Origin of the sequence: Mesorhizobium sp. WSM4887 (assembly GCF_029625865.1) — a bacterium.
Lineage (GTDB): Bacteria > Pseudomonadota > Alphaproteobacteria > Rhizobiales > Rhizobiaceae > Mesorhizobium.
This window is the reverse complement of the sequence record NZ_JARTVP010000002.1, coordinates 1-57,671: the sequence shown is the minus strand read 5'-3', so window position 1 is coordinate 57,671 and position 57,671 is coordinate 1. Positions and strand designations below refer to the sequence as shown.

Below are 57,671 nucleotides of genomic sequence, written 5' to 3'. Positions count from 1 at the left end.
ACGTTGGAGCTGCTCACCGAGGTCGGCATACGCGACCCGCAGAAGCGGCTCGATGCCTATCCGCACCAGCTCTCCGGCGGCCAGCGCCAGCGCGTCATGATCGCCATGGCCTTGGCCAACGAGCCGGAACTCTTGATCGCCGACGAGCCGACGACGGCGCTCGACGTGACCGTGCAGGCGCAGATCCTCGAACTGCTCGCCGGCCTGAAAAGCCGCAAGCGCATGTCGATGCTATTCATCACCCATGACCTCGGCATCGTCAGAAAGATCGCCGACCGCGTCTGCGTCATGACGAAGGGCAAAATAGTCGAGACCGGGCCGACCAAGGAGATCTTCGCCAACCCGCAACACGCCTATACCAAGCACCTCTTGGCCGCCGAGCCGAAGGGCAAACCGCCGGCGGCGAATGCTGATGCCACGGCGGTGATGACCGGCAAGGACATCAAGGTCTGGTTCCCGATCAAGCGGGGCTTCTTCCGCCGCACCGTCGACCATGTGAAGGCGGTGGACGGCATCGACGTTACAGTGCGCGCCGGCCAGACGCTCGGAGTCGTCGGTGAATCCGGCTCCGGCAAGACGACGCTAGGCCTGGCGCTCGCGCGGATGATCTCGTCCACGGGCGCGATCAACTTCAACGGGCGCGACATCAACCAGCTTTCCTTCAGCGCCATGCGGCCGCTGCGGCGCGAGCTGCAGATCGTCTTCCAGGACCCGTTCGGATCCTTGAGCCCGCGCATGTCGGTCGCGGAGATCATCGAGGAAGGGCTGAAGATCCACGCGCCGAAACTCTCGCCCGATGAGCGCGACGACAAGGTCGTCGAGGTGTTGAAGGAAGTCGGTCTCGACCCGGAGACGCGTCACCGCTATCCGCATGAATTCTCGGGCGGCCAGCGCCAGCGCGTCGCCATCGCACGCGCCATGGTGCTCAACCCGCGCTTCGTCATGCTCGACGAGCCGACTTCGGCGCTCGACATGAGCGTGCAGGCGCAAGTCGTCGATCTCTTGCGCAACCTGCAGGCCAGGCACAACCTCGCCTATCTCTTCATCAGCCACGACCTGAAGGTCATCCGCGCCCTTGCCAATGACGTGATCGTCATGCGCAATGGTCAGATCGTCGAAGCCGGGCCGTCCGAACAGATTTTCGACCGCCCACAAACCGACTATACGAGGGCGCTGATCTCGGCCGCGTTCCGGATCGAAACGGCACCGACCGGGGTCGTCAGCGAGTAGGCTGGAAATACAGGAAAGACACTGCGCGAATGGAAAAAGGCAAAGTTCTGCTTGCCCTCACCGGCTTTCACCCGCAGCGCTGGCGCGAACTGCTCGCGGCCGAGCGCGAGGTGGTGCTGGAGCCCGATGGTCCGAGCGATCCCTCGATCGCTTATGCAGTGGTGTGGAAGCAGAAACCGAATCTGTTGTCGTCGCTGCCCAATTTGCGCGCCATCTTCTCGATCGGCGCAGGCGTCGACCATATCTTCGCCGACCCCGGCCTGCCCGAGGTGCCGATCGTCCGGGTCGTTGCCGACAATCTCACGCAATACATGACCGAGTATGTCGTCTGGCGCGTGCTCGACCACCATCGCCAGGGCATGCTCTACCGAGCGCAACAGCAGAAGAAGACCTGGCACGAGCCGCCGCAACGCCCGGCCGGCGACATCTCGGTCGGCATCATGGGTCTCGGCAACCTTGGCCGCGCCGCGGCATCGGTGCTTTTGGCGCTAGGCTTCGCCGTGAACGGCTGGTCGCGCACCGAGCACCCGATGCAGGGCGTGTCGACTTATTCCGGCGAAGGCGGGCTGATCCCCTTCCTCAACGCCACCGACATCCTGGTGGTGCTGTTGCCGCTGACGCCGCGCACGCAAGGCATCGTCAATTACGCCGTTCTGAAGGAATTGCGCAAACGCAACGGCCTCGGCGGCTCGGTGCTGATCAACGCCGGGCGCGGGCGGCTGCAGAAGGATGCCGACATCCTGCGCGCGCTGGACGACGGCACGCTGAAGGAAGCGAGCCTCGACGTGTTCGAGGTCGAGCCGCTGCCGAAGACGAGCCCGTTGTGGAGCCATCCGAAAGTGTTCGTGACGCCGCATGCGGCGGCGACCTCGGACCCGGCCCATCTGGTGCCGATCATGCTTCGGCAGATGGCCGCCTTCGAGCGCGGCGAAAAGCTCGAAAACGTCGTCGATCGCGAAGCGGGTTACTGAGCAGACGCCGGCTTCGAGCCCGGCAGCGCGAACTTGTCCTTCTTCTTCGGCTTGCCGCAATCGCGCCGTTCGATCGAGCGGTTCATTGCGTCGATCTCGCCGCTCGCCTTGTCGCTGTCGCGCTGCGCCCTGGAGCGCATGTCCGGCGTGAACGGGCCAAAACCCATCGCCGGATTGGAGAAAGCCGGTTTTGCGGTGACCGGCAGATTGTATTGCTGCGCCAGCGCGTTGCGATTGGCTAGCAGCTGTTCGCAGGGCACGCTGTCATATTGCAGCGAGGATTGGACGTTTTCGTCCTGGCGCTCCGCCATCGAAGTGCCACCTACGCAGCCGGCCGTCATCAGGCAAGATGCCAACACAGCCATGGTCCAGCGCATGGTAATTCTCCGTGCCGTATCGCCACGCCTTAAGCCGACACGCGATTCGGGCTTTTTCGCGAGCAGCCGTCGCCCTCATTCCGCCGGCCTGCGACGGGCTATCACCGCAAGGCCTCCTACTGGCTCGCCGCGGTCATGCCGGATGGTCGTGCTTTCCAGCGACAGGATCGCAAACCCGCTGTCGGCGAGAACGTGCCGCACATAAGCCTCGGAATGCGCGTAGCGCCGCGAGGGCAGCAATGCAAAGTCATCGCCACCGGCAAGTGTCTCGACCGAGAACACACAGAGCCCTTCATCGACCAGACTGTCGGCAATTGCTCTAACAATGCGTTCGAGCGCCCCGACATAGATGAACACGTCGGCGGCGACCACGAGGTCGGCTTTCGCGTCGGGTCGAGAAAAATGCTGGAGATCGGACTTGGAAAGCCGGTCGTAGATGCCTTTGGCGCGCGCCTTCCGCAACATGCTGCTCGAAATGTCATAGCCTTCCAGCCGGTCGACGATCGGGCGCAGCCTTTCGCCCATCAGGCCGGTGCCGCAGCCGAGGTCGAGCGCCAGCCGGAACCGGCTCGGGCTCGCCGCGCGAATGGCGCGCTCGAGAAACTCGGGCATCCGATAGCGGAGTTTCCCGACCAGCGATTGCTCGAAACTGTCGGCATAGTGATTGAACAGGGTCTCGACGAAAGCGCTGGGCGGAGCCGCTGCCACCGGCGCATGACCGATCAGTTGCAGCTTGAGCGCGGAACCCAGCCGGTCTGCGGGATCGAGCTTCATGGCCATCGCCCATGCGTGGGCTGCCTGGTCGGGAAAACGTGCGGCCTCCTGCATCTCGCCGAGCCGGAACCAGCCCGCCGCCCATTGCGGCGCCAGCTCCAGCGCGCCAAGCAAAAGCTCCGCCGCCTGCGCAGGCTCGCCGGAGGCCAGCAGCATCTCGGCAAAGTCGGCGCGACGGTCGGCGGTCAAATAGCCGGACGAGGCCTGAAGTGGTTTCATGGTTCCATTGGTCCCGCCGGTGTGCGAACCGGCGGCCGGCTGTAGGACGAGTCAGCAGTCTGTTGCAACAGGCTTCCCGCGTCGAATTCAGCCACTATGTTCAAGGCCATGCGCGCCAGCGACCTGCTCAAGCCACGACCCGAAGGGCTCTACTGCCCGCCAGGCGATTTCTTCATCGATCCGGTGCGGCCGGTCAGCCGCGCACTGATCACGCACGGCCATTCCGATCATGCGCGCTCAGGCCACCGCTCGGTGCTCGCCACACAGCAAACGCTCGACATCATGGGCCTGCGCTATGGCGAGGATTTCGCCGAAACCACGCAGGCAGCAGTCATTGGCGAGACGATTGATATCAACGGCGTCTCCGTCACTTTCCATCCGGCCGGGCATGTGCTGGGTTCGGCGCAGATCGTCGTCGAGCATCAGGGCCTGCGCATCGTCGCCTCCGGCGACTACAAGCGCCAGAAGGACGCTACCTGCCTGCCGTTCGAGCCGGTGCCTTGCGATGTCTTCATCACCGAGGCGACCTTCGGGCTGCCGGTGTTCCGGCACCCGCCGGACCATGAGGAGATCGCGCGCCTGCTCAAATCGGCGACACAATTTCCCGAGCGTTCGCACCTGATCGGCGCCTATGCGCTCGGCAAGGCGCAGCGCGTCATGCGGCTGCTGCGCGAGGCCGGTTACGACAGGCCGATCTATATCCATGGCGCGCTGGCCAAGCTCAGCGAGTATTACCAGAGCCAGGGCATCGATCTGGGGCAGATCGAACCGGCGACGGTGGAAAGCGGCGGCAAGGCCGATTTCGAAGGCGCCATTGTCGTCGGGCCGCCGGCCGCGTTCGCCGACCGCTGGGCGCGGCGCTTCCCCGACCCGATCGCCTGCTTCGCTTCAGGTTGGATGCGCATCCGTCAGCGCGCCAAGCAGGGCGGCGTCGAGCTGCCGCTGATCATTTCCGACCATGCCGACTGGGACGAGCTCATCGCCACGATCAAGGAAACCGGCGCCGCGGAGATCTGGGTGACGCATGGCCGCGAGGAAGCGCTGGTGCGCTGGTGCGAGCTGGAGGGCATCGCCGCGCGGCCGCTGCATCTTGTTGGGTATGAGGACGAGGGCGATTGATGGAACAGTGTTCGCCAATCGCCGCCGCCGAGTTCTACGGCGCCACCCTCTGTCCTGCCGGACATCTCCCCCTCAAGGGGGGAGATTGGCAGTTTCAGCGCCGACGCATCTCCCGCGACGCGAGAGATTGGCGAAAGCCGGCGCGGCATCTGATCTCCCCCCTTGAGGGGGAGATGGCCGGCAGGACAGAGAGGGGTGCCTCGCGCCGGCTTTCGTCATTGGCGTGTCGCGCATGAACCGCTTCGCCGAGCTCCTCGACCGGCTGGTGCTGACGCCTTCGCGCAACGGCAAGCTGACGCTGCTCACCGACTATTTCCGTAGCGTCGAGGATCCCGACCGCGGACTGGCGCTGGCGGCGATCACCGGCGATCTGTCGATCGCGGCGGTGAAGCCGGCGATGCTGCGCGGGCTGGTGGTCGAGCGGATGGACCCCGTGCTGTTCGGCTATTCCTACGATTATGTTGGCGATCTCGCCGAGACGGTGTCGCTGGTCTGGCCGCAGCCGGCCGGCCACATACCGAACCACGCGCCAACGCTCGCCGAAGTGGTCGGCAAGCTGCAGGCGGCGAGCCGCTCCGACGGGCCGCAGGTGCTCGCTAGGCTTCTCGACAGCGCCAGCATCTCTGCGCGCTTCGCCATCATCAAGCTGGTTACCGGCGGGTTGCGCATCGGCGTGTCGGCGCGGCTTGCCAAGCAGGCGTTGGCCGATCTCGGCCAAGTCGATGTCGTCGAGATCGAGGAGCTCTGGCACGGGCTGACGCCACCCTACACGGCGCTCTTTGCGTGGCTGGAAGGCCGGGCGGAAAAACCGAGAAGCGCCGCGCTCGCATTGTTCCGGCCGGTGATGCTGTCCAACGCGGTCGACGACGGCGATTTGGAAAAGCTCGAACCGGCCGATTATGCGGCGGAGTGGAAATGGGACGGCATCCGCGTCCAGGCGGTGTGCGAGGGCGGCATCCGCCGGCTCTATTCCCGCACCGGCGACGATGTTTCCGGCGCCTTCCCGGACCTCGCCGCGACGATGGATTTCGAGGCGGCGCTCGACGGCGAATTGCTGGTCGGCGACCCGCGCGAGGCGACCGGAACCTTCTCCGACCTGCAGCAGCGGCTGAACCGCAAGAGCGTCTCGCCAAAAATCCAGCAGCAATATCCGGCCTTCATGCGCTGCTACGACGCGCTGCAAATCAACGGCGAGGATTTGCGCAGCCTCCCCTTCGCCGAGCGCCGCACCCGGCTCGGAGCCTTCGTCGAGACGCTCGATCCCAGCCGCTTCGACCTCTCGCCGCTGGTCGAATTTTCGGATTGGGAGACGCTGGAGCGGCTGCGCCAGGCGCCGCCGCATCCGATCATCGAAGGGGTGATGCTGAAGCGCAGGGATTCGCCCTATCTTGCCGGCCGGCCGAAAGGCCCCTGGTTCAAGTGGAAGCGCGATCCGCACACGATCGACGCGGTGCTGATGTATGCGCAGCGCGGCCACGGCAAGCGATCGAGCTTCTATTCCGACTACACTTTCGGGGTCTGGTCAGGCCCGGAGGGATCGGAAGAGCTGGTGCCGGTCGGCAAGGCCTATTTCGGCTTCACCGACGAGGAGCTGCGGCAAATCGACAAATATGTGCGCGACCATACGATCGAGCGGTTCGGGCCGGTGCGCTCGGTGCGCGCCGATCGCAAGAATGGGCTGGTGCTGGAAGTGGCCTTCGAAGGGCTCAACCGCTCGACGCGCCATAAATCTGGCGTCGCGATGCGCTTTCCGCGCATCTCACGGTTGCGCTGGGACAAGCCCTCCGCCGAGGCCGACCGGATCGAGACGCTGCAGGCGTTGCTCGACAGCTAGAAATCTGCCGACGCTTCACCCCACCCGGCGCTTCGCGCCGACCTTCCCATCAAGGGGAGGTCGGTCGCATCCCTGGAGATAGCCCCTCGCTGCCGATGCCGAGGTCACTCCGCGATCGACACGCGGATCTCGTAGATGTCGACGGACTTGCCCTGCTTGTCGAAGTCGGAGTTGACGGCGATGGTGCCGGCCGCACCCGGGTGCTTGTTCGGGAACTGCACGTCGAACAGGTATTCGTTGCGCTCGTGGCCAACGGCATAGCGCTTGCGGCCGCAATCGCCGAGCTCGCCGAAATTGCAGTCGACCGAGATCTGCGTCTCCTTGCCTTCTTCCGAGCGGGCGATGATGTCGAACATGGCATGCTTGCCGGCAAGCTTTTCCAGCACGCCCTGGCCGACATCGAAGGCGATGGCCGAGCCGGATGCGCCCGAGCGGGCGCGCAGGAACTGACCGGTGTCGTCCTTCATGACATCGGCGGCGGCGTCGGACGGTGTGCTGACATGGGTCGGATCGCTGGGCGAGAAGACGTTGATCCAGTTCTTCGACTGATCCGCCTCGCCGGGCTTCTGCGGCGAGCCGGTTTCGGCTGGCTGCGAGGAGTCTTCGTCTTCCAGCGTCGGGGTCGGCTCGGGCGGACCGGTGTTGAGTTCAGCCGCCGTCTTGAAGACGCCGGTCTGCTTGGCGAAATAGAGGCCGATGCCGGCAGCCGCCAGCAGCGTCGCCGCGACAAAGATGGCGGTGAGCGGCAGGCGCCGGCCACGGATACGCCGTTCATCGCGATCCGGCGCCACTTCGGCGCCGTTGCCGATGGACGCTCCGGGAGAGTCATCAAGCGTCGGCGCGTTCGGAAGCGCCTCGTCCGGCATGATGTCGGGCACGCGGGGCAGCACGCGCGAGCGCGGCGCATCCGATGTGTCGGGCTGCACCGGACCGTCGACGGTAATCGACGGCGACGGTGCCCCCTGGTCGGGGCCCCGCGGGGCATCCACCGGCGGCGCGGGAGACTGGCTCGGCGTGTCGACCGCGGGCCCCGGCGCGGCGTTGCCGACGAATGGACCGCTGTCCAGCGGAAGCGTCACGTCAGGAACGGCCTGGACAGCCGGCAGGAATTCGGATTCGATCTCGGTGATCTTGGCCTGCACCGCCTTGCGGCGGTTGATGGCGGCTTCCACCGTCACGTTGGGGTTGGCCTGCAGCACGCGATCGAGCGCGGCAAAGGCCGAGCGATAGACCTTCTCGCGAAACGCCCGGTCCTCGGGATTGCCTTTCTCGAAGGCGTTGCGGATCGCTTTCTCGATGGCGTCCAAGCGAGCTCCCTCTGCGCGTTCGCTCACAGTTATCGATCGTTAGCCGCAGGCGACCAGTCAATCAACGGGCGGGCGGCTGCCTTGCCGACGCATCCAATGCCCATTTCGGCGTTTTTTGTTGAAGAATCAACATTTTTGTCGCCGCCGCCGGATCGGCCTGCAACGGAATCGAACGCCTGCCGGCGCGGGCCCGCAAGCCGTGCTGGCGCGGCGCTTAAGGCTGACGCGCAGCGGCAAGCGACGGAATTGCCGCGCATGAGCGCAGGATTTCGCCGCCAGCCATCTTGAATTAGCTGGCGGTTGAGTCTATCAACCGGCGCATCTTGGAAGCCCAGCGGCTTCCCGGGCCGCTTTAGCTCAGTTGGTAGAGCACATCATTCGTAATGATGGGGTCGCGTGTTCGAGTCACGCAAGCGGCACCAGTTTCCTAAAAGCGTGTAATTCCAATACCAGCCTGTCGGGTGGATTTGGGTTCGCCCATAAACCCACCCAAGATCGCCCTGAGCCGAAACGCTGCGGCGTCGTACGGCAGCATTTCGCCGCTTGCCGACCTCAGCACCTCCAAGCGTGAGTGTTCGGTGTGATGCCGATACAAAAGCGCCGCCACGGTGGCGTCAACCGGTTACACAAGCCAGGCAACATCCCCGGCCTTCTGGAAGTGGCGTCAGCGTCCCCAGAGGCTGCGTGGGCGGGTCGTTGGTTGACTGTAGCGCGACTGAACGCTCCAGGTTTCGCAAGCTGGATAGCGGAATCTCGTGAGGGCAAGGTCAGGTTGCTCTCCGTTCCAGCGACGGGCGGAGATTGGGAAAGATGGATACCGTGCAGGTGAGGCGCATGGAAGCCGGCAGGACATGGACGGGGGACGGCGCGCGTGCAGGCGCCTGGCTGAGCCGTGCCATGACCACGCAGCGCCACCTCGCAGCGATCCTGGCTTGCGACGTGGTTGGCTATTCGCGCCTGACGGAGCGCGACGAACGCGGCACGCTCGAGCGGCTGAAGGCCTACCGCAAGGACCTCCTCGAACCGCTGGTTTCCGAGAATCAGGGGCGCATCGTCAAGCTCACCGGCGACGGCATGCTCTGCGAATTCGCGAGCGTCGTCAATGCGGTGACATCGGCGGTGGCGATCCAGCAGGCTGTGGCGGAACACGAGGCGGAAACGCCGGAGGAAGAGCGGATTCGCTTGCGCATCGGCGTCAATCTCGGCGACGTGGTCTGCGAGGAGGACGGCGACCTCTACGGCGACGGGGTCAACATCGCCGCCCGCCTCGAAAGCGCCGCCGATCCCGGGACCGTGGTCGTCTCGGGCACCGCCTACGACCACCTTCAGGGCAAGCTCGACTGCGGCTTCACCCCGCTCGGCAACCTGCGCCTCAAGAACATCGAGCGGCCCGTGCGCGCCTACCGCGTCGAGACCGACGCCAGCGCCTCGGTGGCTGTACCGCCTCCCCTGCCCGAGAAGCCCTCGATCGCGGTTTTGCCTTTCACCAACATGAGCGGCGACCCTGACCAGGAATACTTCGCCGACGGGCTGGTCGAGGACATCATCACGGGATTGAGCCGGGTGAACTCCTTCTTCGTGATCGCCCGCAACTCGTCCTTCACCTACAAGGGCCGGGCGGTCGACCTGCGCCAGGTCGGGCGCGAGCTGGGCGTCCGCTACGTGCTCGAAGGCAGCATCCGCAGAGCCGGATCTCGCGTGCGCATCAGCGGGCAGTTGGTAGACGCGATCAGCGGTCACCATGTCTGGACCGGCCGCTTCGAAGGCGACGTGAGCGACATCTTCGACTTGCAGGACAAGGTGACCGAGAGCGTCGTCGGTGCTGTCGAGCCGAGCATCCGGCTGGAGGAGATCAAGCAGGCGCGCATGAAGCCGACCGACTACATCAGCGCCTACGACCTCTATCTTCGCGCACTGCCGCGCTTCTACAGCATGACGCGCGAAGGCTTTGCCGATGTACGCCGACTCACCAACGAGGCGCTCAGCATCGACCCGGGCTTCACCTTGGCGAAGGCACTCGGCGCCTATATCCGCAGCCTATCCGTGAGCCAGTGCTGGCACGAACCCGACGATGTGCGAGTCGCCGCGCGTATGGCGCGCGAGGTGCTGGCGGAAGCGCGCGACGACCCCACGAGCCTGCGCTTCGCGGCGCAGGTGATCGCCTACAGCGCGAAGGAATACGAGATGGCGCTGGGCACGATCGAACGGTCCCTGCTGCTCAACCCCAATTCGGCGCAGGGCCATACCGGCAGCGGCTGGGTGAACGCGCATTCCAGCCGCCCGCTCGTGGCGATCGAGCACTTTCACAGGGCGATGCGGCTGAGTCCGGTCGACCCCGAGAAAGGCATCGCGCTCTCCGGCATCGGGATGAGCTATCTGATGCTCGAGCGCTACGAGGAAGCGCTGGCATGGGGAGAACGCGCGCTGCACGAGATGCCGAACTACGGCTCCTCGCACCGCGTGGTGATCATGGCGCTGGTCAAGCTCAACCGGCTGGACGAGGCGCAGGCCGCGGCGCGCCGCCTGATGGAGGCGTTCCCGACCTTCACGCTCACCCTGCAGAGACAGATCAACCCGTGGCTGGACAAGGTGTTCGCCGAGCGCTACGTCGAGGCGCTGGGCATCGCCGGCGTGCCGGAGTGATCGCCGCGGCTGCAACGATGCCCTCTCCTGCGCGCCGCCTGCGGCCAGGCGGCTTTGCCGCGCATCTCGGGCATTGTCGAGAATCGCTGTTGGTGGGAAACTCCCGGTCTCTAGCAAGGAGGCCAAAATGCCCAACACTTTCAAGACCGGTGACGTCGTCAGGCTAAAATCCGGAGGCCCGGAGATGACGGTGAGTGATGGCGCTGCCTCGGGCACGTATCTGTGCCACTGGTTCAATCGTGATGGCGACGTGTGGACCCCGCAACATGCCGGCTTCAAGCCGGATCAGCTGATGGTGGTCGACGAACGGAAATAGTTTCGCTCACCCTCGTTCCCGATCGGCTCCGGCCCGGCTTCTTGCCGGACTCTTGCTAATTGTCTCGTCAGAAACGACCGACGGATTTTCCCTGTTGCCGCGTTTAACGGCTGAAGCGTGGCCGCCAATGGCCATGCGCAACCGGAGACGAGAGCATGATCCGCCGTTCGATATTTGTCGTTGCCCTTGGCCTGCAGGCCGCCGCCGCGGCCGCCCAGACAGCGACGCCTGCCACCGCGCCGGCGCAGCCGGCGCCAATCGCGTCCGCCTCCGCCAGGCCCGGCATCACCTTGGAAAAGTTCGAGGCGCGCCGGGAAAAGGCTTTCATGCGGGCGGACACCGACGGCGACGGCAAGGTCAGCCTCGCCGAGTGGACGGCGTTCCAGACCCAGCGCAAGGCCAAGGGCGATCCTGCCAAATCCTTCGCGCGGATGGACGCCAACAAGGACGGCTTCGTCGACAAATCCGAGCTCGACGCCTTCTTGGCCAAGCGCTTCGCCAGGCTCGACAAGAACGGCGACGGCGTGGTGAGCGCCGAGGAATGGCCGGGCCACAAAACCGCTCCCAATCAGGAGCAATGACCGAGAGGTCATGCAGCACGATGATCATTGGGAGCGCCCCGCTTGATGGGCGCCGATCCGGACGAGGAACTGGTACGGCGCATCGGTTCCGGCGATCAAGCCGCCGTGCAGGCGATGGTGGCGCGCAAGCTGCCGCGCCTGCTTTCGCTCGCCACCCGCATGCTCGGCGATGCCGCCGAGGCCGAGGACGTCGCCCAGGAGACCTTCGTGCGCATCTGGCGTCATGCCTCGGGCTGGCGCCAGGGTCATGCGCGTTTCGACACCTGGGTCCACCGGGTGGCGCTCAATCTCTGCTACGACCGGCTGCGGCGGCGCCGCGAATGGGTGACGGACGAACTGCCGGAGGCGGCGGATGAGGCACCGCTTCCCGACGCCGAAGATGAAGGCCGGCGCGTCCAGCAGGCGCTGCTGCGCATCGCGCCGCGCCAGCGCGAGGCGATCGTGCTCGTCTATTATCAGGAGATGTCCAACATCGAGGCCGCCGGCGCCATGCAGGTCAGCGTCGATGCGCTGGAAAGCCTGCTCGCGCGGGGCCGGCGCTCGTTGCAGGCCATGCTCATCGGAGATGGCGATGACTGAGCAACTGGCGGCGATTGGGACTCGGGTGGCCACGTCAAACCCGTGGAAGGGGAAACCAGATGGCTGACGAAAGAAAGGCCGCTGACGGGCCGATGAGTGCCCAACGCTTCACCGCACTTGCGGACGCCTATGGCAGCGCCCTGCATCGCTGGCCGCGGGCCGAGCAGGCTGCCGCCACGCTGTTTGCGGAGAGCGAGGAGGGTCGCGCCATCTTAGCGACCGCCGGCAGGCTCGATGCCGTTCTCGACCGCCATCTCGTCGAGGCCCCAAGCCGGACGCTGCATGGCGAGATTGTCGCACGGGCCACCACGCAGCTCAGCCAGGGGCGCCGCCGCCGGTTTTGGTGGCTGGGCTTTGGGCTTGCCGGCGTCGGCCTTGCCGGCGCCGTGGTCGGGCTGGCGCTGGTCAGCGTCGTCACGCCAGATGCCACGTCCGACCATTATGTGATGGATGCCAACGCAACGTCGTTCGGCGATGCCGGTCCCGACGCCGACACGGAGGATCTATGAGCGCTCGTCTTTTCGCGGCATCGCTGGTGCTGAACGTCTTCCTGATCGGTGCCGTCGCCGGCGGTGCAGGCTGGCTGATCGGCCGTTCCGGAGGCGGCTATTCGCTGGAATCGGCCGGCGGTCAGCTTCCCGCCAGCGACCGCAAGGTATTCCGCCAGGCGTTGCGCGAGGTTCGGCGCGAGTCGCGCGCAGTCATCCTCGACGGACAGCAGGCGCGGCGTGAGGCGGCCAACCTCTTGCAGCAGCCGACGCTCGACGCCAACGCTCTGGCCGCGGCCCTGGAGCGGGCGCGCAATGCCGACGCCACCATCCGCAGCCGGCTGGAACAGCGCATCGTCGAATTCGCCGCGTCGAGCCCGCTAGATGACCGTAAGCTGCTGGCCGACGCCCTATTGCGCCATGTCGGCAGGCAGCGGCCCATCCCGGCAAAAAATACGCCATAAGAGCGACGGAAAGCGCCGGCCGTCTCCGTTCAAAGAAAAAGAGGGACACGCCTGCCGCCACGCGAACGCGACGTGGCCGGTTCAACCTCGAGAAACTTCGGAGTATCCCATGAATGGTCTGACGAAATATTCTGTTGCGGCTGCGCTTGCCATCGGCGGGACTGCCGCGGCAAGTGCAGCCTCGGCAATGCCGCTTGCGGCGCCTGCGGCGCCTGCGATTGTCGAGCATGTGGCCTGGGGCTGCGGCCCCGGCTGGCACCCCAACCGGTGGGGTCGCTGCGTGCCCAACCGCCGCGTGATCTATCCGGGCTATTACTACTGGGGTGGCCCAAGCGTCTATATCGGCCCGGCCTGGCGTCCGTGGCACGGCGATCGTTACTGGCGCCGCTGGTAAGCCCCTGCCGGCCTCATCATGTCGACTCCGGCATCATAAGGCTTTTCGACCGTGGAGATCAACGCAAGTCAGGCGTGCCGCCGGTCGAGGCCGATATCTATCGGGATGAAGCGCAAGCCCGTTTCGACAAGGCGCTCGGTGCCGCACCGGGCTTTGTCGAAAGACTGGTCGGTTTCTGGTCGAACCATTTCTGCGTCTCGACCGCCAAGGGCCAACTCGTGCGGGCCTGCGCCGGCGCTTTCGAGCGCGAGGCTGTCCGCCCCTTCGTGCTCGGCCGCTTCGCCGACATGCTGCTGGCCGTCGAGCATCACCCGGCGATGCTGTTCTACCTCGACAACCGACAATCGGCCGGACCGGATTCGCGCGCCGGAAAAAGGCGCGGCCGCGGCCTCAACGAGAACCTCGCCCGCGAGATCCTGGAATTGCACACACTGGGCGTCGACGGCGGCTATAGCCAGGCGGATGTCACGAGTTTCGCGGGAGCGCTCACCGGCTGGACGATGGCCGGGCGGAAGGGCCGCCTCGGAGAGCCCGGCACATTTGTGTTCGACCCCGATGCGCATCAGCCTGGCGAGGCGGTGCTGCTCGGCAAGACCTACCCGGCCGGCGGCATGGTCCAGGCCGAGGCCGCGCTCAACGACATCGCCCGCCAGCCGGCGACCGCGCGCCACATCGCTACCAAGCTTGCCCGCCATTTCATTGCCGACGATCCGCCGGCGGCTGTAGTCGACCGCCTTGCCGAGATCTTCACCAAGACGGACGGCGACCTGCGCGCGCTCGCGCTTGCACTGGTCGATCTGCCTGAAGCCTGGTCGCTGCCGCTGACAAAATTGCGCTCGCCGTTGGACTATGCCGTAGCGGTCCGGCGGGCGATCGGCTCCACCACCGGGAAAGAGCCGCAACGAACGCTGCGCTGGCTAAGGGCGCTGGGCGAGCCGCTCTGGCAACCGCCCGGGCCGAACGGCTTTTCCGACCGGACGGATAGCTGGGCGTCCGCCGAAGGCCTCAAGACGCGCCTCGACATCGCCTGGCAAGCGGCTCGTCAGGCGAGCGACATCGGCAATCCCGATGACATGCTTTCCGCCGTAATAGGCGCCTCCGCCTCGGCCGAGACGCGCCAAGCGATCGCGCGCGCCGAGTCCAGACAGCAAGGCCTGGCGCTGCTGCTGATGGCGCCGGAATTCCAACGCCGGTGAACAATGGAGAAGCGGCATGAGTCTTCTTTGTGAAACGCCGAATCCATCTCGGCGCGCCGTGCTGACGACAGGCGGCGCGCTGTTTGCCTGGGCCTGTCTGCCACGCTTCGCCCGCGCCGCCGACCATCGCGATCCGCGCCTGATCGTCATCATATTGCGCGGCGCGCTGGATGGGCTGTCGACGATCGGCCCGCTCGGTGACCCCGACTATGCCGGCCTGCATGGCGACATCGCGCTGTCGCTCTCCGGCGCCAATGCGGCGCTGCCGCTCGACAGCTTCTTCGCGATCAATCCCGCGATGCCGGTGTTCGCGCGGCTGTTCAAGGCAGGTCAGGCGGCCGCGGTGCACGCGGCCGCGACCGGCTACCGCGACCGCTCGCATTTCGACGGTCAGGAGGTGCTGGAGAGCGGCCTGCCGGGCCCTGGCAACGCCACAACCGGTTGGCTGAATCGGGCGATAGCCAGCCTCCCGGCAGGTGAAAGAGTGGCCAAGCTCGGCGGGCTGGCGGTCGGCCCATCGATGCCGCTGGTGATCCGTGGCGCAGCACCCGTGCTCGGCTGGGCACCGCAGGCGCTGCCGACGCCCAGCGATGCGCTGGCGGAGCGTGTGCTCGACCTCTACAACCATCGCGACCCGGTGCTGGCAGCGGTGCTGCAGAAGGGCCTCGACGCCGACCGCATGGCGATGAGCGACCAGCTCGATGGCAGCACGATGAAACCCCACGGCGGCCTCGCCAACGCCGCCTGCATGCGCCAGTCCGCGCAAGGCGCGGCGAAACTGATGGCCGCCGACGACGGGCCGCGCATTGCGGCGCTGGCCTTCGACGGCTGGGACACGCATGTCAACGAGGGCGGCGCCACCGGGCGGCTCGCCAAGCTGCTCGGCGGCCTCGATGGCGCCTTCGAGGAATTCGAGAAAGGGCTCGGCGAGCGCTGGAAGGACACCGCGATCGTCGCCATCACCGAATTCGGCCGCACCGCCCGCGTCAACGGCACCGTCGGCACGGACCACGGCACCGGCACGGTAGTGCTGCTCGCCGGCGGCGCGATCAAAGGTGGCCGCGTCATCGCCGACTGGCCGGGGCTGAAGCCGGCTCAGCTCTACCAAGGCCGCGACCTCGCGCCGACCAGCGATGTGCGCGCGGTGCTGAAGGGGTTGCTTGCCGAGCAGTTCGGGCTCTCCGCCGCCGTGCTCGGCGACAAGGTGTTTCCGGAGTCAGGAGGGGTGAAGCCGATGCGGGATTTGGTGGCGTGAGAGCTTCGACTTTGTCCATCAACCGCGAGGCAGGAACGCGGCGGCACAAGGTGAGATCGGTCGAGATCCTTCGCGCCCCCCTCTGTCTTGCCGGACATCTCCCCCACTTGGGCCCACTTGGGGGGGGAGATTGGCAGCTTCGGCGCCGCGACCACTCTGCGCTGTCGAACAGAGGACATTGACGATTGGCGAAGGCCGGCGCGATGTCTGATCTCCCCCCTTGCGGCGAAGATGTCCGGCAAGACAGAGGGGGCGCTGTCCAGACGCCGTCTCTGAGGGCTGTCTGAATCCTCGCTTGAGGAACTTAGCAAGCCGCCCGCGCCGTTTCCGGCACGGGCGCCCCTCAAACCGATCACCAGCTCCAATAGCCGGGATGCCAGCGGTGGTGATACCGGAAGCCCGGATGCCAGTGGCGCACGGGCCGGATGAACCGGCGACCGTTCGGCACGCATCTGCCCCAGTGATTCACGTGCCAACCAGGACCGCAGCGCCAGCCGACCGTCTCGACTGGCAGCGGCGCAGCGCTGGGCTTTGCCATCGGCATGGCCTGCGCGCCGGCGGAGAGCATCAAAGTGCCGGCGGCCAATGCGAACGGCAGCAAATATTTGGTGAGCATAAAGTTCGTCTCCGTGATTCATCCCTACCGCCGTGAAACGGACGACAGGGTCGAAATCCGTCGGAGGAGGATGGATCACATCCTCGTTATCGGGCGGCGTCGTCGAGCGTCGCCACGGTCTTCAGCGCGCCGTCGAGCATGTCGCCCTTTTCGTCCTTCAGCGCCGCTTCGCGCAGGCGGCGGATCCAGTCGGCGGCGTCTTCGCGGCCCTCGAGCATGACAAGCGCCGAGAGCACGCGGTCGAATTTCGACTGGGCACGGGCGTGGGTGTCGCTGTAGCCCTTGATCAGGCGGCGGCAATTCAGGATCTCCAGCCCAAGCGCATAGTTTTCGCGCGCATGGGCAAGCGCCAAGCCGTACCAGCGCTCCAGATGCTCGACCTCGACCTTGTGGCGCAGCAGGCGGCGGCGCCAGCGGCGCAGGCCGCCGATGAACCAGAGCATGGCGAAACCGGTGAAACTGTCGGTGCGGATATGGCGGCCGCGGTTGATGCGGCGGTCAAGGAAGGCGGCGAGCTTCGGGCGGTTCTCGATGTAACTGCCGATTGCTAGCGGCAGCGTGCCGCAGAATTCCTCGATGCGCGGATGGAAATATTCAGTGACCTGCAGGACCAAGCCTTCCCTGACACCGACTTCCTTGCGCACGCGCCTGTCGCGGGTCGAACGCGTCTTGAGGTCGGCGACGCGGATCATGTCGTCATAGCACATGGCGTTGGCCAGATGTTTCGCGGCCGCGACCGACAGCGCATGGCCACGCTCCGCATTGTCCAGCGCGATGGCTTTGTCCAGCCGGTCGAGATATTCGCCGCCATAGCCGATGTCCTGGTAATCGACGACCTTCTTCAGGCCGCGTTCAGCCATGTCGCGCAGCGGTTTCGGTAGCGCGGCGACACGGGCGACGAGATCCTGCCAGCCCTTCAGCAGGGTTTCGGGACCACTGACCTTCGCCGTTGATGTGGTGTCGGGAGCGGCGGGCTTCCCGCTTGCCTTATCCCCGGCTGTCGCGACCGCGATGCCGCGCGCCCGGTCATAGGCGGCGCCGAAGGCGGCAAGGCTGGCCTTGACCCCGCGGCCGCCGGCGCCGATCGCCTGCTCGTAGTTTTCGCGCGCGAAGGGCAGCGCGTCTGAACCGGCCAGCGCGCCGAGCAGGCTGGCCGAGATCATCGTGCCGTGCTCGGCGGCGATCTTTTCCATGTCGAAGGCGATGAAGCGCTTGGCGGCCGCCTCGGCCGTCGCATGCACCTTTTCCGACGAGGCGCGGCCGTCGCCCGGCTCGATCTTTTCCGAGACGGCGGCGATGCGGTGCGAGGAGGCGATCAGCGTCGTGCGCTCGGGCGTGACGAAACCGCGGATGATGGCGCGGCCGGCTTCCATCAGCTCGGCGGCGATCAAGATGTCGACGTCGCCCTGCGATGGCGACAGCGCGAAGACCGGCAACCGGCCGGTGTCGCGGGCCATCTCGATGTAATAGATCGTGGCCCCCGTGCGCTGGGCGACTCCCGCCACCGACGTCGATTGCGCAATGTAGCCGCTGCGCTCGGCGACGTCGGTGATCCAATCGGCGAGCACGCCGCCGCCCTGGCCGCCGACGGCAAGCACGGCGAGTTTTATCACCCGCTCATCATCAGGGGCGCCCGGCTTCGGGCGCAGCGGTGAAGCCTGCTCAAGCATCGGCGAACATCAAACGGCGACTCTCGCGGCGGCGCTGCAACCGGCCGATCACGGCGCGGCGCGCGCTTTCCAGGAAACGGTCCCAGCGGCTCGGATTGTGCACGACATCGGCGCGGTAGAAGGAGGGACAGAGCACGGCCGCATCCGCCACCTCGCCGCAATTGCCGCAGCCGACACAGTTCTGGTCGATCGAAGCGACCGGATCGTCGCGCAGCGGATCGTCGAGCGACTTCACCGAGAGCGACGGGCAGCCGGAGAGCCGCATGCAGGCGTGGTCGCCGGTGCAGACGTCCTCGTCGACGCCGAATTTCGGCTTGACGACCCGCTCGCCGCCCTTGACCGCCTTGTCGACCAGCGGCCTCTCGCGGCGCTGGCGGTTCAGCATGCATTCGGACGAGGCGACGATGACCTTCGGCCCCTTCTCCTCGGTGGTTAGCGCCTCGCGCAGCGTGTCGCGCATCTTGCCGACGTCATAGGTGCGGTCGATGTGGCGCAGCCATTTGACGCCCATGCCTTTCACCGCTTCGGTGATCGGATGTTTTGTGGACTTGGTGCGGTTCGAGGCGCGCGAGGACAGGATGTCCTGGCCGCCGGTGGCGGCCGAGTAAAAATTGTCGACGATGACGATGACGCCGTCATTCTTGTTGAAGACGGCGTTGCCGACCGACGAGGTGAGACCGTTGTGCCAGAAGCCGCCGTCGCCGACGAAGGAGATCGACCGGCGTTTCGCTTCCGGCGAATTGAAGGCGGAAGCCGAGGCCGGCCCGAGGCCGTAGCCCATGGTGGTGGCGCCGAGCTCGAAGGGCGGCATGATCGAGAACAGGTGGCAGCCGATGTCGGAAGCGATGTGGTGCTTGCCAAGCTCCTGCTCGACCAGCTTGGTCGCAGCGAAGATCGGCCGCTCCGGACAGCCGATGCAGAAACCCGGCGGGCGGCTGGGAACGACATTGATGAGATCGGCGGTGTCGACGCCCTCGCCCAGCTTGTTCGGCGCACGAACCTCGCCGGGCAGCAGATGCGCAGCATAGGCGCGCAGGAAGGAGCCAATGCCGTCCAGCATCACCTGCCCGGTATATTCGCCGGCCATCGGCAGATGCTCCTTGCCGACCAGCTTGGTGCCGCGCCCGGCCTTGTGCAGCATCGCGGCAAAGGCCTGCTCGATATAGTTGGGCTGGCCTTCTTCGACGACCAGCACCGCCTGTTTGCCCTCGCAGAAGGAAAGGAACTCGTCATCGACGAGCGGATAGACGGCGTTCAGCACATAAAGCGGCACGTCGGTGTCGCCATAGGTGTCGGCAAGGCCGAGCCGCTGCAGCGCGCGGACGACCGAATTGTACATGCCGCCCTGCATGACGATGCCGATCGAGCCATTGTCCGGCCCAAAGACCTCGTTGATCTTGCGGCTCTTGATGAAATCGACCGCCGCCGGCCAGCGCTTTGCGACCTTCTCCTTCTCGTGCAGGAAGGAGGCAGGCGGCAGCACGATGCGGCCGGTGTCGCGGCGCGGGGCCGACAGCGCATCGGCAACCGACATAGGCGGCCGCTTGTTATCCTTGGCGATGAAGTGGCCATGGACGTGGCAGCAGCGGATGCGCACCTGCAGCATGACCGGCGTGTTGGAGGCCTCCGACAGCTCGAAGCCATCCTCGACCGCCTTGACGATCGAGGGCAGGTTCGGGCGCGGATCGAGCAGCCAGACCTGGCTCTTCATGGCGAAGGCGTGGCTGCGCTCCTGCATGATGGAGGAGCCCTCGCCATAGTCCTCGCCGACGATGATCAGCGCGCCGCCGGTGACGCCGCCCGAGGCGAGGTTCGCCAAAGCGTCCGAGGCGACATTGGTGCCCACCGTCGACTTGAACGTGGCGGCACCGCGGATCGGGTAGTGCACGGATGCGGCAAGCATGGCGGTGGCGGTTGCTTCCGAGGCGCTCGCCTCGAAGTGCACGCCGAGCTCGCCCAGAATGTCCTGCGCGTCGGCGAGCACATCCATCAGATGGCTGATCGGCGCGCCCTGGTAGCCGCCGACATAGCCGACGCCGCATTGCAGCAGCGCCTTGGTGATGGCGAGGATGCCCTCGCCCGCGAATTCCTGGCCGGCGCCAAGCCTCAGCTTTTCAACTTCCTTGGCAAAAGACCGTTCGGCCATCTCTGCCTCCTTCCGTTACCGCCGTTTGGACGGCGGCGCGTACGTCAAACTCAAATGTCGTGCTTGCGGATGTTCTTCAGCATCTTCTGCAGAATCGCGATCAGCGCGGCATATTCGGCATCGTCGACGCCGTCGAACATCGCTTCGAAGGCATCATGCATGGCCGGCCAGGCGCGGGTGAAAAGCGCCCGGCCGTCATCGGTCAGGAACACATGGCGGAAGCGGCTGTCGGCGACGCCCTGCTCGCGCCGCACGAGGCCCTGGCCTTCCAGTGCGTCGAGCGTGCGACTCAAGGTCGATTGCTCGATCACCGTATAGACCGAGAGGTCGTTGACGGTGATGCCGTCGGTGACCGAGAGCACGGCCAGCGTGCGCACCTGCGGAATGGTCAGGCCCTGCTTGCGAAAGTCTTCTCGCAGGGTGGCGTTGTAGCGGCCCATGATGCGGTTCATCAAATAGGGCGCGAATTGCTGCAGGCCGATCTGGCCGAGGGTCGAGATGCGCTCGCGCTTTTCCGGAAGCTTCTGTTCCATCAGAGCCTCTCCGCCAGCAGAAAGCCGGAGCCGCCGCCGAGCCCCGCGCCCGGATGCGTCGAGGCGCCGATATGGTAGAGGCCCTTAATGCCTGTCTCGTGATTGCGGCTGGCCTTGAACGGCCGCCACAGGAAGGACTGGTCGATGGTGGACGAGCCGCCATAGGGATCGCCGCCGACCAGATTGATGTTCATCGCTTCCAGATCGGCAGGCGAATAGGCGCGGCGCGCGATGATGCTGTCGCGAAAACCATCGATGTGATGAGCGAGGATCGCCTCGACGCGGTCGGCGTAGGGCTCGCGCAGCGCCTCGCTCCAGCGGCCATCGGCTGGGGCCTCGAGCTTGCCGGCGGCATCGCCCTTGATGTGGCGCGGCGCTTCCGGAAGCTGCAGCCACAGGATTGCCTTGCCCGGCGGACAGCGCGACGGATCGAGCGCGTGGGGCTGGCCGACGCAGATCGTCGGCACTTCCGGCAACAGGCCGCGCACCGCTTCGTTGCAGGCTTTCGACACACCATCGAGTCCCGGCGTCAGATGCAGCAGCGCCACCTTGTCGAGGCCCTCGCCGCGCCAGGCCGGCGGCTTGTTCAGCGCGTAGTGGAGCTGGAAGTTGCCCTTGCCGTAGCGGTAGGACTGCGTGGCCTTGGTTGCTGCGTCGGGCGCATCGTTGCCGAGCAGACGGCCATAGAGCTGCGTCGGCGTGAGCGAGCAGATGATGCCCTTTGCCGCCGTCAGCGTCTCGCCGGAGGCGAGCCGGACGCCGGTGGCACGGCCGCCGGCCTGGACGATCGAGGCGACGTCGGCGTTGACGCGGACTTCGCCGCCGCGCTCCTTGATCAATGCCTCGAAGGCGGCGAGCAGGGTCTTCGCCCCGCCCTTGACGATCGGTGCGCCGGCCGCCTCCAGCGCGAAGGCGATGACCTTGGCGATCTGGCCGGAGAAGGCGTCTTCCGGCCCAAGCCCGGCATGCAGCACCCAGGGCGCCCAGAGCGCGCGGACGGTGTCGGACTTGTACGCGGTCTCCAGCCAGCCCCGCGCCGGCACCAGCGCCTCGCCCAGGACGGCGGCAAGCTGGCGCGGACCGCGCCGCCACGCCTCGCCGGCCATGAGCTTCGTCGTCGGATAAGACCAGAGCGCGCCACCGAGCAGGCCGAAGAGCAGTCCGGCATTGCGTTCGATGTCGCCGACATCGCCGCCATGACGGTCGCCATCGCCGGAGGCAAAGGCGTTCAGCGCCGCGATATTGGCGGCCCGGTCGGTGGTGAGCACGGCATGGCTGCCATCGGGCCGAAGCACGCCGGTGGGTGTGGTCGTGTGACAGAATTCCAGCCCGTGCCGCGCAAGATCCTTGCCGAGCGCGGCATAGGCCGGCGAGGTGATGAAGAGGACGAAGGTCGTCGCCATCACGTCATGGACGAAGCCGGGCGCCGTGATCTCATCGGTGCGCATGCAGCCGCCGATGCGGTCGTTGCGTTCGAGCACGAGCACCTTGGCGCCCTTGGCGCCAAGCATCGCCGCGCAGACCAGGGCGTTGATGCCGCTGCCGACGATGATGTGATCGGCAGCGGTCATTGCGCACTCGCAATCGAGAAGTGAACGTCAATCGCACTAAGGCGAGTTCCTTCGCGCCCCCCTCTGTCCTGCCGGACATCTCCCCCACTTGGCGGGAGATTGGCAGTTTCGGCGCCCTGCTCAATCCTAGGACGTCGGAGATTGGCGAAAGCGGAGGTGACGTGCAATCTCCCCCCTTGTGGGGGAGATGTCCGGCAGGACAGAGGGGGGCGCCGTAGAGCGCCAGCGTCGCTCCGATCCCACCTCTCCACTATTCCATTGCGCGCGAGCATGATCTTCTCCCGAAGACCGCCACCTCGCCCTATTTGCCCGGCACCAGCGCCAGGGCGCGGATCGGGCTGCCGGTGCCGTGCTCGATCTTGAGCGGGGCGGCGATCAGGATCGCGCCTTTCGGCGGCAGCTGGTCGAGGTTGCAGAGGCTGGCGAGGCCATAGCGATTGGCTTTGTGCATCAGCGTGTGCGCCGGGAAAGGCGGCTCCATGCCGCCGGCCTTGCCGGCATCGGTGCCGATCGTCTCCGAGCCCCAGCCCTTGATGTCCTTGCTGATCAGGAACTGGATGGCTTCCGCCGTCGGGCCGGGCGTGTGCGGGCCGGTCTCGTTGGCATTAAGGAACTCGGCTTCCGAACCGTTGCGCTTGTACCAGTCGGTGCGCATCACCACCCATTCGCCGGCATTGATGGCGCCGTGCTCGGCCTCCCACGCCTTGATGTGGTCGACGGTGAGAAGGAAATCGTGATCGGCGGCGGCTTCCACTGAACAGTCGATGACATTGACCGGACCGACGAAATTCTGCGCCGGAATGGTGTCGGTGGCGCCGTCCGGATAGTCCTTGCCGGTGATCCAGTGCTGCGGCGCGTCGAAATGCGTGCCCGAATGCTCGCCGAGCTTCAGCCAGTTCCAGGCCCACCACGGACCATTCTTGTCATACTTTGAAATGGGGTGGATCTCGACCTTCGGCGTGTCGACGGCGAGTTCCGGCGGCAGCTTGATCAGCGGCGTGTTGGGCCCGAGCGGCGCCGACAAGTCGACCACCTTGATGGCGCCCGAAAGCAGCTGGCCGGCGACCTCGCCGAGGAGTTTCTGCGTATCCATTGTCTTCGTTCCCTCTTGTTCCGTGCTCATCAAGGCTCGTTGCGGCCCTTAATATCCTACTAGACGAAAACATATGCATCTGCAATTATCTTTAAGCATAAAGCATTTTGGGGCAGGGCGTGAGCGAGTTCGACGCCATCTTTGTCGGGGCGGGCCACAACAGTCTGGCCTGCGCCGCGCATCTGTCGCTCAAAGGCTGGAAAACCGCAGTTTTCGAGCGCAACACAACTATCGGCGGCGCGGTCCGGACCGCGGAATACACGCTTCCCGGTTTCAGGCACGACTTCGGCGCGATGAACCTGAGCCTGTTCGCTGGCTCTCCCTTCCACCGGAAATATGCAAATGAATTGAAAAGCCACGGGCTGGAATTTTCGCCCGTCGCCGACTGTTTCGCCAGCGCTTTCCCGGATGGAAGATGGTTTGGCGTCAGCAACGATCCCGAGAAGACGACATCGCGGCTCGGCACCTTCTCCGCGGCCGATGCCGCTACATGGCGCCGGCTGGTCGAGGCCTTTCCAGGCGAGGCGGAGCATCTGTTCCCGCTGCTCGGATCGCCGATGAGCCCGCGTGCGCTTGCCGGCACGGCCTGGAATCTTTGGCGCAAGAAAGGCATTGGCGGTGCGCTCGATACCGGCCGCTTGTTGCTGTCTTCACCCCGCGCGTGGCTCGAGGACAATTTCGAGACGCCGCATGTGCAAACCACGCTCGCGGCCTGGGGCATGCATCTCGACTTCGCCCCAGACATCGCTGGCGGCGCCGTGTTCCCCTATCTGGAAGCAATGGCCAACCAGAGTTTTGGCATGGTGCTCGGCAAGGGGGGAGCCGACACCATCATCCGCGCGCTTGTCGGCATGGTCAAAGCGGCCGGCGGCAAGATCATGGGCGGCGCGGAGGTGGCGGAGATCACCGTCGCCGGCGGCCGCGCGACCGGCGTGCGGCTCGCCTCCGGCGATTTCCATGTCGCCAGCAAGGCCGTCATTGCCGGCGTCGCGCCCAAGGCGCTGACTGGCAAGCTGCTGCCGAACGGATCCGGCGATGCCGGGTTCGACGCGGCGATGAAAAAGTTCCGCCATGCGCCGGGCACGATGATGATCCATTTGGCACTGGACGATCTGCCGGACTGGAGCGCCGGCGCCGAGCTTCGCCACTTCGCCTATGTGCATCTGGCGCCGTCGCTCGATGCCATGTCGCGCACCTATCAGCAGGCGATTTCCGGCGTGCTGCCCGATCAGCCGGTGCTCGTCGTAGGACAGCCGACCGCCGTCGATCCATGGCGGGCGCCAGAAGGCAAGCACGTGCCCTGGGTCCAGGTGCGCATGCTGCCGGCGGAAATCCTTGGCGATGCCGCCGGCAAGATCGCGCCCGGTTCCTGGTACGCGGTCAAGGACGCCTATGCCGAGCGCGTGCTCGACATCATCGAGAGCTATGCGCCTGGTTTGCGCCAGAAGATCCTCGGCCGCGCGATCTTCTCGCCGCTCGACCTCGAGCGCGAGAATCCGAACCTCGTCGGCGGCGACCAGATCTGCGGCAGCCACCATTTGGCGCAGAATTTTCTCTTCCGTCCGGCGCGCGGCTTCGCGCGCTGGAACACGCCGGTGTCGAACCTCTACCTCACCGGCGCCGCGACATGGCCCGGCGCCGGCACCGGTGCCGGATCCGGCTTCATGCTGGCGCAACAGCTGGGAGGGCACTAGCAGCAGAATTCCAGGATGGACAAGGGGCGGTTGCCCACCAGACCTTGCGAATGAACAACGCCGCGCGACAATGAAAGTCAAAAACCGACAACCAACAAGGGGAACGACCATGACCATCAACAGACGCGATTTGCTTGGGTTTGGCGCAGCAGCGCTTGGCGCGGCGACACTCGGACTGCCGAAGGCAGCCAAGGCGGCGGACGAGCTCACCATCGCCTACAACGTGAACCTGCCATCCTGGGACCCGACGACCGGGCCTTCGGCGGTGAACCCGACCATCCAAGGCCTCTACCAGTCGGTGTTCGACCAGTTCATCCCGCAGAAGCCGGACCTTTCCTTCACACCCGGCCTGCTCACCGAATGGGGTTGGAACGACGATCGCAGCAAGGTGACGATGACGGTCCGCGACGGCGTGAAATGGCATGACGGCTCGCCCTTCACCGCCGAGGACGTTGTCTGGTCGCTGCAGCGGGCGGGCGACGAGAAGACCGGCAATCCGATCCAGTTCGTCTGGAAGAACGTCAACAACTTCAAGATCGACGGCAACAAGATCACCGCCGACGTCGTGCAGTTCGATCCGGTCTATTTCAAATGGATGTCTTTCCTGACCGGCTACATCATGCCGAAGGCCTATTACGAGAAGGTAGGCGCGGAAGGCTTCGAGAAGGCGCCGATCGGCACCGGGCCCTATATGGTCGACAAATTCGAGCGCAACGCCTTCCTGCGGCTGAAAGCATATCCGAATTACTGGGGTGCCAAGCCAGCCTTCGAGAACGTGACGATCAAGTTCGTCACCGACGCGGCAAGCCGCGTCGCCGAGGTCGAGTCCGGCTCCTCGCAGGTGACGCTCGAAATCCCCTATGAAGAATATGACCGGCTGATCGCCAAGGACGGACTCGCCGGCTCGATCAAGAATGTCTCCGACATCGGCATGATCTTCTTCAACGACATCGAGGCGATGCTCGACAAGAACGTCCGCCAGGCGGCTGTGATGGCGGTGGACAAGGAGCTCTTGGTCAAGCGGCTGCTGCGCGGCTACGGCCAGCCGATCGCCACGCTGGAGACGCCGGAATACACGGCCTTCGACGCGTCGATCAAAGTCGAGCACAATCCGGAAAAGGCCAAGGAACTGCTCGCCGCTTCAGGGTATTCGCCCAAGAAGCCGGTCAAGTTCACCATCCAAACGACCAAGGGCTTCAAGCCCAAGGATTATGAGATGATCCAGGCGATCGTCGGAATGTGGCGCAAGGTCGGCATCGAGGCCAATATCGAGGTCTACGAGATCGCCAAGCATTACGAGCTGCGGGCCGCCGACAAGCTGGCGCCGGCCGCCTTCTACAACTGGGGGAATGCGATCGGCGATCCGACCACCTCGACCGGCTTTGCCATGTATGGACCTAGCCCGCATTCGGTGTGGGACAGCCAGGACCTGATCGACATGATCAATCCGCTGTGGGGCGAGAAGGACGAGGCCAAGCGCATCGCCGGCTGGAAGGCCGTCGACAAATACATCGCCGAGCAGGCCTATGTGCTGCCGCTGATGCAGTATGCTCAGCCGATCGTGCACTCGAAGAAGGTCAATGTCGTGCAGCATGTATCGGGCGCGCTGCTGCCGGCGCTGATGACCCCGGCCTGATGACATCTGGGAAGCTGCGCTGGCGCAGCGCACCTTCTCCAACGACGCGCAGGCCCCCTCATCCGGCCGGTGAGGGGCCGAATGCATTAGGCTCAGCGAGCATGCTGCTGCAGAGATTTCTTGTTCGTTTGATGACGATGCTGATCACACTGGTCGGCGTCGCCGTCGTCGTCTTCGTGGTCATCCGCGTGGCGCCCGGCGACCCGATCGCTATGATGCTGCCGCCCGGCGCCAGCAATGACGACATAGCGCGTCTGCGCGCGCTCTATGGGCTGGACAAGAGCATTGTGCAGCAGTTCTTCATCTGGCTCGCCGGCGTGCTGCATGGCGATTTCGGCACTTCGATCTCGCTGCGCCAGGATGTGCTCGGCCTCGTCTTCAACCGGCTGCCGGCGACGTTGGAATTGGCCACCGTCGCGCTGTTGATGGCGGTGGCGATCGGCGTCTCCGCTGCGATCCTCGGTGCGCGTTCGCGTGGCACGGCCGTCGAAGCCGGCATCGACATCGCCAGCGGCGCGACGCTCTCCATCCCCGATTTCCTGTGGGGCCTGGTGCTGATCCTGCTGTTCGGCGTGCTCATCCCGGTGTTCGACATTTCCGGTCGAGTGTCACCGCAACTCGACCTGCCCTTCGTCACCCAGTTCTATCTCGCCGAGAGCATTCTCAGGCTCCGCTTCGACCTCACCCGGGACCTGCTCAAGCACATGCTGATGCCGGCGATCGCGCTGGCGTTGCCGCTGGCGGCGATCATCGCGCAACTCCTGAAACAGTCGCTGAAGGAAGTGCTCGACCTCGACTATGTCGTGCTCGCGCGGGTCAAAGGCTTTTCCGAAACGCAGGTTATCCTGCGCGAGGCGTTGAAGAACGCGGCGCTGCCAACGCTGACGCTGGTGGGCGTGCAGTTCACCTTCCTGATCGGCGGCACGGTCATCGTCGAGCGGCTGTTCTCCTATGAGGGTCTCGGCAATATGGCGATCGATGCCGTCATCAACCGCGACCTGCCGCTGATCCAGGGCATCGTGCTGGTCTTCGCGCTGCTCTTCGTGCTGATCAACCTTGCCGTCGACATGATGTATGCGCTGCTCAATCCGAGGCTGCGTCATGGATGAGGCGCGCATTTCGCGACGGCGCTTCAGCCCGCGGCTATGGCTGGCCGGCGGCTGGCTTCTGCTGGCGCTGCTTGCGGCCATCTTGGCGCCGCTGATCGTACCGCAAGATCCGCTGGCGCAGGACCTGATGCTCGAGCGTCTGCCGCCCTTCTGGCTCGATGGCGCCGAGCCCGGCTATTGGCTGGGCACCGACAGCCTCGGCAGGGATCTCCTGTCACGGCTGATCTTCGGCGGCCGCATCGCCTTCATCGTCGCCTTCGCCGCGGCGGCGTCCGCCTGCATCATCGGCTCGGCGCTCGGGCTCATTGCCGGCTATTTCGGCGGTTGGGCCGACCGCGTCATCTCGCGCATCGTCGATGTCTGGATGGCGTTCCCGCCGGTGCTGTTCGCGATCCTCCTGGTCGCGGTGCTGGGCACCGGCTTGAGCTCCGTCATCATCGCCATCGCCGTCATCGACTGGACGCGCTTCTGCCGCGTGATCCGCGCCGAGGCGATGAGTCAGGCGCGCATGGACTATGTCGAGAGCGCGCGCATCGCCGGCTATGGCCGCATCGGCATCATGCTGCGCGAAGTCCTGCCCAATGTGCTGCCGTCGGTGGTGGCGCTCTTGTCGCTTGAGATGGGCATCGCCGTCATCGTCGAGGCGATCCTCTCCTTCGTCAATCTGTCGGTCTCGAGCGACGATCCGACCTGGGGCGGCATCATCGCCGAGGGCCGGCTGTCGATCCACCAGGCCTGGTGGGTGCTGGTGTTCCCGCTGATCACATTGATCCTCACCGTGCTGTCCTTCAGCCAGTTCGGCGAAGGATTGAAGACGCGATTCGATCCGGTGCTGCGATGAGCGCCAATATGGAACCATGCCTCGAAATCCGCTCCTTGAGCGCCGTGCTGTCCAACGGCCAGCGCGTGCTGCGCTCGGTGTCGCTCACCGTGCAGCCGGGCGAAGTCCGCGCGCTGGTCGGCGAGAGCGGCGCCGGCAAGACGATGATCGGCAAGGCGGTGCTCGGCGTGCTGCCGAAGAGCGTGCGCATCGTCGAGGGCGAGATGCTGATCGAGGGCGAGGATCTCGGCCGCCTCGATGCGAAGGCGCGGCGGACGCTGATCGGCGCGCGTACCGCGCTGATCCCACAGGACCCGCTCACCGCGCTCAACCCGTCGCGCCGCATCGGCCCGCAGATGACCGACCGGCTGGTGCGCATCCTCGGCTGGAGCGGCAAGAAGGCAGACAAGCGTATCCGGCAGTTGCTCGACGAGGTGCAGATCCGCGAGCCCGAACGTGTTCTGAAATGCTATCCGCACGAGCTCTCCGGCGGCATGCGCCAGCGCGTGCTGATCGCGGCCGCCTTCGCCGCCGAGCCCAGGCTGATGGTCGCCGACGAGCCGACGACGGCGCTGGACGTGACCGTGCAGAAGCAGATCCTGCGCCTCATCGCGCAATTGCAGCGCAACCACGGCACGGCGCTTCTGTTCGTCACGCACGATCTCGGTGTCGTCGCCAAGATCAGCCAAAAAGTGTCGGTGCTCTATGCCGGCAAGGTGGTCGAAGAAGCCGCGACCGCTGACCTCTTCGCATCGCCGCAGCACCCCTACACGCGGGCGCTGATCGCGGCGACGCCGCGCTATACCGATCCCTACGCATCGCTGAAGCCGGTGAACGAAACCGTGCTGGCCGGGCTCGCGGACGAGATCGCGGGCGCCGACAGGGCGTGGAGGCCAAGCCATGGCTGAGCCACTGTTTTCCGTCCGCGGGCTGAAGGTGGCGCTGCCCGACATGACGCGCAAGCCGCTGATCGGCCGGGCGCCACTGGCCGAGATCCTCAAAGGACTGGACTTCGACCTGCCCAAGGGATCGGTGACCGGCATCGTCGGCGAATCCGGTTCCGGCAAGTCGACGCTCGGCCGCGCGCTGGTGCGGCTGATCGAGCCGAGCGCCGGCTCGATCAGCTTCGAAGGGCGAGACATCGGCCATCTTTCGGAAGCGGAGCTCAGACCGCTGCGTCGCGACCTGCAGATGATCTTCCAGGACCCGATGTCCTCGCTCAACCCGCGGCACACCATCTTCAACATCATCGCGGCACCCTTGAGGCAGAACGGGCTTGGCGACCGGCTGAAGGAGCGCGTGGCGGAAGCCCTGCAACGCGTCGGCCTGCCGCAGAGTTTTGCCGGCCGCTACCGCCACGAGCTGTCCGGCGGGCAACGCCAGCGCGTCGGCATCGCACGGGCGCTGGCGCTGTCGCCGAAATTCGTTTTGGCCGACGAGATCGTCTCGGGCCTCGACGTCTCGACGCAGGCACAGATCCTGACGCTGCTGGAAAAGCTCGCGGCCGAGATGGGGCTGACGGTCGCCTTCATCAGCCATGATCTGTCGGTGATCCGGCGGCTCTGCCGGCAAGTCATCGTCATGCGCGAGGGAGGGATCGTCGAAGCCAGCGCAACCGACGCGCTCTTCGACAATCCGAAGGAGACTTACACGCGCGACCTGCTCGCTGCCATCCCGCTGCCTGAGATCGATGCGGACTGGCTGCAGCCGCCTGCAAAGGCGCCGGCATGAGAAAGGCAAACCTTGTCCGCACACCGAACAGCGGGCCTCGGATGTGCATGGGAGCAAAGTCAGCCCGCCAAAGGAGGGTGACATGAAATACGCCACAAGCGGCGCAATGGTCGGCGCAATCCTGTTCGGCTCAATGGGAACGGCTTCGGCCGACTCGATCCCCGGCATGCGCGGCCACGACCATACCGGCGTCACCGTGCCCGACATGAAGCAGGCCGTCGACTTCTTCACCAATGTGGTCGGTTGCAAGAAGGCGATGTCCTTCGGCCCGTTCGCCGACGACAAGGGCACCTTCATGCAGGACCTGCTCGGCGTCGATCCAAAAGCGGTAATCGAGGAGATCACCCTGGTGCGCTGCGGCTATGGATCGAACATCGAATTGTTCAAATACACCGCGCCCGACCAGAAGGACCTGACGCCGAAGAACAGCGACATCGGCGGCTTCCATATCGCCTTCTATGTCGACGATGTCGCCGCCGCGAAGGCCTATCTCGACGCCAAGGGCGTGAAGACCAGGATGGGTCCTCTGCCGGTCAAAGAAGGACCAGCCGCCGGCCAAACCATCCTCTATTTCCAGGCGCCCTGGGGACTGCAGCTGGAAGCGATCAGCTATCCCGACGGCATGGCTTACGAGAAAGGCGCCGAGACGGTGCTGTGGAGTCCCAAAGATCCAGCCAAGTGAGCTGATCGCGCCGCAATTGTTCAATTATGAAACTTTAAGCTTGAAATAATCGCCGGCAGGCGCGATACTGATGTTGGAACCGCCGGCCCCCCGGCGGTCCCTGATGCCCTTTGAGCGTTTGACGCAATTCCGGACGGGAAACCGCTGCGCACTTTTCCTGGAATTGCTCTAGAGGAGATCGCAAGACATGAAGGTTACGGTTCTCGGCGGCGGACCGGCCGGCCTCTATTTTGCCATTTCGCTGAAGCTGCGCGACGCCGCGCATGACGTGACGGTCTACGAGCGCAACCGCCCCGACGATACGTTCGGCTGGGGTGTGGTGCTGTCGGCCGAAACGCTGGAGAACCTGACCAGGAACGACCCTGTCAGCGCGGTCTGGATCAGGAAGCATTTTGCCTACTGGGACGACATCGCCGTCATCCATGACGGCGTGCGCACGGTGTCGACCGGCCACGGCTTCTGCGGCATCGGCCGCAAGCGGCTTTTAATCCTGCTCCAGCGCAGAGCGCGCGAGCTCGGCATCAAGATGATGTTCGAGACCGAGATTTCCGATCCTAAGCCGTTCATGGAAACGCACGACCTTGTCGTTGCGGCCGACGGATTGAACTCGAAGTCGCGCGCCACCTTCGCCAACGTCTTCAAGCCCGACATCGACACGCGCAAATGCAAGTTCGTGTGGCTCGGCACCACGCAGAAATTCGACGACGCGTTCACCTTCATCTTCGAAAAAACTGAGCACGGCTGGGTGTGGGCGCATGCCTACCAGTTCGACAGCGAGACCGCGACCTTCATCGTCGAATGCAGCGAACAGACCTGGGCTGCCTTCGGTTTCGGCGCGATGACGCAGCAGGAATCGATCGCGGTCTGCGAGCGCATTTTCGAAAAGCATCTCAGCGGCCATCCGCTGATGACCAATGCCAACCACATCAGAGGTTCGGCCTGGATCAACTTCCCGCGCGTGCTGTGCGAGCGCTGGTCTTACAAGAATCTGGCGCTGATGGGCGACGCGGCGGCATCGGCGCATTTCTCGATCGGCTCCGGCACGAAGCTGGCCCTGGAAAGCGCAGTCGCGCTCGCCGACTATGTCGAGTCCGAGTCCGACCTCGAAGCGGCCTTTCGCAAATACGAAGATGCTCGCCGCACCGAGGTGCTGAAACTGCAATCGGCGGCGCGCAACTCGCTCGAATGGTTCGAGGAAGTCGAACGTTATCTCGGGTTGGATCCAGTTCAATTCAACTATTCGCTGCTCACCCGCTCGCAGCGCATCAGCCACGAGAACCTTCGTCTGCGCGATGCCGAATGGCTGGCGGGCGCGGAGGAATGGTTCCAGCGCAAGGCCGGCGCCGGCGGCAACATGCTGCGCCGCGCGCCGATGTTCGCGCCATTCAGACTGCGCGAGATGGCGCTCACGAACCGCATCGTCGTCTCGCCGATGGCCCAGTACAAGGCGGTCGACGGCTGCCCGACCGACTGGCATTTCGCCCACTATGCCGAGCGCGCCAAGGGCGGGGCCGGGCTCGTTTATATCGAGATGACTTGCGTCAGCCCGGAGGGACGCATCACCCCGGGCTGCACCGGCTTCTACCAGCCCGAGCATGAGGTCGCCTGGAAGCGGCTGGTCGATTTCGTCCACGCCGAGACCGAAGCCAAGATCTGCGCCCAGATCGGCCATTCAGGCCCGAAGGGCTCGACCCGCCTCGGCTGGGAAGGAACGGACGAGCCGCTGCCGTCCGGCAACTGGCCGGTGATGGCGCCTTCAGCCGTGCCGTGGTCGCCGCAGAATCAGGTGCCGAAGGCGATGAACCGCGCCGACATGGACCTTGTGCGCGACCAGTTCGTCGCCTCGGCGGAGATGGCCGAGCGCTGCGGCTTCGACATGCTGGAGATCCATGCCGCGCATGGCTATCTGCTCTCCGCCTTCATCACGCCGCTGACCAACAGGCGCACCGACGACTATGGCGGCTCGCTGGAGAACCGCATGCGTTATCCGCTGGAGATCTTCCACGCGGTGCGCGCCGTGTGGCCGGCCGAAAAGCCTATCTCGGTGCGCATCTCGGCCAATGACTGGGTAGGGATCGAAGGCGTCACGCCGGCCGATGCGGTCGAGATCGCCAAGCTTCTGCATCAAACCGGCGTCGATCTCTGCGACGTCTCGGCCGGCCAGACCACAATCGCCGCCAAGCCGGTCTATGGCCGCATGTTCCAGACGCCGTTCTCCGACCGCATCCGGAACGAGGTCGGCATGGCGACGATGGCGGTCGGCAACATCTACGAGCCGGACCACGCCAACTCGATCCTGATGGCAGGACGCGCCGATCTGGTTGCGCTGGCCAGGCCGCATCTCAGCGATCCCTATTGGACGCTGCATGCGGCGGTCACCCTCGGCGATCGCGGCGTCAAATGGCCGGATCCTTATCTGCGCGGACGCGACCAGATCTACCGGCTGGCCGAACGCGAAGCGGCGGCAGGGCTGAAGGTATGAGCGCATTTATGTTTTCATGTCGGCGCCGCCCCTCATCCGCCTGCCGGCACCTTCTCCCCGTGAAGGACGGGGAGAAGGCACAAGCTCAAACGCTGGCGGCCCCCTCTCCCCGTCCTTCACGGGGAGAGGGTAAGGGTGAGTGGCAGCGCCTTGCCTGGAGGATTGGCGCATGATCACCGGCAAGCATGCCCTGGTCACCGGCGGCGGCTCCGGCGTCGGCCGTGCGATCGCACTGGCGCTGGCGGAAGCCGGCGTCGAGGTCACCATCTGCGGCCGCCGTAAGGCCGTGCTGAATGAAGTCGCGAAGGAAAACGCCCGCATCTTCGGCATCGCCGCCGATGTCACCGACGAAGCCGACCTGACGGCGCTGTACGAGAAGGCCGAGGCGGCGCGCGGTCCCTTCGAGATCGTCGTCGCCAATGCCGGGATGGCTGCCAGCGCGCCGGCGCACAAGACCTCGCTCGCCGATTGGCAGCGCACGCTCGACGTCAACCTCACCGGCGCTTTCCTGACCGTGAAGCCGGCGCTTGCCGGCATGCTGGCGCGAAAGTCAGGCCGTATCGTTTTCATTGCCTCGACCGCCGGACTGAAGGGCTACGCGTATGTCGCGCCCTATGTGGCGGCCAAGCATGGCGTCATCGGGCTGATGCGGGCGCTCGCAGCCGAGACCGCCAAGTCCGGCATCACCGTCAACGCCATCTGCCCGGGCTTCGTCGAAACCGACCTGCTGGAGGAATCCATCCAGCGCATCGTCGAGAAGACCGGCCGTTCCGCCGATGAGGCACGCGCGAGCCTTTCGGCTGCGAACCCGCAGGCGCGTTTCATCCAGCCGGAAGAGGTCGCCGCGGCGGTGCTCTGGCTCTGCGGCGATGCGGCGCGGTCGATCACAGGACAGGCGATCTCGGTCTCGGGAGGCGAGACATGGTAGCGGGACCGACGTCTATCGGGCCGGGCAAGGACAGGCTGCGGCTGTGGATCCGCCTGCTGCGTGCTTCGCGCACGATCGAGGCCGAGCTGCGCGAGCGGCTGAAGAAGGAGTTCGACACCACGCTGCCGCGCTTCGACGTCATGGCGGCGCTCTACCGCTCGCCGGAGGGCATGCTGATGAGCGACCTGTCGCGATTCCTGCTGGTGTCGAACGGCAATATCACCGGCATCGTCGACCGCCTGGTCTCCGAAGGGCTGGTGACGCGCGCGCGCCGCAACGGCGACCGCCGCACCTCGATGGTGCGGCTGACCGAAGAAGGTTCGAAGTCTTTCGCGGCAATCGCCGCGGCGCATGAGAACTGGGTCGGCGAGCTCCTCGGCACTGTCAGCGAGGACGAAGCGCGCCGGCTGACCGGCATGCTGAAATCGTTCCGCAGCAATTGGGAGGGACGCGAATGAGCGCCATGGCCAAGCTCAAGCCGAAGCACTTCCTCTGGGAGGTGGAAGGCAGGGTCGCGAAGGTCCGGCTCGACCGGCCGGAGCGCAAGAACCCGCTGACCTTCGACAGTTATGCGGAGCTGCGCGGCACTTTTCGCGATCTCGCTTACGCCGATGATGTCGATGCCGTGGCGTTCCTGCCCAATGGCGGCAATTTCTGCTCGGGCGGCGATGTCCACGACATCATCGGACCCTTGGTCAAGATGGACATGAAGGCGCTGCTCTCCTTCACGCGCATGACCGGCGACTTCGTCAAAGCCATGCTGAATTGCGGCAAGCCGATCATCGCGGCGGTGGATGGCGTCGCCGTCGGCGCCGGCGCGATCATCGCCATGGCCTCCGACATCCGCATCGCGACGCCGGAAGCAAAGACCGCCTTCCTGTTCACCCGCGTCGGCCTTGCCGGGTGCGACATGGGCGCCTGCGCGATCTTGCCCCGCATCATCGGCCAGGGCCGCGCCGCCGAGCTGCTTTACACCGGCCGCACCATGAGCGCGGCCGAAGGCGAACGTTGGGGGTTTTACAATCGGCTGGTCGATGCGGCGGTGCTCGAGGCCGACGCGCTCGAGATGGCAGCTCGCATCGTCTCCGGCCCGACCTTCGCGCACGGCATCACCAAGACGCAGTTGAACCAGGAATGGTCGATGGGTCTCGACCAGGCGATCGAGGCGGAAGCGCAGGCACAGGCGATCTGCATGCAGACCGGCGATTTCGAGCGCGCCTACAAGGCGTTCGTGGCCAAGGAAAAGCCGGTGTTCGAGGGGAATTGAGATGAGCGCGATGCTGGATACGTTGGCAGGACAGAGGGGGGCGCCGTAAAGTGCAAACCTCGCAGAAGTGCGGAGGCACCGATGCCTGACCGTTCCTTCCTCAACTGGCCCTTCTTTGAAAACCGCCATCGCGAACTTGCCGAAAATCTCGACGCCTGGTGTGCCAAGAACCTGCCCGTCGATCACCACGATGTCGACGCGGCCTGCCGCAACCTCGTCTCCATGTTCGGCCGCGACGGCTGGCTGAAGCCGACGGCGCTCGACCCCGACAAGCCGGGGCCGCTCGACGTGCGTACGCTCTGCATCACGCGCGAGACGCTGGCGCGCCATGACGGGCTCGCCGACTTCGCCTTCGCCATGCAGGGACTTGGCACCGGCGCGATCTCGCTGTTCGGCACACCGGAGCAGCAGCGCTGGCTGCAAAAGACGCGGGCGGGCCAGGCGATCGCAGCCTTTGCGCTGTCGGAGCCGCGCTCGGGATCGGATGTCGCCAACATGGAAATGGCGGCTGTCCGCGACGGCGATTTCTACTTGCTCTCGGGCGAGAAGACCTGGATCTCCAATGGGGGCATTGCCGACGTCTATATCGTCTTCGCCCGCACCGGCGAGGCGCCCGGCGCCAAGGGAATTTCCGCTTTGATCGTGCCTGCGGACATCAAAGGCCTTGGCATCGCCGAACGATTGGAAGTTATCGCCCCGCATCCACTCGCGCGGCTCTCGTTCGACAATGTGCGCGTTCCGGCTTCCGCCCTGATCGGCAAACCCGGCGACGGTTTTCGGATCGCCATGTCGGTGCTCGACGTCTTCCGCTCGACGGTGGGCGCCGCAGCGCTCGGCTTTGCTCGAAGAGCGTTGGACGAAAGCATCAAAAGGGTGTCCGAGCGAAAACTGTTCGGCGCGCCGATGGCCGAACTGCAGATGGTGCAGGGCCACATCGCCGACATGGCGCTGGATGTCGACGCCGCTGCCCTGCTCGTCTATCGCGCCGCCTGGACCAAGGATATGGGCGCCGCTCGCGTCACTCGCGAGGCGGCAATGGCCAAGCTGTTCGCCACGGACACCGCGCAGGAAGTGATCGACAAGGCGGTGCAGCTGCATGGCGGCGACGGCGTGCGCAAGGGCCACATCGTCGAGAGACTCTATCGCGAGATACGCGCGCTGCGCATCTATGAGGGCGCTTCCGACGTGCAGAAAGTGGTGATCGCCAGGCAAGTGATGGGAGCGGCGTGAGATCATGCTTGCGGACCGCATTTCACTTAAGGGAGGCTAGACATGCACACGATCCTGCAGCCGGAAGGCTGGGCCAAACCGATCGGCTATGCCAACGGCGTTGCCGCGCGTGGCCGGCTGGTCTTCATCGGCGGCCAGGTCGGCTGGAATGCCGAGTGCCGGTTCGAGACCGACGATTTCGTCGATCAGGTGCGCCAGACCCTCACCAATGTCGTCGCCGTTCTCGCCGAGGCCGGCGGGGAGCCGCAACACATCACCTCGATGACCTGGTATTTTACCGACAAGGCCGAGTACCTCGCTAACCTCAAAGGGATCGGCGAAGCCTACCGCGCCGTCATCGGCCGGCATTTTCCGGCGATGGCCGCCATGCAGGTGGTGGCGCTGGTCGAGGACCGGGCGAAGGTGGAGATACAGGCAATCGCAATTATTCCGGAGTGAGCCGGAGGCGCTACTGGCTTCTATTTCGCAATGGCCTGAAGCCGCGAAGGCGGCTACGCCAACTCGGCGCTGACGCTCGAGGGATCGTATCTGCCTTCCGTCCGTCAGCATTGCCGTGACAGTACGGCAACGGCCGCTTGGCTGCCGCGACAATCTGTGATCAGATGATCATACCCGCGTCGGCGGATATTCGCACATAAACTTTGCCGGCACCAAGGAAAGCAAACGCGTGGCTCTGGGCTTCGAACCAGTATCGGGACGCATCACCGTCCAGGATGGCGTCTACCAGCAGCTTCGCCATGCCCTCATGGTCGGCAGCTTCGATCCCGGGCAGGTGCTGACCATCGCCTCGCTGGCGGAGGCTTTCGGCACCTCAAACATGCCGGTGCGCGAGGCGTTGCGGCGGCTGGCGGCAGAGAACGCGCTGGAAATCTCGCAGAACGGCTCAGCCTGCGTGCCGGTGGTGACGCGGGCGCGGCTCGACGACCTCTGCCGGGCCCGGCTCGCCGTCGAGGGGCTGGCCGCCGAGCTTGGCGCGCCGCGCCTGACCGCAGCCGAGATCGGCTTGCTGCAAAGGGTTACTGACGACCAGCAGGCGATCGGCCGCGACGGCAGCATCTACGAGCTGATCGCCAAGAACCAGCAGTTCCACTTCACCATCTACCGCGCCTCCGGTTCCGATGTGCTGTTTCAGCTGATCGAGACGCTGTGGCTGCGCTTCGGTCCGTACATGCGGCTGTTGTCCAACCATGTCGCGCCGCTGATGCGCGCCGGCACCATGGAGCCTTCGGGCCGGCACGCCGCGATCATAGCGGCCATCAAGGACAAGGATTTCACCCGCGCACGCGACGAGGTGGTGGCCGATATCACGGCGACACAAGCGACTTTGCGGGCGATCTGTCCTGACGTGCCGGGGCCCAGACCGGTCGATTTTGGCGCTTTCGGAAGGGCGCCTTGATAGGCGGCCGCCGCAGAGTGGCTTCGAAGCCGCCTGGGCCAAGCTCCTGGACCAAGAGAACAGCCGGATTTTGAGGCGCTGACCCCGCATTTCTTCAGCCGCGGCGCATTGATCCCTGTCCGTATTTGTGATCACATGATCACAGGGAGCGAGACAGCGAATGTCCGGCTATTTTCTCTATCATTCGATCGGCACCTTCCCCGGCAAGGCCGAGCGAATGGCCGCCTCGCTGACGGATTTCTCGAACATCTGGTCGGCGGAAGACGACGGTCAGTGGCCTGCCGCGCTTGCGGCGCGGCAACGCTTCATCGATGCCTGGAGGCGGCTGATCGAGGCGCCGCAAGGCACGCTGACCACGGCCGAGAATGTCACCGCTGCGCTCTATAGCCTGATCGGTGGCTTGCCGACGGAGCGGCTGGCGGGAAAGCGGCTGCTGGTCGCCGCCGACTGTTTTCCGAGCCTGCATTTCCTGCTGGCGGGCTTGGGAGAGCGTTTCGGCTTCACTCTCGACACCGTCCCATTGCGGCCTGGCGAGACCTGGGTTCGCGACCAGGATTTCATCGAGCGCTGGCAGGCGGATGTCGGGCTCGCGCTCATTACCTTCGTCACCTCGACGGCCTCGCACCGCTGCGATGTCGGCCGCCTCGCCGCGCATGGCCGCGCCGTGGGCAGCGTAGTCGGCGTTGATGTCACACAAGGCATCGGCGTGGCGCCGTTTTCGGTTGCCGCGACGCCGGTCGATTTCGTCGTCTCGACTTCGCTCAAATGGCTGTGTGGATCCTCCGGCGCCGGCATTTTGCAGGTCGCGCCTGACCTTCTGGCGTCCTGCCGGCCGGAGTTGCGGGGCTGGTTCAGTCAGCCGAACCCGTTCTCCTGGGACCTCGACGCTTTCACTTACACCGACGATGCGCGCCGCTTCGATCATGGCACGCCGGCGATCCTGGCAAGCGTCGCCTCGCTGCCCGGGCTGGAGTGGGTGGAACAGACCGGCATCGACATCATCCGCGCGCAGAATGCCGGGCTCGTCGAGCGTATCATCGGCGCCGCGCTGGAGAATGGCTGGGAGATCCGCTCGCCGCTCGATGCCAGTGAACGCGGCGGCAGCGTGATGCTCGGCCTGCCGCAAGGCACCGAGCCGGCGAAGATCATAGCTGCGCTTCGCGACGAGCGGCTTTACTGCGATGCGCGCGGCAGAACGCTGCGGCTGTCTCCCGGCATCGTCACCACAGAGACGGCGGTCGACGCGCTGATCGCACAACTCACTGAGCATATCGGTTCGCGGCGACGCCGCGCGTCGTGAAATTCAGGTACCGCCTCGCCTGCGGCGCCCGGGAGTTTGGCGCCGGAAAGGGGCGGATCAGGAACCGAACCAGAGGGAAGCAAGATGTTGAAACGTCTAGGACTGATTGGGATGGCCGTCGCTGCCGGCCTCGCCTTTGCGGCGCCCGCCTTCGCCGACAAGATCATGGTGGGCGCCTATCCAGCCAACCCGCCATGGGAATACAAGACCGATTCCGGTGCCTTCGAGGGGTTTGAGATCGACGTCGCCAATGATGTCGCCAAGCGCATCGGCGCAGAGGTCGAGTTCCAGGACCTCGGCTTCCAGGCGCTGTTCGCAGCGACCGCTTCGGGCCGCATCGACTTTGCCGTGTCCTCGATCTCGGTCACCAAGGAGCGGCTGCAGAACCAGGGCTTCACGCAAGCCTATTACGACAGCGACGGTACCATCGTCGGCAAGGCGGATTCCGCCATCAAATCGCTCGACGATCTGAAGGGCAAGACCATCGGGGTCATCGCCGGCTCGACAGGCGAAGCCTACATGAAGGAGAACGCCGCCAAGCTCGGCGTTGCAGAGACCAAGAGCTACAACGCCCAGCAGGACCTTCTGCTCGACGTGCAGAACGGCCGCATCGACGGCGGCGCGGGCGAGCTCGCCGGCTTCCTGTTCGCCATCAAGCAGATGCCAGCGCTAAAGATCCTGGTGCGCATCCCGACCGGCGAGCGCTTCGCCATGATGACCAAGAAGGGCCATCCGCTGCTTGAAAAAGTCAACGACGCCATCAGCGAAATGAAGAAGGATGGCACCATGGCCGCGATCCACAAGAAGTGGTTCGGCGTCGATCCGGAAGCCGGCACCAGCACGGTGACGCCTGGCCCGATCCCGCAATAAGCCGGCTAATCAGAAATTCCGACGAGAGCGGCAGCAAGAGTTGGCGCTCTCGCTTCGACCATTTGGGTCTCGCCCAACACGGCGAACCTTGTCTCACGGTGAGCGCCGATGGAACTGATCGACACCTTCTTCAACTGGGGCATCCTGGTCCGATCGTTTCCGATCCTGATCCGCGGTCTTGGCAACACCATTCTGCTCGGCTGCGCGGCGATCATCTTCGGCACGATCGGCGGGCTGGCGATCTGCCTGGTGCGGCTCTACGCGCCGAAGCCGCTCAGGCGGCTGGCGACGCTCTATATCGACATGTTCCGCGCGCTTCCGATCCTGGTGGTGCTGATCCTGATCTACTACGCCCTGCCCTTCATCGGCATCCGCCTGTCGTCCTTCGTCTCGGCAGCACTTGCGCTGTCACTGGTGTTGGCGGCCTTCACGGCGGAAGTCTGCCGCGCCGGCATCGAGAACATTCCGAAGGGCCAGTTCGAGGCGGCGTCGGCGCTCGGCCTGCCCTTTTGGGTCGCCATGCGCAAGGTGATCCTGCCGCAAGCGATCCGTGTCGTCATTCCGCCGCTCACCAGCAACTGCGTCTCGGTGTTCAAGGACACCGCGCTCGCCTCGGTGGTGGCGATGCCGGACCTCTTGAAGCAGGCGACCGACGCGCAGGCGCTGATGGCCAATCCGACGCCGCTGATCGGCGCGGCGATCATCTATCTCGCCTTCCTGTGGCCGCTGGTGCGGCTGGTCGGCTACCTCGAAGAGCGCGGCAAAGCTCGGTCCGCGCACTGATCCCCTTAGAATGACCTCGATTAGCTGAAGGAGACTCCCGTGAACCAGCACCATGTTTCGAAAGCGCAGGAGAGCGCCGCTTCGTTCCCGGTCGAGAAGATCCGCGCCATGTTCCCGGCGCTCCGGCAGGCCGGCGACTTCATCTTCATGGACAACGCCGCCGGTGCGCAGATCCCGCAAAGCGTGCTCGACGCGGTGACCAGCCATCTGGTGGCGCACAACGTGCAGCGCGGCGGCCGCTACGGCCGCAGCGTCACCGTCGACCAGTCCGTCGCCGAAGCGCGTGAGAGTGTGGCGCTCCTGATCAACGCCTACAGCCCGTCCGAAATCTGCTTCGGCATGAACGCCACCTCGTTCATCCGCCTTGTCAGTGTCGGCATCGGCCAGATGCTTTCGGAACGCGACGAGATCGTCGTCACCGACATGGACCATGACGCCAACATCGCCACGTGGTTGGCGCTGGAGCAGGCCGGCGCCAGGTTCAAATGGTGGCGCATGCGCGAGGACGGCAATCTGCATGTCGACGACCTCAAGCCGCTGATGTCGGACCGCACCCGGCTCGTCGCCTGCACGGTGACCGCGCACTCGATCGGCTCGATTGTCGATGTCGCTTCGGTTGCCAAGATCGCGCATGCGGCAGGCGCGGAAGTGTTCCTCGACTGCGTGCACTACGGGCCGCACGGGCTGATCGACGTGCAGGCCTGGGACTGCGACTATCTCGTCTGCTCAGGCTACAAGAATTTCTCGCCGCATATGGGGTTTCTCTGGGGCCGCTTCGAAACGTTGAAGCGGCTGCCGACCTTCCGCGAGGACTTCATCCCGGATGAGCCGCCCTACAAGGTCGAGGCCGGCACCTTCATCTACGAGAATGTCTCCGGCATGGACGCAGCGGTGCGCTACCTGGAGTCGATCGGCCGCAATTTCTTGGCCGAGAACAACCGCTCGCGCCGCGACAACATCGCCGCCGGCATGAACGCCATCCGCGAGTACGAGCTGACGCTGGCGCGCGAGATGATGAAGGTGCTGAAGGCCTGCGGCGCGACAATTTACGGCGTCGCCGACGAGGCGCGCATCCATGAGCGCGTGCCGACCTTCTGCTTCAACATCGGCACACTGTCGCCGCAGAGGATCGTCGAGGAGATAGCGGCCTTGCAGATCGGCATCCGCGACGGTCATATGTACGCGCCGCGGCTGATGAAGCGGCTCCACCTGTCGATGGACAGCGGCGCGATCCGCGCCTCGCTGGTGCACTACAACACGGTCGAGGAAGTGCACCGTTTCGGCGAAGCGCTGCGGGCAATCATTGCGAAGCTGTCGTGACGCCCGGACGTCTGGTCGAGCCTACGCCGCCTTCTTCGCCAGCCTCGCCTTGATGCTTGCCACGTCGGCGCGCGGCGTCGCGGCGAAAAGCGTCTTGGTGTAGCTGTGCTTGGGGTCCGAGAAGACCTCGTCGCGCGAGCCGTATTCGACCGCCTCGCCGAAATACATCACCATCACGTCGTCGGCGATATAACGCACCACCGACAGATCGTGGCTGATGAAGACATAGGTCAGCTTGAACTCGTCCTGCAGGTCGGCGAGCAGGTTGAGCACCTGCGCCTGCACCGAAAGATCGAGCGCCGAGACCGGCTCGTCCAGCACCAGCAGGCTCGGGTTCAGCATCAGTGCGCGGGCAATGGCGATGCGCTGGCGCTGACCGCCGGAGAACATATGCGGATAGCGGTTGTAGTGCTCGGGGCCGAGGCCGACCTTCTTCAACATCTTCATCGCTAGGTCGCGGCGTTCCTCGGCCGGCTTGTCGGTATTGATCAGCAGCGGCTCGCCGAGCACGTCGCCGATCTTTTGACGCGGGTTGAGCGACCCGTAGGGATTCTGAAAGACGATCTGCACCTTGCGGCGCATTTCCTTGGTCAACCCGTCCTTCGCGATGTCGACCTTGTTGCCGTCGATGAACAAATCGCCGGCGGTCGCGGGATCGATCAGCGTGATGATGCGGGCGAGCGTGGACTTGCCGCAGCCGCTTTCGCCGACGATGGCGAGCGTCTTGCCCTTATCGACGCTGAAGGAGACGTCCTTCACCGCATGCACCGTGCGCGCGGGGCGGAACAGGCCGCCGCCGACATGGTAGTCGCGTTTGATGTTCTTGCCTTCGACAACCTTGGTCATGCGCCGGCTCCGGTCATGCACTGGCTTCTGGGGGCGCCGGCTCGAACAGCATGTCGGAGACGGTCGGCAGCCGGTCGCCGACGGCGTTCTCCGGCAGCGCAGACAGCAGCGCGCGCGTATAGTTGCTCTTGGGGTTCTCGAACAGCGACAGCACGTCGGCCTCTTCCATCTTGCGGCCCTTGTATTGGACGATGACGCGATCGGCGGTCTCGGCGACCACGCCCATATTGTGTGTGATCATGATCAGCCCCATGCCGTATTTGGCCTGCAGCGACACAAGCAGATCGAGAATCTGCTTCTGGATGGTGACGTCGAGCGCGGTGGTCGGCTCGTCGGCGATCAGCAGCTTCGGATTGCAGGCAATGGCCATGGCGATCATGACGCGCTGGCATTGGCCGCCCGACATCTGGTGCGGGAAGGAGTTGAGCCGCTCGGCCGGCTCCGGAATGCCGACCTGCTTCAACAACTCGATGGCGCGCGCCCGGCGCTGTGCGCGATCCATGCCGAGATGGAAGCGCAGCACTTCCTCGATCTGAAAGCCGACGGTGAAGCAAGGGTTGAGACTGGCGATCGGCTCCTGGAAGATCATGGCAATGTCCTTGCCGATGATCTTGCGGCGCTCGGCCGGACCCATCTTGAGGAGATCGCGGCCGCCGAACGTCATGCGGTCGGCGGTAACAGTGGCGGTCCAGGGCAACAAGCCCATAACCGCCAGCATCGACACCGACTTGCCGGAGCCGGATTCGCCGACGATGGCGAGCACCTCGCGCTCGTCGACACGGAGCGAGACGCCGTCGACGGCGCGGAACGGGCCGGAGGCGGTCTGGAACTCGACGACGAGGTTCTGGATATCGAGCAATGCCATCACGACCTCCTGAGCTTCGGATCGAGCGCGTCGCGCAGGCCGTCGCCGATCAGGTTGATGGCGAGCACCGTGATAAGTATGGCAAGGCCGGGGAAAGTCACCACCCACCAGGCGCGCAGGATGAATTCGCGCGCCGAGGCCAGCATGGTGCCCCATTCCGGCGTCGGCGGCTGCGCGCCGAGGCCAAGGAAGCCAAGCGCTGCGGCTTCCAGGATGGCGTTCGAGAAGGACAGCGTGCCCTGGACGATCAGCGGCGCCAGGCAGTTCGGCAGGATGGTCTTGAGCATCAGCCTCAGGTGCCCGGCGCCGGCGACCTTGGCAGCCACGACATATTCGCGGCTCTTTTCAGCCATCACCGCAGCGCGCACCAGGCGGGCGAAATGCGGCTGCAGGACAAGCGAGATCGCCAGCATCGCATTGAACAGGCCGGGTCCGAGAATGGTGACCAGCACCAGCGCCAGAAGCAGCGACGGGAAGGCCAGGATCAGGTCCATGACGCGCATGATCGCGACGTCGACCCAGCCGCGGAAATAGCCTGCCAGCAAGCCGAGCGTGATGCCGCCAACGAGGGCCAGCGTGACGACGACGGCGCCGATGAGCAGCGAGAAACGCGCGCCATAGAGCAGGCGCGAGAGGATGTCGCGGCCGACCGGATCGGTGCCGAGGATATATTGCGAGCTGCCGCCCGCCTGCCAGGCCGGCGGCCTGAGGAAGGCGGTCTTGTCCTGCACGTCGGGTGCATAGGGCGCCAGCAACGGCGCAAAGAGCGCCGCCAGCACCAGCAGGATGAAGACGACCAGGCCAATGACGGCGCCGCGGTTCACCGAGAAATAGTGCCAGAAGGTCTTGAAGCCAGTCAGCCGGTCCGGGCTGCCGGCGGCCATCGGGGCGATTTCGGTCGACTGGCTCATCACGCCGCCCTGATGCGCGGGTTGATGACGGCATAAAGCACGTCGACGATGAGGTTAACGGCCATGACGATGAGTGCGATCAAAAGCAGACCTGACTGCACGACGACATAGTCGCGCTTGAAGATGGAATCCACCATCCACTTGCCGATGCCCGGCCAGGCGAAGATGGTTTCGGTGAGGATAGCGCCGGCAAGCAGCGTGCCGACCTGCAGGCCGATCGTGGTGACGACCGGGATCAGGGCGTTGCGAAGTGCGTGCGCACCGATGACGCGGGCGGCGGAAAGGCCCTTGGCGCGGGCGGTGCGGACATAGTCTTCACCGAGCACCTCGAGCATGGCCGAACGGGTCTGGCGCGCGATCACCGCCAGCGGAATGGTGCCGAGCACGATCGCCGGCAGGATGAGATGGCTGAGCGCCGAGCGCAGCGCGTCCCATTTGCCGTAGAGAATGCTGTCGATGGTCATGAAACCGGTGATCGGCTTCAGGAAGAACTGCAGGCCCATGCGGCCCGACACCGGCGTCCAGCCGAGATAGCCGGAAAAGAAGATGATGAGCAGCAGGCCCCACCAGAAGATCGGCATGGAATAGCCGACCAGCGCGGTGCCCATCAACGACTGATCGAACCATGAGCCGCGTTTGACGGCCGCGAATATGCCGGCCGGGATGCCGATCGCCATGGCGAAGATCATGGCGAAGAAGGACAATTCCAGCGTCGCCGGAAAGAGCGTCTTGAACTCCTGGAGCACCGGGCGCTTGGAGGAAATCGAGACACCGAAATCGCCCGTCGCGACCTCGCCGACATAGCGCGCATACTGCTCCCAGACCGGCAGATTGTAGCCGAACTGTTCCTTGAGCTCTTCGTAGCGGGCGGGGGTGACGCCATGCTCGCCGGCCATGGCCAGGATCGGATCGCCGGGCAGCAGCCGGACAAAGGCGAAGGCGCTGATGGTGATGCCGACGAGCGTCGGGATCAGAAGTGCGATTTTGTTGAGGAGATATCTGAGCATCGTGAAATGGAATGGGGCGGCGACAATTCGCGCCGCCCCGTTCGCAAATATTACTCGGCCTTGTCAACGCCGTCGAAGCGATGAATGCCGAGCGGGTCCATCTTGAAGCCGCTGACGTTGTTGCGGACAACGGCATAGACCTGGCTGTGAGCCAGCAGGAAGGCCGGCGCCTGCTTGGCGAAGATTTCCTGGGCCTGCTCATAGAGCTTGGTGCGCTCGCCCTGGTCGCTGGTCTTCTTGGCCTTCTGGATCAGGTCCTCGAAGTCCTTGTCGCACCAGCTGGAATAGTTCGAGACGCCGATCGCCGAGCACGCGAAGAGGGTGGCGAAGAAATTGTCCGGATCGCCATTGTCGCCGGTCCAGCCGATCTGGAAGGCGCCGGGACGCTCCTTCTTCTTGCCTTCCTCGCGATACTTGGTCCACTCGTAGTTGACGATCTCGGCCTTGACGCCGACCTTGGCCCAGTCGGCCTGGATCAGCTCAGCCGCGCGCTGGAAGTTCGGGTTGTAAGGACGAACGCGGTCGGAAGCCCAGAGCTGGATTTCCTTCAGCCCGGCGTCGGCCAGCACCTTCTTGGCCGCTTCCGGATCATAGGAATCGAACTTCACATCCTTGTTCCACGACCACATGGTCGGCGGGATCAGGTTCTGCGCCGGCGTCGCGCCAGCGTCCTGGAACAGCGACTTGATCAGCGCTTCCCGGTCGATCGCCTGGTTGAGCGCGTGACGAACCTCCGGCTTGTCGAGCGGCGGGATCGTGGTGTTGTAGCTCATGTAGCCGATGTTGAGGCCGGCCTGGTCCATCAGGGTCACGTCCTTGTTGGCCTTGATGGTGGCGATATCGGCCGGGTTCGGATAGGGAGCGACATCGCATTCGCCGGCCAGCACCTTCTGGATGCGGGCGGTCGCGTCAGGCGTGATGGCGAAGACCAGATCGTCGATCTTCTCCTTGCCCTTGAAGTAGTCGGGGTTCGCCGCATAGCGGATGACCGAATCGAGCTGATAGTCGACGAACTGGAACGGCCCGGTGCCGATCGGCTTGGTCGAGAAGTCGGCCATCTTGCCTTCCTTCTCGAGCTGGTCGGCATATTCCTTCGACACGATCGAGGCGAAGTCCATGCCGAGATTGGCCAGCATCGGCGCGTTCGGCTCGGTCAGCGTCAGCTTGACGGTGAGGTCGTCGACCTTTTCCCACTTGGCGACGTATTTCGGCATGTCCATGCCGGTGTAGTAATCCCAGGTCAGGTTCGGCAGATACTTCTCGCCGTTCCACGGATTCTGCTTGTTGAACTGCCGGTCGAACGAGAAGACGACGTCATCGGCGTTGAGGTCGCGGGTCGGCTTGAAATAGTCGGTGGTCTGGAACTTCACGCCAGGGCGCAGGTGGAAAGTATAGACCAGGCCGTCGTCGGAGATTTCCCATTTGTCGGCGAGGCCGGGCTCGATCTCGGTGCCGCCATGCTTGAACTCGACCAGGCGCGAATAGACCGTGCGCGACGAAGCGTCGAAGTCGTTGCCGCCCGTCGTCGTACCCGGATCGAAATTGGCCGGCGACGCTTCCGAGCAATAGACAAGCGTCTTTGCATTGGCCATCCCGCCGAGGACGCTTGCAGCCAGCAACGCGGCTGCAAAAGTCATTGTCTTTTTCATTGAGCACTCCCTGATGTTCTTCCAAGCCCCTCTATCAGGCTCGCGAAGCGCGCATATAAGCACCGTTTTTGGGGCTTTGGAACACCCCGTTTGCGTACCCCACGGTAAGCAGGAAAAGAATCCGCATTTTCCTCAAATAGAAGAAAAAATGAGCAGAATTTTTCGCTCACGCTAATGTTAACAACCTCATTTTTTTATTGATTGAGCCTCTTCCGAAATGGAACGAGGAGCTCCTGCCTGCGATCCCAGGTCCTCGTCGGGACGCGCCGAAGGAGGCGTCGAGGAATGACATTTCGGCGGCAAATCTTTCCGCCGCTGCCGCTGGGGCAAGACTTGCACGGCCGCCGATAGAGGCAATACATAGACGTTAGGCCGGATTTCTTGGAATCCGCAATCGGCCGCAGCGGAGGAACGCTTCCGAAATCGGAAAGAGATGCGGCGCAAGCAGTAAGACTAGGACACCAGGGAGGGATTTGGTGGCAAAAGCAGCAAAGACAACGCCCCCGGCGAAGGCAACAGCCAAGGCCGCGCCCGTCGATGCGGGCGCGCCCAAGGCTTCATCTTCCAAGACCGCTTCGCCAGCCAAAACGCCGTCACCTGCAAAGGCCGGCTCCAAGCCGAAGACCACTGCGAAACCGGCTGCCGCTGCAAAGAAGACGAACCCCACATCCGCCGCCAAGGCTGCAACCGCAAAGACCGCCAGGCCTGCGGCAAAGGCAGCCTCGGGGTCGGCCAGGCGGCTGCCCAAGGCGATCACGGAACTCGCGGCAGGGTTGCCGGAAAAGCCTTGGCTGAAAAACTACCCGAAGAACATGCCGGCGGAGATCGGTCCGCTGCCTTACGATTCCATTGGCGACTTCCTCGTCGGCGCCTGCAAGCAGTTCGCCAGCCGGCCGGCGTTCGTGTGCATGGGCAAGTCGATCTCCTATGCCGAGCTCGAGCGGCTTTCGGCGGCCTTCGGCGCCTATCTGCAGTCGAAGGGACTGGAGAAGGGCGCGCGCGTGGCGCTGATGATGCCGAACGTTTTGCAATACCCGGTAGCGATGATGGCCGTGCTTCGCGCCGGCTTCACGGTGGTGAACGTCAACCCGCTCTACACGCCGCGCGAGCTGGAGCATCAGCTCAAAGATTCCGGCGCGCAGGCCATCGTCATTCTGGAGAACTTCGCCAACACGCTGCAGGCGGTGATCGCCAGGACGCCGGTTAAGCATGTCGTGGTCGCGGCGATGGGCGACATGTTGGGCGGGCTGAAAGGCGCGATCGTCAATCTCGTCGTGCGGCGGGTGAAGAAGATGGTTCCCGTCTGGTCGCTGCCCGGCCACGTCAAATTCAACGCCGCGCTCAAGGCGGGCTCGGCAAGCGCCTTCAAGCCGGCGGCGGTATCGGGCGACGATATCGCCTTCCTGCAATATACCGGCGGCACGACCGGCGTGTCGAAAGGCGCGACGCTGCTGCACCGCAACGTCTTGTCCAACGTGGCGCAGAATTCGCTCTGGGTGGAGGACGCCTATACGGTCAAGCCGAAGCCGGCGCATCTCAACTTCGTCTGCGCGCTGCCGCTCTACCACATCTTCGCGCTGACGGTGAACGCGCTGATGGGCATGCAGCAAGGCGCGCAGAACGTGCTCATTCCGAACCCGCGCGACATTCCGGGCTTCGTGAAAGAACTGCAGAAATACCCGGTCCACATCTTTCCCGGCCTCAATACGCTGTTCAACGCGCTGCTCAACAATGAGGATTTCCGCAAGCTCGACTTCAAGCCGCTGATCCTCACTCTCGGCGGCGGCATGGCGGTGCAGAAAGGCGTGGCCGAGCGCTGGAAGGCGCTGACGGGCTGTCCGGTGAGCGAAGGCTACGGACTTTCCGAAACCTCGCCGGTGGCGACCGCCAACAAGTTCAGCTCCAGCGACTTTACCGGCACGATCGGCCTGCCGCTGCCATCGACCGAGATCGCCATCCGCGACGACGACGGCAACAACGTGCCGCTCGGCGAAGTCGGAGAGATCTGCATCCGGGGTCCGCAGGTTATGGCCGGCTACTGGAACCGGCCGGACGAGACCGCCAAGGTGATGACCAAGGACGGGTTCTTCAAGTCGGGCGACATGGGCTTCATGGATGAGCGCGGCTACACCAAGATCGTCGACCGCAAGAAGGACATGATCCTGGTCTCCGGTTTCAACGTCTATCCGAACGAGCTGGAAGAAGTCGTGGCGCAGCACCCGGGCGTGCTCGAAGTGGCGGCGATCGGCGTGCCGGACGAGCACTCCGGCGAGGTGCCGAAGCTGTTTGTGGTCAGGAAGGATCCAGCGCTCACCATCGAGACGCTGACTGTCTATTGCCGCGAGAACCTGACCGGCTACAAGCGGCCGAGATACATCGAATTCCGCGCCGAACTGCCGAAGACGCCGGTCGGCAAGATCCTGCGGCGCGCGTTGCGGGAGCAGATTTGAACGAAAATGTTGCCGGCCTGACGCCAATACATCGCGCCGACCTCGACCCCGCCGAATTCGTCAAGGCGAACATGCGGCTTCAGCCGGTGCCGTCGCTGCCTGAAATCCGGCTCTATACGGCCCATCCCGGCAGCGGGCTGAGGCGGCTGCTGGAACCGGAGGACGGGTCGCATGAGCACGCGGCCGAGCCGCAGCCGCCCTACTGGGCCTATGCCTGGGCGGGCGGCGCAGTGCTGGCGCGCTATGTTCTCGACCGGCCGTCAACCGTTGCGGGCCGGCGCGTGCTCGACCTCGGCGCGGGTTCCGGCCTTGTCGGTATCGCCGCGGCGCGAGCCGGGGCTAGGGAAGTGACCGCGGCGGAGATCGACCGCAACGGCATCGTCGCGCTCCGCCTCAACGCGGAGGCCAACGGCGTCGCCATCATCATAATCGGCGAGGACATCAGCGCCGGTCCGCCGCCGTCGGTCGACGTTGTGCTCGCCGGCGACGTTTTCTACGGGCAAGCGGTCGCGCGGCGGATCGTCCCATTCCTCGACCGCTGCCTTGCCGCGGGCATCGAGGTGCTGGTCGGCGACCCGGGCCGCGCCTGGCTACCCAGGCGGCGGATTCGCCTGCTTGGCGAGTATCAGGTGTCTGATGTCGGCGGAAACGGCGGTAGCGCGCCGAAACCGAGCGGGATATTTGCGTTCCTTCCCAGCGAGCCCTGATCAGCCCGCCGGCACACTCATCCGCGCGGCGAGAAAATCCGGCAGGTCGGCGACCGAATCCAGGATGACGTCGGCCATCGGCGACAGCGAGTCACGCGTGCCCGTGCCGGAAAGCACGCCGATCGCCAGGCCGCAGCCGCCGGCGCGCGCCATTTCGAGATCGTGGCGATTGTCGCCGACCATGGCGATCTCGCCAGCCTTCAGTCCCGTCAGATCGCAGAACGCGATGACCGTGTCGGGCGCGGGCTTCGGGTTCGCGACCGCATCATAGCCGAAGGCGGCGTCGAAGAGCTGCGCGACACCGAGCGTGGCGAGCGTCTTCTCGGCGCCGCTGGTGGAATCGTTGGTGGCGACGCCCAGCCGGAAGGATCGCTTGTGCAGCGCCCGCAGCGATTCGACGATACCGGGCAGAGCGACAGCCATCGACGAGCCCTGAACCGAGGTGATCTCGTTGAAGCGGGCGACGGCCAGCATCTGGTCCTCCTCCGACAGGCGCGGGAACCAGAGCTCGACGACGTCCATGTTCGAGCCCGAGGCAAAGATCGAATCGGGCTTGAAGCGCTTGCTGACGAAATCGAAGCCGGCGGCGGCGAGCAACCTGTCGGCTTTCCAGCGATCGCCTTCGGCGGCGTCCATGGCCATGAAATCGGCAATGCCGAGCCAGGTAGCGTTGAAGTCGACAAGCGTGCCGTCCTTGTCGAACAGAATTCCCTTGATATCCGCCAATCCTTTTACTCCGCGCCGCGCAATTGGTGGATATGAGCCACCAATCCGGCAGTCGAGGCGTCGCGTTTTGCGGCAGTCTCCTTGCCTTCCACGACAGGCAGCAGGCCTGTCGCCAGTTCCTTGCCGAGTTCGACACCCCACTGGTCGAACGAGTTGATGTTGAACAGCGTGCCCTCGACGAAGACGCGATGCTCATAGAGCGCTATCAGGCGACCGAGCGTGCGCGGATCAAGCTTGCGGTAGAGGATGGTGAGCGACGGACGGTTGCCCGAAAAGACGCGATGCGGCGCGATGCGATCGACATCGGCGGGCTTCATGCCCTTGGCCAGCATCTGCGCGCGCGCCTCTTCCAGCGTGCGGCCCTTCATGAAGGCTTCCGACTGCGCCAGGCAATTGGCAAGCAAGAGATCGTGGTGGGTCTTCAGCTCGGGCTCGTGGCTGACGGCTGCGGCAAGAAACTCGACCGGGATGAAATCGGTGCCCTGGTGCAAAAGCTGGAAAAAGGCGTGCTGGCCGTTGGTACCGGGCTCGCCCCAGACCAGCGGGCCGGTCGGCGTCGTCACCGGGCCGCCGTCCAGTGTCACGCTCTTGCCGTTCGATTCCATATCGAGCTGCTGCAGATAGGCCGGCAGGCGCGACAGGCGCTGATCGTATGGAATGACGGCGCGGGCCGGGTATTTGCAGACGACGCGGTGCCACCAGCCGATCAGCCCCAGCAAAACAGGCAGGTTCTTCTGCAGGGGGGCCGAGCGGAAATGCTCGTCCATCTCATGCGCGCCGTCGAGGAAGGCGCGGAAATTGCGCGGGCCGATGGCGATCATCACCGGCAGGCCGATGGCGCTCCAGACCGAGTAGCGGCCGCCGACCCAGTCCCAGAAACCGAAGACGCGGTCGGAGGCGATGCCGAACTTGGCCACTAGGTCGAGCGCGGTCGAGACGGCGGCGAAATGCTTGCCGACCGCTTGCTTGCCCAGCGCCTTTTCCACCCATCTGCGCGCCGTCTCGGCATTGGTCATCGTCTCGACAGTGGTGAAAGTCTTGGAGGCGATGATGAACAAAGTCGTCTCGGGAGACAGGCCCTTCAGCGTGTCGTGGATGTGGGCGCCGTCGACATTGGAGACATAATGCGCACGCGGGCCGTCATGGTAGGGAGCGAGCGCCAACGTCACCATCGCCGGGCCAAGATCCGAGCCGCCAATGCCGATATTGACGATGTCGGTGATCTTCTTGCCGGTGGCGCCGGCCGCCTCGCCGGAGCGAATCGCATCAGCGAAGGCGCCCATTGCGTCGAGCACGGCGATCACATCGGCCTTGGTGTCCTGGCCATCGACCACGACGCTCTTGCCGGTCAAATTGCGCAGCGCCGTGTGCAGCACGGCGCGGTTTTCGGTGATGTTGATCTTCTTGCCTTCGAACATCGCGGCGCGTCGACCTTCGAGGTCGGCGGCGCCGGCGAGCGTCTCCAGCATTGCCATCGTGTCGGCGTCGACCGCGCATTTCGACCAGTCGAACAGAAGATCGCCATCTGTGGCGGAGAATTTCTCGAAGCGATTGGGATCGGCGGCGAAGGCTTCGCGCATCGTGCCCTTGGCTGCCGCGCGCTGCTCACGCAGGGCGGTGACCTGCTTGTCGAAGGCTGACTGATCCAATGGTGGCTCCTGGCGGGTTTTTAGACCATTTTAACAGGCCCGATGTTTCCGGCGCGTGTCGTCGCGACATTGTATTGAGCCGGATTTCCGTTTCGTTCAAGCGCGGCAGTGACGCACTGCATCACGCTTTTATGATGCCCCGCAACATCCGCTTCTCTGGCGGACGCGCCCCTTTCGTGACCAATGGATCACTGGCATAAATCCCAGCGATCAGAAAAATTGATTGGCGCAACCCCTTGTGCCACCCCTACACTCGACTGGTCCAGCCAAGTGAAAACAGCTGGCCATCCGAGGATGATCTCCCATGCCACAGCGCAATGACACGGCCATATGGTCCGGCCTGTTCCGGATTTCGGCCGAATCCGGACAAACTCTCCAGGCACAGATCCGCCAGGCGATCGTCGCAGCCATCCTCGACCGGCAGATCGCCGCTTCGATGCCGCTGCCATCCTGTCGGATTCTGGCGGAAAAACTGGGCGTTGCCCGCGGCACGGTGGTGCTTGCCTTCCAGCAGCTGGTCGACCAAGGTTTTCTTGTGGCGCGCGAGCGGCGCGGCCACTTCGTCAACCCTGAAGTGCTGGCCACCCCCGCCAAGCCGCACCAGAAGGCGCCCGACCAGCAGAATGAGATCGACTGGAAGGCGCGTCGGCAGATCGCCGCCAGCGACATGCCGCCGCCGGCCAAGCACGACAACTGGATCAAGTCCTCCTACCCGTTCGTCTACGGCCAGTTCGATCCGGCGCTGTTTCCGACCGCGGAATGGCGCGAGTGCAACCGCATGGCGCTCGCGGTGCTGGAGATCCGCAACTGGGCATCCGACATGGTCGACCGGGACGATCCGCTGCTCATCGAGCAGATCCAGGCCCGGCTTTTGCCGCGCCGCGGCATCTTCGCCAATCCGGACGAGATCATCGTGACCCTGGGCGCGCAGAACGCGCTCTATATGCTCGCCTCGCTGTTGATGACCAAGGGCTCGAAGGTGGCAATGGAAGACCCCGGCTATCCGGATGCCCGCTCGATCTTCCGGCTCGCCGGCGCAGATATCCAGCCGGTCCCGGTCGACCAGTCGGGCATCGTGACCTCGACGATTCCCAGCGATTCCGGCTTTGTCTTCGTCACCCCCAGCCATCATTGCCCGACGATGGTGCCGTTGTCCGCCGAGCGGCGGCAGGATTTGCTGGCGCGCGCCAACCGCAACAACCAGATCATCATCGAGGACGGCTATGACAGCCAGCTTCTCGACGAGGCGCCGCAGCAGGCGCTGAAGAGCCTCGATCGCTCGGGCCGCGTCATCTATGTCGGCTCGATGTCGAAGACGCTGGCTCCGGGTCTGAGGCTCGGCTACATCGTCGCTTCGGCAGGACTGATTGCCGAGCTTCGCGCGTTGCGTCGCTTCATGCTCAGGCATCCGCCGGCAAACAACCAGCGCGCCGTTGCGCTGTTTTTGTCGCTCGGCCATCATGAGGCGCTGGTGCGCAGGCTCTCCGCCGCCTTCGACGAGCGGCGCAAGCGTCTGGTCCATGCGATTTCCGCTTTCCTGCCAGAATGGCGCTCGACCGACTCGGCGGGAGGCACATCGTTGTGGCTGGAGGGCCCGCGCGGTACCGATTCACGAGGGCTCGCCGAAGCGGCCGCTTCCCGCAGCGTCATCATCGAACCCGGCGACCGGTTCTTCGACCGCAGCGAAAAGCCCTCGCGTTTCATGCGTTTGGGCATCTCCTCGATCTCGCTGCAGCACATCGAGCCCGGGATCCGGGAGCTCGCCACGGCCGCCGGCCGCAGGCCCGCTGCCGCCTGATCACCACGGACTGCCACATGAAGAGCCGGCGTTTTGCCGGCTCTTCTATTTTGGCGCGCCTCAACGCTTTAGCATCCTGGCATATTCGACGGGATTGACTGGCTCATAGGCTGTGCCAATGCCGACGGCATAGTCGAGGCACAAAGGGGACGAGGCAGGCCGATGGTGGACCAACCGCCGCGCATCCTGCCCCTGAAAAAGCAAAGGCGGAGTGCTTTCCATGTCAGTGGCTCTTGAGAAGCAGGAAACGACGTCGGACCAGCGTTCGCGGCGGTCCGGCGGGCGCGAAGCGCGCCGCGCGATGCGGGCAGCACCGCTCGCAGACGACATCCGTCCGGTGCGAGCCGGCCTCGAAGGCGGCAGCTACGGGCCATTGAGCCAGAACGACAAGGAACGCATCCATGAAGCGGTGCTGACGCTTCTGGAGACGGTGGGCTTCGCCAACGCCATCCCCTCCTGCATCGAGGCGCTGACCCGGGTCGGGGCGACCTACGGCGACGACGGCCGCATCCGCCTGCCGCGCGCGCTGGTGCTCGACACGATCAAGAAGGCGGCGCGCCACTTCACGCTCCACGGCCAGGATCCCAAGCACGACATGGTGATCCAGGGCAAACGCGTGCACTACGGCACGGCGGGCGCGGCGGTGCATCTGGTCGATGTCGAGAAGCGCGAATATCGCGAATCGCAGCTGCAGGACATCTATGACGCCGCCCGTCTCGTCGACGGGCTCGACAACATCCATTTCTTCCAGCGCACCATGGTGCCGCGCGATATTCCCGATCCGCTCGAGATGGACTTCAACACGCTCTATGCCTGCGTACTGGGGACATCCAAGCATGTCGGCACCTCGTTCACCGTGCGAGAGAACGTCAAGCCGGCGCTGGAAATGCTCTATGCGATCGCCGGCGGCGAGGAGAATTTCCGGGCGCGCCCTTTCGTGTCGAACTCGAACTGCTTCGTGGTGCCGCCGATGAAGTTCGCCGAGGACGCCTGCGGCGTGCTTGAGGCCTGCGTCGAGGGCGGCATTCCGATCCTGCTTTTGTCGGCCGGCCAGGCCGGCGCCACGGCTCCCGCCGCGATTGCCGGCGCCGTCGTGCAGGCGGTGGCCGAAGTGCTGATGGGCCTGGTCTATGTCAACGCCATCAAGCCCGGCCATCCGGCGATTTTCGGCACCTGGCCGTTCGTCTCCGATCTCCGGACCGGCGCCATGTCCGGCGGTTCGGCCGAGCAGGCCGTGTTGACCGCGGCCTGCGCGCAGATGGCGCAATATTACGACCTGCCGGGCGGCTCGGCCGCGGGCATGACGGATTCGAAGCTGCCCGACATCCAGTCCGGCTATGAAAAAGGCATCACCGATGTGATGGCCGGTCTTGCCGGCCTCAACCTCGTCTATGAATCGGCCGGCATGCATGCCTCGCTGCTCGGCTTCTGTCTCGAAAGCCTGATCATCGACAACGATATGCTCGGCCACTGCCTGCGATGCGTGCGCGGCATCGAGGTTACGGACGAGGCGCTGTCGATCGACACCATCGCCGATGTCTGCCTTAAGGGCCCGGGCCATTATCTCGGCAACGAGCAGACTTTGAAGCTGATGCAGACCGAATATTTTTATCCCGCAGTCGGCGATCGCTTCTCGCCCAAGGAATGGAATGAGAAGGGCCGGCCCGACATTTTGCAGCGGGCGATCGCCGAGAAAAAGCGCGTGCTGGCCGAGCGCTTTCCGCGCCATGTGTCGCGGCTCGTCGACGACAAGCTGCGCGCGCGCTTCGGCGAGATGATCAAGCTGCCGCGCAACAAGATGGGCGGCTGATCTTTCCGCTCTCGCAGATCACTCCGCACGCAGCCCATAGCGCTCGATGACTTCGGCGTTGATCAGCTTCGCGTGCAGCGTCAACAGCACGATCTGCGCATCGAGGCTGTCGCCGGCTTCGAGCGCGGCCTCGATGCGGCGCTCGGCTTCCAAAGTGCGCTCCCTGCCATTCGCCCGCTCGAAGGTTTCCGGTCCGGCGACGCAATAGCCGCAGAGTTGCGCCACCGATTGATAAGCCTGAGGCGGCGGCTCCTCGGGCCAATGATCCTTCATCAGGTTGACGATGGTGAGCTTGACGCCCTCAGGCACCAGTGCCGGATGCAAGTCGGCCTTGCGCAAGGCGTCGTCGAGCTGGCGCAAGTCGCCCGAACGGCCGAACATGCCGAGGAAGCCGAGGGAAGAGCGCCGTTTCGCCAAATATAGCCTCCCTTCGTAGGGCCGCCGGGATCGGGCTAATCTGTAGATGCCCCGCGGCCGAAACAAGGGCCATGAGAAAGGGCGGTCCGCCGGGAAGCGGGCCGCCCGTGGATTTTGGCCGGGGGCTGTATTAAGTTGTTTTAGCGCGGGGCGCCCCGGGTGTGGGCGCCAAACAGATATTTAAACACCCCCAGGAGCACCAAGCCCCCGGG

At 64.8% G+C, this 57,671-nt stretch carries 51 protein-coding genes, 1 tRNA gene and 1 pseudogene (1 of these 53 running past the window's edge); 36 read left to right on the top strand and 17 right to left on the bottom strand.

Annotated features, from left to right (window positions below; genetic code table 11):
• Both P9230_RS08515 and P9230_RS08510 read left to right on the top strand, forming a co-directional pair.
• Positions 1-1,230: the 3' portion of an ABC transporter ATP-binding protein gene (locus P9230_RS08515; RefSeq protein ID WP_067324466.1), read on the top strand. It extends 399 nt beyond the left edge of the window; the window shows 1,230 of its 1,629 coding nt (coding positions 400-1,629); its start codon lies off the left edge, out of view; it ends in the stop codon at positions 1,228-1,230.
• A 29-nt stretch (positions 1,231-1,259) separates the two neighbouring features.
• A complete protein-coding gene (locus P9230_RS08510; protein ID WP_067324464.1) occupies positions 1,260-2,201 on the top strand; it encodes a glyoxylate/hydroxypyruvate reductase A in 942 nt (313 codons plus the stop codon).
• On the opposite strand, the gene P9230_RS08505 is transcribed toward P9230_RS08510, so the two are convergent.
• Together P9230_RS08505 and P9230_RS08500 are read right to left on the bottom strand one after the other, a co-directional pair.
• Positions 2,195-2,578: a hypothetical protein gene (locus P9230_RS08505; protein WP_127215783.1), complete on the bottom strand. Its 384-nt coding sequence runs from the start codon at positions 2,576-2,578 to the stop codon at positions 2,195-2,197. The two genes, P9230_RS08510 and P9230_RS08505, sit on opposite strands and share 7 nt — an antisense overlap.
• Before the next feature lie 75 nt (positions 2,579-2,653).
• Positions 2,654-3,571 (bottom strand): methyltransferase domain-containing protein, encoded by a 918-nt coding sequence (locus P9230_RS08500; protein ID WP_278118446.1) that lies wholly within the window; start codon positions 3,569-3,571, stop codon positions 2,654-2,656.
• A gap of 108 nt (positions 3,572-3,679) precedes the next feature.
• On the opposite strand from P9230_RS08500, the gene P9230_RS08495 reads away from it, so the two are divergent.
• Together P9230_RS08495 and P9230_RS08490 are read left to right on the top strand one after the other, a co-directional pair.
• On the top strand, positions 3,680-4,690 hold the full coding sequence (locus P9230_RS08495) for a ligase-associated DNA damage response exonuclease (RefSeq protein ID WP_278057300.1): 1,011 nt from the start codon (positions 3,680-3,682) through the stop codon (positions 4,688-4,690).
• 232 nt (positions 4,691-4,922) lie between these two features.
• Entirely contained in the window at positions 4,923-6,524 is a 1,602-nt protein-coding gene (locus P9230_RS08490; protein ID WP_278118444.1) for a cisplatin damage response ATP-dependent DNA ligase, read from the top strand.
• Between the two features lie 104 nt (positions 6,525-6,628).
• Here the strand turns inward: P9230_RS08490 and P9230_RS08485 are convergent, their stop codons facing one another.
• On the bottom strand, positions 6,629-7,831 hold the full coding sequence (locus tag P9230_RS08485; RefSeq protein ID WP_278118442.1) for a hypothetical protein: 1,203 nt from the start codon (positions 7,829-7,831) through the stop codon (positions 6,629-6,631).
• Positions 7,832-8,177: 346 nt separating this feature from the next.
• Here P9230_RS08485 and P9230_RS08480 point away from each other — a divergent pair.
• The 10 genes and pseudogenes from P9230_RS08480 (at position 8,178) to P9230_RS08435 (ending at position 15,747) form a co-directional block, all read left to right on the top strand.
• A tRNA-Thr gene (locus P9230_RS08480) sits at positions 8,178-8,253 on the top strand.
• 412 nt (positions 8,254-8,665) lie between these two features.
• A complete protein-coding gene (locus tag P9230_RS08475; protein WP_278118440.1) occupies positions 8,666-10,474 on the top strand; it encodes an adenylate/guanylate cyclase domain-containing protein in 1,809 nt (602 codons plus the stop codon).
• A gap of 127 nt (positions 10,475-10,601) precedes the next feature.
• The gene (locus P9230_RS08470) at positions 10,602-10,790 is read left to right on the top strand and encodes a DUF2158 domain-containing protein (RefSeq protein ID WP_067003764.1); all 189 of its coding nucleotides are present in this window, start codon (positions 10,602-10,604) and stop codon (positions 10,788-10,790) included.
• A gap of 155 nt (positions 10,791-10,945) precedes the next feature.
• On the top strand, positions 10,946-11,371 hold the full coding sequence (locus P9230_RS08465; protein WP_278118437.1) for an acid-shock protein: 426 nt from the start codon (positions 10,946-10,948) through the stop codon (positions 11,369-11,371).
• 45 nt (positions 11,372-11,416) lie between these two features.
• On the top strand, positions 11,417-11,950 hold the full coding sequence (locus tag P9230_RS08460) for an RNA polymerase sigma factor (protein WP_278118435.1): 534 nt from the start codon (positions 11,417-11,419) through the stop codon (positions 11,948-11,950).
• Positions 11,951-12,009: 59 nt separating this feature from the next.
• Positions 12,010-12,459, top strand: coding sequence for a hypothetical protein (locus P9230_RS08455; protein ID WP_278118434.1), 450 nt, complete (start codon positions 12,010-12,012; stop codon positions 12,457-12,459).
• Positions 12,456-12,902 (top strand): periplasmic heavy metal sensor, encoded by a 447-nt coding sequence (locus tag P9230_RS08450; protein ID WP_067003693.1) that lies wholly within the window; start codon positions 12,456-12,458, stop codon positions 12,900-12,902. The genes P9230_RS08455 and P9230_RS08450 overlap by 4 nt, the downstream gene beginning before the upstream one ends.
• Before the next feature lie 109 nt (positions 12,903-13,011).
• Complete coding sequence (locus P9230_RS08445) at positions 13,012-13,296, top strand: hypothetical protein (protein ID WP_067003691.1); 285 nt, start codon at positions 13,012-13,014, stop codon at positions 13,294-13,296.
• Between the two features lie 77 nt (positions 13,297-13,373).
• Positions 13,374-14,492, top strand: a pseudogene (locus P9230_RS08440) (DUF1800 family protein); the annotation flags it as partial.
• A 16-nt stretch (positions 14,493-14,508) separates the two neighbouring features.
• On the top strand, positions 14,509-15,747 hold the full coding sequence (locus tag P9230_RS08435; protein WP_278118431.1) for a DUF1501 domain-containing protein: 1,239 nt from the start codon (positions 14,509-14,511) through the stop codon (positions 15,745-15,747).
• A 352-nt stretch (positions 15,748-16,099) separates the two neighbouring features.
• On the opposite strand, the gene P9230_RS08430 is transcribed toward P9230_RS08435, so the two are convergent.
• The 6 genes from P9230_RS08430 to P9230_RS08405 form a co-directional block, all read right to left on the bottom strand.
• A complete protein-coding gene (locus P9230_RS08430) occupies positions 16,100-16,363 on the bottom strand; it encodes a hypothetical protein (protein WP_067003684.1) in 264 nt (87 codons plus the stop codon).
• A gap of 86 nt (positions 16,364-16,449) precedes the next feature.
• A complete protein-coding gene (locus P9230_RS08425; protein WP_278118429.1) occupies positions 16,450-18,033 on the bottom strand; it encodes an indolepyruvate oxidoreductase subunit beta family protein in 1,584 nt (527 codons plus the stop codon).
• Positions 18,026-20,179 carry an indolepyruvate ferredoxin oxidoreductase subunit alpha gene (locus P9230_RS08420; RefSeq protein ID WP_278118427.1) on the bottom strand — a complete coding sequence of 718 codons (2,154 nt, stop codon included), beginning with the start codon at positions 20,177-20,179 and terminating at the stop codon, positions 18,026-18,028. The genes P9230_RS08425 and P9230_RS08420 overlap by 8 nt, the downstream gene beginning before the upstream one ends.
• A 50-nt stretch (positions 20,180-20,229) precedes the next feature.
• A complete protein-coding gene (locus P9230_RS08415) occupies positions 20,230-20,712 on the bottom strand; it encodes a MarR family transcriptional regulator (protein WP_127215074.1) in 483 nt (160 codons plus the stop codon).
• Positions 20,712-22,283, bottom strand: coding sequence for an NAD(P)/FAD-dependent oxidoreductase (locus tag P9230_RS08410; RefSeq protein WP_278118425.1), 1,572 nt, complete (start codon positions 22,281-22,283; stop codon positions 20,712-20,714). The genes P9230_RS08415 and P9230_RS08410 overlap by 1 nt, the downstream gene beginning before the upstream one ends.
• A 301-nt stretch (positions 22,284-22,584) precedes the next feature.
• Positions 22,585-23,376, bottom strand: a complete 792-nt coding sequence (locus P9230_RS08405) for a cyclase family protein (protein ID WP_278052507.1) — start codon at positions 23,374-23,376, stop codon at positions 22,585-22,587.
• 119 nt (positions 23,377-23,495) lie between these two features.
• On the opposite strand from P9230_RS08405, the gene P9230_RS08400 reads away from it, so the two are divergent.
• The 18 genes from P9230_RS08400 (at position 23,496) to P9230_RS08315 (ending at position 42,624) form a co-directional block, all read left to right on the top strand.
• Positions 23,496-25,070 (top strand): NAD(P)/FAD-dependent oxidoreductase, encoded by a 1,575-nt coding sequence (locus tag P9230_RS08400; protein WP_278118423.1) that lies wholly within the window; start codon positions 23,496-23,498, stop codon positions 25,068-25,070.
• A 109-nt stretch (positions 25,071-25,179) separates the two neighbouring features.
• On the top strand, positions 25,180-26,706 hold the full coding sequence (locus tag P9230_RS08395; protein ID WP_278118421.1) for an ABC transporter substrate-binding protein: 1,527 nt from the start codon (positions 25,180-25,182) through the stop codon (positions 26,704-26,706).
• Between the two features lie 101 nt (positions 26,707-26,807).
• Positions 26,808-27,815 (top strand): ABC transporter permease, encoded by a 1,008-nt coding sequence (locus P9230_RS08390; RefSeq protein ID WP_278118419.1) that lies wholly within the window; start codon positions 26,808-26,810, stop codon positions 27,813-27,815.
• On the top strand, positions 27,808-28,656 hold the full coding sequence (locus tag P9230_RS08385) for an ABC transporter permease (protein ID WP_278118417.1): 849 nt from the start codon (positions 27,808-27,810) through the stop codon (positions 28,654-28,656). Before P9230_RS08390 ends, P9230_RS08385 begins: the two co-directional genes overlap by 8 nt.
• Before the next feature lie 8 nt (positions 28,657-28,664).
• Positions 28,665-29,543, top strand: a complete 879-nt coding sequence (locus P9230_RS08380; RefSeq protein WP_278118415.1) for an ABC transporter ATP-binding protein — start codon at positions 28,665-28,667, stop codon at positions 29,541-29,543.
• Positions 29,536-30,366, top strand: coding sequence for an ATP-binding cassette domain-containing protein (locus P9230_RS08375; RefSeq protein WP_067324427.1), 831 nt, complete (start codon positions 29,536-29,538; stop codon positions 30,364-30,366). Before P9230_RS08380 ends, P9230_RS08375 begins: the two co-directional genes overlap by 8 nt.
• Before the next feature lie 82 nt (positions 30,367-30,448).
• On the top strand, positions 30,449-31,048 hold the full coding sequence (locus P9230_RS08370) for a VOC family protein (RefSeq protein WP_067324425.1): 600 nt from the start codon (positions 30,449-30,451) through the stop codon (positions 31,046-31,048).
• 187 nt (positions 31,049-31,235) lie between these two features.
• A complete protein-coding gene (locus P9230_RS08365; RefSeq protein WP_278118411.1) occupies positions 31,236-33,530 on the top strand; it encodes a bifunctional salicylyl-CoA 5-hydroxylase/oxidoreductase in 2,295 nt (764 codons plus the stop codon).
• A 169-nt stretch (positions 33,531-33,699) separates the two neighbouring features.
• A complete protein-coding gene (locus P9230_RS08360) occupies positions 33,700-34,458 on the top strand; it encodes an SDR family NAD(P)-dependent oxidoreductase (protein ID WP_278118409.1) in 759 nt (252 codons plus the stop codon).
• Positions 34,452-34,916, top strand: coding sequence for a MarR family transcriptional regulator (locus P9230_RS08355; RefSeq protein WP_067324419.1), 465 nt, complete (start codon positions 34,452-34,454; stop codon positions 34,914-34,916). The genes P9230_RS08360 and P9230_RS08355 overlap by 7 nt, the downstream gene beginning before the upstream one ends.
• A complete protein-coding gene (locus P9230_RS08350) occupies positions 34,913-35,725 on the top strand; it encodes an enoyl-CoA hydratase family protein (protein WP_278118407.1) in 813 nt (270 codons plus the stop codon). The genes P9230_RS08355 and P9230_RS08350 overlap by 4 nt, the downstream gene beginning before the upstream one ends.
• Positions 35,726-35,806: 81 nt before the next feature.
• The gene (locus P9230_RS08345) at positions 35,807-36,955 is read left to right on the top strand and encodes an acyl-CoA dehydrogenase family protein (protein ID WP_278118405.1); all 1,149 of its coding nucleotides are present in this window, start codon (positions 35,807-35,809) and stop codon (positions 36,953-36,955) included.
• A 42-nt stretch (positions 36,956-36,997) separates the two neighbouring features.
• Positions 36,998-37,393 (top strand): RidA family protein, encoded by a 396-nt coding sequence (locus P9230_RS08340; RefSeq protein WP_067003651.1) that lies wholly within the window; start codon positions 36,998-37,000, stop codon positions 37,391-37,393.
• A 229-nt stretch (positions 37,394-37,622) separates the two neighbouring features.
• Entirely contained in the window at positions 37,623-38,351 is a 729-nt protein-coding gene (locus P9230_RS08335; RefSeq protein ID WP_278118403.1) for a GntR family transcriptional regulator, read from the top strand.
• 160 nt (positions 38,352-38,511) lie between these two features.
• Positions 38,512-39,651, top strand: a complete 1,140-nt coding sequence (locus P9230_RS08330) for an aminotransferase class V-fold PLP-dependent enzyme (protein ID WP_278118401.1) — start codon at positions 38,512-38,514, stop codon at positions 39,649-39,651.
• A gap of 84 nt (positions 39,652-39,735) precedes the next feature.
• The gene (locus P9230_RS08325) at positions 39,736-40,521 is read left to right on the top strand and encodes an ABC transporter substrate-binding protein (RefSeq protein WP_067003647.1); all 786 of its coding nucleotides are present in this window, start codon (positions 39,736-39,738) and stop codon (positions 40,519-40,521) included.
• Between the two features lie 108 nt (positions 40,522-40,629).
• Positions 40,630-41,304 (top strand): amino acid ABC transporter permease, encoded by a 675-nt coding sequence (locus P9230_RS08320; protein WP_067324409.1) that lies wholly within the window; start codon positions 40,630-40,632, stop codon positions 41,302-41,304.
• Between the two features lie 39 nt (positions 41,305-41,343).
• Entirely contained in the window at positions 41,344-42,624 is a 1,281-nt protein-coding gene (locus P9230_RS08315) for a cysteine desulfurase-like protein (protein ID WP_278118399.1), read from the top strand.
• Positions 42,625-42,645: 21 nt separating this feature from the next.
• On the opposite strand, the gene P9230_RS08310 is transcribed toward P9230_RS08315, so the two are convergent.
• Genes P9230_RS08310 through P9230_RS08290 form a run of 5 tightly spaced genes read right to left on the bottom strand, consistent with a single transcriptional unit; the run spans position 42,646 to position 47,902 of the window.
• A complete protein-coding gene (locus P9230_RS08310; RefSeq protein ID WP_278118396.1) occupies positions 42,646-43,470 on the bottom strand; it encodes a dipeptide ABC transporter ATP-binding protein in 825 nt (274 codons plus the stop codon).
• Positions 43,471-43,483: 13 nt separating this feature from the next.
• Positions 43,484-44,335, bottom strand: a complete 852-nt coding sequence (locus P9230_RS08305) for an ABC transporter ATP-binding protein (protein WP_082953860.1) — start codon at positions 44,333-44,335, stop codon at positions 43,484-43,486.
• Positions 44,335-45,219: an ABC transporter permease subunit gene (locus P9230_RS08300; protein ID WP_245322339.1), complete on the bottom strand. Its 885-nt coding sequence runs from the start codon at positions 45,217-45,219 to the stop codon at positions 44,335-44,337. The genes P9230_RS08305 and P9230_RS08300 overlap by 1 nt, the downstream gene beginning before the upstream one ends.
• A 26-nt stretch (positions 45,220-45,245) precedes the next feature.
• Positions 45,246-46,253, bottom strand: coding sequence for an ABC transporter permease subunit (locus P9230_RS08295; protein WP_278118394.1), 1,008 nt, complete (start codon positions 46,251-46,253; stop codon positions 45,246-45,248).
• 50 nt (positions 46,254-46,303) lie between these two features.
• The gene (locus tag P9230_RS08290; RefSeq protein WP_278118392.1) at positions 46,304-47,902 is read right to left on the bottom strand and encodes an ABC transporter substrate-binding protein; all 1,599 of its coding nucleotides are present in this window, start codon (positions 47,900-47,902) and stop codon (positions 46,304-46,306) included.
• Between the two features lie 476 nt (positions 47,903-48,378).
• Between P9230_RS08290 and P9230_RS08285 the strand changes: the two genes are divergently transcribed.
• Both P9230_RS08285 and P9230_RS08280 read left to right on the top strand, forming a co-directional pair.
• Complete coding sequence (locus P9230_RS08285) at positions 48,379-50,352, top strand: long-chain fatty acid--CoA ligase (RefSeq protein WP_067324403.1); 1,974 nt, start codon at positions 48,379-48,381, stop codon at positions 50,350-50,352.
• Positions 50,349-51,059 (top strand): 50S ribosomal protein L11 methyltransferase, encoded by a 711-nt coding sequence (locus P9230_RS08280; RefSeq protein WP_278118389.1) that lies wholly within the window; start codon positions 50,349-50,351, stop codon positions 51,057-51,059. Before P9230_RS08285 ends, P9230_RS08280 begins: the two co-directional genes overlap by 4 nt.
• On the opposite strand, the gene P9230_RS08275 is transcribed toward P9230_RS08280, so the two are convergent.
• Both P9230_RS08275 and pgi read right to left on the bottom strand, forming a co-directional pair.
• The gene (locus tag P9230_RS08275; RefSeq protein ID WP_095824276.1) at positions 51,060-51,785 is read right to left on the bottom strand and encodes an HAD family hydrolase; all 726 of its coding nucleotides are present in this window, start codon (positions 51,783-51,785) and stop codon (positions 51,060-51,062) included.
• Between the two features lie 5 nt (positions 51,786-51,790).
• Complete coding sequence (gene pgi, locus P9230_RS08270; RefSeq protein ID WP_278118387.1) at positions 51,791-53,434, bottom strand: glucose-6-phosphate isomerase; 1,644 nt, start codon at positions 53,432-53,434, stop codon at positions 51,791-51,793.
• Positions 53,435-53,738: 304 nt separating this feature from the next.
• On the opposite strand from pgi, the gene P9230_RS08265 reads away from it, so the two are divergent.
• Together P9230_RS08265 and P9230_RS08260 are read left to right on the top strand one after the other, a co-directional pair.
• Positions 53,739-55,232: a PLP-dependent aminotransferase family protein gene (locus P9230_RS08265; RefSeq protein ID WP_278118384.1), complete on the top strand. Its 1,494-nt coding sequence runs from the start codon at positions 53,739-53,741 to the stop codon at positions 55,230-55,232.
• A 220-nt stretch (positions 55,233-55,452) separates the two neighbouring features.
• Positions 55,453-57,042 carry a trimethylamine methyltransferase family protein gene (locus P9230_RS08260; RefSeq protein WP_278118382.1) on the top strand — a complete coding sequence of 530 codons (1,590 nt, stop codon included), beginning with the start codon at positions 55,453-55,455 and terminating at the stop codon, positions 57,040-57,042.
• 18 nt (positions 57,043-57,060) lie between these two features.
• Here P9230_RS08260 and P9230_RS08255 read toward each other — a convergent pair whose 3' ends face one another.
• Complete coding sequence (locus P9230_RS08255) at positions 57,061-57,459, bottom strand: hypothetical protein (RefSeq protein WP_095799274.1); 399 nt, start codon at positions 57,457-57,459, stop codon at positions 57,061-57,063.
• Positions 57,460-57,671 lie beyond the last annotated feature (212 nt).

Coding starts and splice junctions, on each gene's coding strand:
- P9230_RS08375 (WP_067324427.1), top strand. CDS start 29,536: ATGGCTGAGCCACTGTTTTCCGTCCGCGGGCTGAAGGTGGCGCTGCCC.
- P9230_RS08395 (WP_278118421.1), top strand. CDS start 25,180: ATGACCATCAACAGACGCGATTTGCTTGGGTTTGGCGCAGCAGCGCTT.
- P9230_RS08295 (WP_278118394.1), bottom strand. CDS start 46,253: ATGCTCAGATATCTCCTCAACAAAATCGCACTTCTGATCCCGACGCTC.
- P9230_RS08500 (WP_278118446.1), bottom strand. CDS start 3,571: ATGAAACCACTTCAGGCCTCGTCCGGCTATTTGACCGCCGACCGTCGC.
- P9230_RS08290 (WP_278118392.1), bottom strand. CDS start 47,902: ATGAAAAAGACAATGACTTTTGCAGCCGCGTTGCTGGCTGCAAGCGTC.
- P9230_RS08260 (WP_278118382.1), top strand. CDS start 55,453: ATGTCAGTGGCTCTTGAGAAGCAGGAAACGACGTCGGACCAGCGTTCG.
- P9230_RS08360 (WP_278118409.1), top strand. CDS start 33,700: ATGATCACCGGCAAGCATGCCCTGGTCACCGGCGGCGGCTCCGGCGTC.
- P9230_RS08430 (WP_067003684.1), bottom strand. CDS start 16,363: ATGCTCACCAAATATTTGCTGCCGTTCGCATTGGCCGCCGGCACTTTG.
- P9230_RS08460 (WP_278118435.1), top strand. CDS start 11,417: ATGGGCGCCGATCCGGACGAGGAACTGGTACGGCGCATCGGTTCCGGC.
- P9230_RS08265 (WP_278118384.1), top strand. CDS start 53,739: ATGCCACAGCGCAATGACACGGCCATATGGTCCGGCCTGTTCCGGATT.
- P9230_RS08465 (WP_278118437.1), top strand. CDS start 10,946: ATGATCCGCCGTTCGATATTTGTCGTTGCCCTTGGCCTGCAGGCCGCC.
- P9230_RS08310 (WP_278118396.1), bottom strand. CDS start 43,470: ATGACCAAGGTTGTCGAAGGCAAGAACATCAAACGCGACTACCATGTC.
- P9230_RS08425 (WP_278118429.1), bottom strand. CDS start 18,033: ATGCTTGAGCAGGCTTCACCGCTGCGCCCGAAGCCGGGCGCCCCTGAT.
- P9230_RS08340 (WP_067003651.1), top strand. CDS start 36,998: ATGCACACGATCCTGCAGCCGGAAGGCTGGGCCAAACCGATCGGCTAT.
- P9230_RS08410 (WP_278118425.1), bottom strand. CDS start 22,283: ATGACCGCTGCCGATCACATCATCGTCGGCAGCGGCATCAACGCCCTG.
- P9230_RS08455 (WP_278118434.1), top strand. CDS start 12,010: ATGGCTGACGAAAGAAAGGCCGCTGACGGGCCGATGAGTGCCCAACGC.
- P9230_RS08495 (WP_278057300.1), top strand. CDS start 3,680: ATGCGCGCCAGCGACCTGCTCAAGCCACGACCCGAAGGGCTCTACTGC.
- P9230_RS08390 (WP_278118419.1), top strand. CDS start 26,808: ATGCTGCTGCAGAGATTTCTTGTTCGTTTGATGACGATGCTGATCACA.
- P9230_RS08330 (WP_278118401.1), top strand. CDS start 38,512: ATGTCCGGCTATTTTCTCTATCATTCGATCGGCACCTTCCCCGGCAAG.
- P9230_RS08420 (WP_278118427.1), bottom strand. CDS start 20,179: ATGGCCGAACGGTCTTTTGCCAAGGAAGTTGAAAAGCTGAGGCTTGGC.
- P9230_RS08385 (WP_278118417.1), top strand. CDS start 27,808: ATGGATGAGGCGCGCATTTCGCGACGGCGCTTCAGCCCGCGGCTATGG.
- P9230_RS08380 (WP_278118415.1), top strand. CDS start 28,665: ATGGAACCATGCCTCGAAATCCGCTCCTTGAGCGCCGTGCTGTCCAAC.
- P9230_RS08305 (WP_082953860.1), bottom strand. CDS start 44,335: ATGGCATTGCTCGATATCCAGAACCTCGTCGTCGAGTTCCAGACCGCC.
- P9230_RS08445 (WP_067003691.1), top strand. CDS start 13,012: ATGAATGGTCTGACGAAATATTCTGTTGCGGCTGCGCTTGCCATCGGC.
- P9230_RS08450 (WP_067003693.1), top strand. CDS start 12,456: ATGAGCGCTCGTCTTTTCGCGGCATCGCTGGTGCTGAACGTCTTCCTG.
- P9230_RS08345 (WP_278118405.1), top strand. CDS start 35,807: ATGCCTGACCGTTCCTTCCTCAACTGGCCCTTCTTTGAAAACCGCCAT.
- P9230_RS08325 (WP_067003647.1), top strand. CDS start 39,736: ATGTTGAAACGTCTAGGACTGATTGGGATGGCCGTCGCTGCCGGCCTC.
- P9230_RS08320 (WP_067324409.1), top strand. CDS start 40,630: ATGGAACTGATCGACACCTTCTTCAACTGGGGCATCCTGGTCCGATCG.
- P9230_RS08350 (WP_278118407.1), top strand. CDS start 34,913: ATGAGCGCCATGGCCAAGCTCAAGCCGAAGCACTTCCTCTGGGAGGTG.
- P9230_RS08300 (WP_245322339.1), bottom strand. CDS start 45,219: ATGGCCGCCGGCAGCCCGGACCGGCTGACTGGCTTCAAGACCTTCTGG.
- P9230_RS08470 (WP_067003764.1), top strand. CDS start 10,602: ATGCCCAACACTTTCAAGACCGGTGACGTCGTCAGGCTAAAATCCGGA.
- P9230_RS08355 (WP_067324419.1), top strand. CDS start 34,452: ATGGTAGCGGGACCGACGTCTATCGGGCCGGGCAAGGACAGGCTGCGG.
- P9230_RS08435 (WP_278118431.1), top strand. CDS start 14,509: ATGAGTCTTCTTTGTGAAACGCCGAATCCATCTCGGCGCGCCGTGCTG.
- P9230_RS08370 (WP_067324425.1), top strand. CDS start 30,449: ATGAAATACGCCACAAGCGGCGCAATGGTCGGCGCAATCCTGTTCGGC.
- P9230_RS08405 (WP_278052507.1), bottom strand. CDS start 23,376: ATGGATACGCAGAAACTCCTCGGCGAGGTCGCCGGCCAGCTGCTTTCG.
- P9230_RS08510 (WP_067324464.1), top strand. CDS start 1,260: ATGGAAAAAGGCAAAGTTCTGCTTGCCCTCACCGGCTTTCACCCGCAG.
- P9230_RS08490 (WP_278118444.1), top strand. CDS start 4,923: ATGAACCGCTTCGCCGAGCTCCTCGACCGGCTGGTGCTGACGCCTTCG.
- P9230_RS08475 (WP_278118440.1), top strand. CDS start 8,666: ATGGAAGCCGGCAGGACATGGACGGGGGACGGCGCGCGTGCAGGCGCC.
- P9230_RS08415 (WP_127215074.1), bottom strand. CDS start 20,712: ATGGAACAGAAGCTTCCGGAAAAGCGCGAGCGCATCTCGACCCTCGGC.
- P9230_RS08365 (WP_278118411.1), top strand. CDS start 31,236: ATGAAGGTTACGGTTCTCGGCGGCGGACCGGCCGGCCTCTATTTTGCC.
- P9230_RS08505 (WP_127215783.1), bottom strand. CDS start 2,578: ATGCGCTGGACCATGGCTGTGTTGGCATCTTGCCTGATGACGGCCGGC.